Below are 54,470 nucleotides of genomic sequence, written 5' to 3' on the forward strand. Positions count from 1 at the left end.
CGTAATCAGACGAGGTCGTCCGAGCGAAAATCTCTCACTTTTGCTGGATCTATTAGGGTGCCGATCGGTGGCTCCATTAGGGTGCTGATCAACACGGCATCTTTTCGTGAACGTGTCTCGGTGCCCCAGCCTAGTGGAGAGCTTCGAAAAACAGGCCTATGATAAAAACGGCGAACCCGATAAGAGCAGCGGTCTGGACCATATTGCCGACGCCGCCACTTATTACCTTGCATATCAATATCCGATCACGCAGCGGACCACGACAGTCTCGTATATTTCGATACGCTAGGACGCCATTACAGCAACGATGCAGCAGGCCGGGGCTTATGCCTTGGCCTTTTTTTTGGACGCAGCAGCGGGCCGCATATCGCACGCTACAGGGCACGGTAACGGCACGGAAAAAAAGATATGGGTGTTGCCATGGCCAGGATGAATTGACCGTGCCGACGATGTTTTCTCGGTGGAGCGAATATGGCCGGGGGTTATGTCTTTTCAGGCCAGACGATGATCCGCAAAAAGGGCCGGGGTTGTCCATGAATTATGGCCAAAAAATGGCCCTTGCCGCCTAAAAAGTGGGGCAGAAGTGGGGCAAATTGACTTTGGGAGTTGGTCAGGCAATCAAAAAGGGCCTAGATTTTACATCTAAGCCCTTGTTTTTACTGGAGCCAGGAAAGAGAATTGAACTCTCGACCTACTGATTACGAATCAGTTGCTCTACCAACTGAGCTATCCTGGCCAAAACAGCGAAGTCGTAGCTATCCAAGGCATGGGCGAGCGTCAAGGAAAAAGTGACGAAAGCCGGGCCGCGACTTCAGAAAACATCAACGTGCCTTCAGTCGATCTGCATCACCACCGGCACGACCAGCACCGTTCCCGCTCGCTGAAACTCTCCCCAGCCCTTGTAAATCCCGGGGCCGGGGAAACGGGCTTCGAAGGCGACTTCGTTTTCCTTGTCCCCGGAGACGGGTTCGGCAGGGACATATTGGCGGCCGTCCGCGCTCAAGGCAATGAAATGGCCCTTGGCCCCAAGGAACGGCTCCAGTTCGGTGACCGGCTCTTCATTCAGGTCCATCAGGGCGAAGCTGATCCTGTGCGTGACCAGTCCCGCTTCAACGCCGACATTCGCCAGCATCTCGGAAGTCTGCACCATGCCCGGCACATACGGGTCCAGCGGCGGCGCGGCGGAGCCCGTGCCTTCGACGTGCAGTTCGGCCATGAGGGTCACGCCGCTGCCGTCCCTGGGCGTGAACTCGACATGGAAAAAATAGGTTCCGCCCTCCGGAAAGGTCATCCCGGTGACCATGGTTCCCTGCGGCCCGGGTTCCGGAAAAGTGTGGGTAAACTTGTCGAGGCCCTCCCGGACGATGGTCAGGTGCAATTTCTTCCCGCGCACGATCTCAAAATCGGTCACGGGTGCGCCGTAGGCGTCGGCCAGTTGCAGGGTGACTTCAACCTGCTGGCCTGCCTCGACCACTTCCGGGGCGGCGGTGAGCGTCAGATGGAACGCACCGGTGTCGAAGCCCTGGGAGGAGTATCCCGTCGCGGCAGGAAGATGCGTGGACCAGCCGCAGGCCAGAATGAGCAAAAGCCAGAAAACATATGTGTGACGCATGAAAACCTCCGGGATGAGCGCTTGTTCACCGCCCTTTCTTAAACAGCTGCAAGGTTTTCGCAAGAAAAATCGCCTCGGCGGAGCAAGGCTGTGCAATCTCCCTGGAAATTCTTTCTCCGGGCGCAGGGCAAAAAAAAACCCACCATAAGGTGGGTTGGTTCGGCGTCTGGTGGAGGGGGGAGGATTTGAACCTCCGAAGTCGTACGACGACAGATTTACAGTCTGTTCCCTTTGGCCACTCGGGAACCCCTCCGGACAGAGGCGGTTGATAGATGACCCGCAGGCGGCGGTCAAGGTTTTTTTTCACGATGGGGCATTTTAATATCCTGACTCTGCTGAATAATATCCTCCCGCAAGGCCAGAAACTCGTCCTTGTGCGCAAGCAGCGTGTCGATCAGGGCCGGGTCGAACATGCGCCCGCGCTGATCGTGCAGGTACGCCAGAGCGTCGGCCACGGTCCAGGCGTCTTTATAGACGCGCTCGCTGAGCAGACTGTCCAGGACATCGACCACCCGTGCGATGCGGCTGAACATGTGAATGCCCTCCCCCGCGAGGCCCTGTGGGTAGCCGCTGCCGTCCCAGGCCTCCTGGTGTTCGAGAGCGATGCGCGCCGCTGTCTGCATGACGTGGTTGCCGGATCGGTTCAGGATGTCGAAACCCAGACGCGGATGCTGTTCGATGATCCCGCGTTCGACCTCGTCCAGAGGACCGGCCTTGAGGAGCACGCTGTCGGGGATGGCCACCTTGCCCACGTCGTGCATGGGCATGGCCAGACGCAAAAGGTCGCAGTCATCCGCGGACAGCCCCGCATGATGCCCCAGCAGCCAAGCCATCTCAGCCACCCGGTGCACGTGCATGCCACCGGCCAGAGCCCGATTTTCCACGACCTCGCCGAGAGTGAAAATGACCTCCCGGTGGGTCTGCGCGATCTCCTGATTCAATTGCAGGTTCTCGAAAGCCACGGTCACGTTGGCCGCGAAGATCTGAACCAGATCCTGTTCCAGAGGCGTAAGTTCACGCAGCACGCGCAGAAAAAGCACATGACGCGCGCCGCTGGTCATGCCGAAACAGCCCGCGTAGCTGGTATGGCTGAAAAAGCACTGGTCCGTGCTTGCGGCCCGGCGGATCAGGTCCATTTCCTGCGCATCGAGCACTTCGCTCGCCAGGCGGGACTCAAGGCTGGAAAAATCTCCGGTGCCCGCGATGATGACAAAATCATCGAGCCTGTCACGGGCCGCGAATCCCGAGGCATCGCCCAGATACATGGAGCTGTCCTCCAGATGCAGGAGCGAGGTCATCTGGGTCAGCACCCCGCGCGCGAAAAGCTCCAGGCTGTCGGCCTGAAACAGGTCGACCGACGCGGCGATGATGTCTTCGAGTCCCTGACGGCTGGAGTCTATGGCCCGCAGGTCGCGGTAGGAACGAATGCCCGTGGTCACGGCGGTAAAGAGCTTCTGGGCCGTGAGTTCGGATTTGCTCTTGTAGTCGTTGATGTCGTAGTTGATGATGACCTGGCGTTCTGGAGCCTGGCCAGGCTGGCCCGTGCGGAGGATGATGCGCACCAGCGCATTGCCCAGCTCCTCGCGCACCTGCCGGGCCAGATCGAGGCCCGCATGAGGCGTCTCCATGACCACGTCAAGAAGCATGACCGCGATATCGGGGTTCTCGACCAGGGCCTGCCTGCCTTCGTCCGCACTGAACGCGCTCAGGAATTCGAGGCTTGCGCCCTCGAACTCGAATCCCTCCAGGACCATGCGCGTGATGCTGTGCACATCCTCTTCGTCATCCACGATCAGAAGTTTCCAGGCCTTGCGTTCCCGTGGGGACGAGCCCAGGTCGTCCTCGGCGGCAAACACGATGTCGTCGCGCAGCTCGTGATCGGTCATGAAACCCTTCCCCCCATGAAAACGTCTAGTCCGGATACGCGACCCGGATGGCCAGTATCTCGTCCAGATTCTCCAGAAAAATGTCCACCAGGAACGGATCGAACTGCCTGCCCCTCTTCTCCCGGAGATAGTCCAGGACCTCGTTCAGCGGCCATGCCTTCTTGTAGACCCGATCGCAGGAGAGCGCGTCAAAAACATCGGCCAGGGCCGTGATGCGCCCAAAAATATGCGTCTCGTCCTCGACCAGCCCGTGGGGGTATCCGCCGCCGTCCCAGTGCTCGTGGTGCTGCAGGGCAATGGTGGCGGCGGTGCGCATGATGCGGCGCGGCGAGCCTTTGAGGATGGAATGACCGATGACCGTGTGCGTCTTGATGATGGAGAACTCATCGTCGGTGAGCTTGCCGGGCTTGAAGAGGATGGAGTCGGGGATGCCGATCTTACCCACGTCATGCATGGGCGAGGCCATGCGCAGAAGACGCGCCCGCTCGTCCGAGAGTCCGGCCTTGATCGCCAATACGTAGGAATATTCGGCCACGCGCTTGACGTGATGGGCCGTTTCCTTGGAGCGGGTCTCGACCACCTCGCCGAGGGTGAGCACAACCTCGCGCTGCGTGGCCACGATCTCCTCGGTCAGAAAGAGGTTGCTGAGAGCCACGGCGATGTTTCCGCCCAGAATGTGCAGAAGGCCCTGCTCCGTCTCACTCAGGGGGCGACCGAAGAAGACGTAGAAGAAAAAGTCCTGGTCAGTGTGCGAATTGAAAAATCTGGCCGCGAACTCCTGGTCGAGCACCAGCACCCGCCCTTCCCTGCTCGCGCGCTCGAACAGCTCCCGCAGGCGCCCGACAGGGACGTTGTCGGGACCGGAAGCGAGCCCGCGCGACTCCAGAATCTCGAACCCCCCGTCGGTGCCCAGCGCCACCAGGCCGTTCTCACGGCAGCACGGCCCTGCGCAACGGCCGGTGCGCAGGATGTGCTCCAGGGCCAGGACAAAGAAATCCTGCACCGAACCGGCCGAGAACAGGGCCGCGGAGGCGCAGATGACCTCCTGCAATCCCAGGCGGCCAAGCTCGATGGTGCGCAGATCGCGGTAGGATCGGATGGCCGCGGTGATGGCCGTGAACAGGCGCTGCTCGCTCAGCTCCGCCTTGTGCTTGTAATCGTTGATATCGTATTCGGTGATGACCTTGCGCTCGGGGGCCTGCCCCGGCTGGCCCGTGCGCAGGATGATGCGCACGAAGGAGTTGTTGGCCTCCTTGCGCACGTGCCTTGCGAACTCAAGCCCCGCGTTTTCCGTCTCCATGACAACGTCGAGCAGAATCACGGCCGTATCCGGATGCTCGCGCAGGAGCGCCCGCGCCTCGGCGCCGGAATAGGCGTGCAGATAACGCACGGGAGTATTCTGGTAATGATAGTCGCCCAGGGTCAGCTCCGTGACCTTGTGCACGAAGTCGTCGTCATCCACGATCATGACCTTCCACAGCCCTTCGCTCTCGGGCTTCAGGGGAGGAGTTTCGTCTGCAAAGTGAACTTCTTCCATCGCATGCTCGCTTTTCATGAAAAGGGCTCCGGTTGGAGGAATCAATCGGGAAAATCCTGGCGGATGGCGACAAAGGCGTCGAGCTGCCGCATCATCGTATCGACCATGTGCGGGTCGAACATCTCCCCGCGCTCCGCGAGGATGAACCCACGCACCTGGTCGAGGGGCCAGGGTTCCTTGTAGACCCTGCGCGAGAGCAGGGAGTCGAAGACATCGACCAGGCAGACGATGCGCCCGTACGGGTGGATGTCCTGTCCGGCAAGGCCCAGAGGATAGCCCGAACCGTTCCAGCGCTCATGATGCTCATGGGCAATGACCGCCGCGGCCTGCATGATCGGCCGACTGGAACCCTTCAAAATCTGATGGCCGAGCAGGGTGTGGGTCTTCATGATCTCGAATTCCTCCATGGTCAGCTTGCCGGGCTTGAGCAGGATGGAATCGGGGATGCCGATCTTGCCCACATCATGCATGGGCGAGGCCAGGCGCACAAGGTCCACCTCCGGGGAGTCAAAACCAAGCTCCGAGGCCAGCAGCCGGCAGCATTCCGAAACCCGGCGCACATGCCCCGCCGTCTCCTTGGAGCGCGACTCCACGCACTCGCCAAGGGTCAGGATGATCTCCTTCTGGCTATGCAGCAGCTCCGTGTTCAGCAGCATGTTGTCCAGCGCGATGGCCACATTCCCGGAGAAAACCTCCACCAGCCTGCGCTCGAAGGCATTGAGGGATCTGTCCAGACGAAAATAGAGCAGATTCTCGGACCCGCGCCGGGAACGAAAATACTGGACGAAGGAGTCCTCGCCGAAGACGCCCCCCCTTTGCCGCAAGGCCTGCTGCAAGACGAGGGTCACGCTGTCGTCCAGTACGCAGGCCGTCTCTTCCATTCCGCAATGACCGAACTCTCCCGTCCCCGCGAGAACGGAAATGTCGCCGTCGCGCACCGTGGCCGCGAATCCGGAAGGGGAATGCAGGAAAAGGCAGTCCTCGTTGACGCGCAGCAGGGAACTCATCTGATCGAGGACGCCCTGGGCAAAGAGCGCCATGTTGCGCCGCTCGAAGAGCCCCCTGGTGGAGGATATGATCAGATTAAGGCCCTGGCGGCTCTTCTCGATGACGTTCAGGTCCCGATACGAACGGATGGCCGTGGTCACGGTGGAAAAGAGCTTCTGGGCGGTCAGCTCCGTCTTGTGCTTGTAGTCATTGATGTCGTAGCGGGTGATGACCTCTCGCTCCGGGGCCTGACCGGGCTGGCCCGTGCGCAGGATGATGCGCACGGAGCGATTGCCGAGCTCCGAACGGATGAATTCGACAAGCTCCAGTCCCGCCTGGCCCGTCTCCATGACCACATCAAGGAGGATGACGGCGATGTCGTCGTTCCCGCGCAGGAGTTCCCGGGCCTGCGCTGCGGAGTAGGCGCTCAGAAATGTCAGCCCCTTGCCGGAAAAGGTCAGGCCCTCAAGCACCATCCTGGTGATGACGTGCACCTCCTCCTCGTCGTCGACGATAAGCAGCTTCCAGCCGGGCACCACCCGGGACCGGGACGGCTCCTGCTCGTCGGCAAAAAACAATTCATCCGAAAGGAATGAGGAACCGACTTTTCTCATGTCATCCATCAAGGTTCTCCACGTTCTTGAAGTCCGTACCACAGACTACTCGCCGTTGAGGCTGCATTACACGTTCATGCCACGGGCGCCGCAATTTATCAAAACCTTTTTAAAATCACGGCACATGCCGCATAAAGCGCGCGCCAAGCCAGTCGTCACCTCGGCACAGGAGTTACAAAATTCCATCGGCCCGGACATGCATGGACCGCGCCGGAGAATCCAAGGCCGTGCGCCGCATGAAAAAAGGCCGCGCGCCGCGGATATGCAGCGCGCGGCCTTGCGATGCGCGGCCAAACAAATCCGGCTAAAGCAGACGAATTCTGCGCGTGAGGTCGAGACCCTGGGAAGCGGCCCTGGTCAGGGAGTCCTCGCCTCCGAGCACGCAGACCAGTCCCGTGGGCGCGACCTCGCGCAGCAACGCCCCGAATTCCCGGAAATGGCGCTCGTCCGTGGCCAGGACCTCGTCCCGGATGCGCTGGCGGGTCTCGGTGGTCACCCCGGCCAGGTGTTGGCTCAGGGCCGTGAAACCCTTGGAGTCGGGGAGCTGATACGGATCGAGATCGCCGGAAGTGCCGATGATGGCCTTCAAGAGCTCGCCCCGGTCCAGGCTGACCGTCTCCAGGAATTTTCCGCAGCCGTCGAAAGCGGCCAGGGTGGAGGTGACGTTCGGATCGCGATAGGAGCCGAAGCTCATCAGACCCGAAAGGCGCCCGTAATTACAAAAACCGCCATACGCTCCGCCCAGAACCCGGACCTGCTCCCACAGCCAGGTCGTGCGCAGGTACTTGACCGCCACCAGACTTGATCCGTGAAAGGAGTAGCCGGCTTTGTGCAGGTCGCAGATCTTGCCGACATAATTGACCTGAGCCGGGATGACGAGCCCCTCGTGCCCGTCCTCGCCAAGTCCAGGCCAGACCGCGCGCACCGGGGCGCCGCCCGGCAGGCTCGCCACGAATTCCCGAAAGCGCTCGCCATGGGCGGCGAGCATGCCCTCGTCCATGGTCAGGTTCAGCACCGCGCCGTTCCTGTTCACCAGCGCCCGGCGCAGCTCCTCCAGATCGGACAGCACGCCGTCGAAATCACTGTCCATCCTGTCAGCCAGTTCACGCTGGAAGAAGAGATTCTCAAGGCCGCCCATGCGCTCCTGCATGCTGTCCGCCAGATTGAAGCGCGAGCGCAGGCGCAGGCCCACGAAATGATGGCCGGAGGGCACCAGGGCGTGCTCAAGGCCCGCCTTCTCCTCCAGCACCATCTGGCGGAAGCGCTCACGGTCGTCGAAACGGGCCAGGGTCAGGGCGTCATGCACGATGTCGATCATGTCGCCGACCCGCTCGCCCACGGCCTTGGCCCGCACCACCAGCCGGGCCACGGGGCCGGGACCGTCCTCGCGCTGGGACAGGAGGCTCCTGGCGTAGACCCCGCCGGTCTTGCTGTTAATCCGCTTGGAGAAGGACACGTAGTCCTCCTTCATGGTGCCCATCTCGGTCAGGGCGCGGCCGAAGAGCGGGACCAGGGGAATGAGACGATCGGGCACCGCGCCAAGGTCCAGGGCCAGATCCATGTAGCAGATATTGTTGGTCGGCAGGTCGTGCATGAGCGCCGTGGCCTCCTCCCAGTCACGCACCTCGGTGGGCACGACCCGCACCGTGGGGTCGATGTCTTCCCGGGTGAGGCTGGGCAGCAGGGCCAGGGCCTCGGGCGAATCCGGGGCCTCCTGCATGCGCCGCAACTGCTCGGTGCGCCGCACCAGCTCGTCGTCGGCCAGGGCCGCCTGATCGGCGCGCAGCTTGGCTATCAGCTCCTGCTCCTCCCGCTCAATCCGCGCCGCGTGTCCTTCCTCGGGTTCGAGGATGACCACGCTGGCGTGGGGATTGCCCAGGATGTGGCGCGCGATGAGATCCTCGAAGACCCTCTCGCCCCGGGCCAGCCGTTCTTTCAGGGCCGCCATGGGCGCCTCGAAGGCCACCAGCTCCAGCGGATCGAGGTCATACAGCCAGGACCCCAGCGAGCGCAGCATGACGATGAGACCGCGCGGATAGGAGCCGGTGTTGTTCTCGCGCAGATCGAACTCGGCGGAATTGACTCCGGCCTCGATCAGATCGGCCTCGAACCCCTGAGCCACTATATCTTCGAGGGTCTTGACGATGAGCTCGCGTACCGCCTGGAAATTTTCCGGCAGCACACCCTTCATGCCCACGGAATAGTACATCTGGGCCATCTCGTGCTCGACGCCCGCCCCGGTCAGGTCCTCGCCCAGGCCCGACTCGATGAGCGCCTTGCGCAGTGGGGAAGCGTTCATCCCGGTCAGAAGGCCGTCCAGAATCTTGCAGGCCAGCACGGTCCCGGCGTCTTCCTTGCCGGGCAGCAGCCAGTTCATGGTCAGCATGCCCAGCGCGTCTTCATCCTCGCCCATGGCCTCGAAACCGAGCCGCACTTCACGCGGGGCGTCGAAGGGCTTCTGCCGCGCAATGGACGAATTCACATCCAGGGCGGAGAACTGATCCAGATATTCGCTCAAAAGTTCGAGCCGGGCGTCCGGGTCGTCGTCGCCGTAAAAAAAGATCCATGCGTTGGAGGGATGATAGAGCGTGCGATGGAACTCAAGAAAGCCTTCGTAGGTCAGATCCGTGATGGCGCGGGGGTTGCCGCCGGAGTCCAGGCCGTAGGTAGTGTCCGGAAAGAGGGATTGCTGGGAATGCTCGGCGAGCTGCGAATCCGGCGAAGAGTACACGCCCTTCATTTCATTGTAGACCACGCCCTTGATGGACAGCTCCCCGCCCTTTTCCGGCAGGTCCAGATGCCAGCCCTCCTGCTCAAAGATCTCGGGAGTGATGCGCGGAAAGAAGACCGCGTCCAGATACACGTCCACCAGATTGTAGAAATCCTTGAGGTTCTGGCTGGCCACGGGATAGCAGGTCTTGTCCGGGTAAGTCATGGCGTTCAGGAAGGTCTGCAACGAACCCTTCAGGAGGTCCACGAAGGGCTCCTTGACCGGATATTTGCGCGACCCGCACAGCACCGAATGCTCCAGGATGTGCGCCACTCCCGTCGAATCCGACGGCGGAGTGCGAAAGCTGATGCCGAAGACCTTGTTTTCGTCGTCGTTGACCACGGACAGGATGCGCGCTCCTGTCTTGTCGTGCACGAAGATATCGGCCCGGGATGAAATTTCCTGAACATAAGTGGTTGAAACGCGAGTGAATCCGGTGGTCATGGGCGGTAGATCTCCTGGGAAGCGGTTTTTGTGCCGGTCTTGCGGAATTGGACTGGACACTTTGGCAAACCAGTCCCTTTGCAAGCCCGAAGGACTTCTGTAAAGAGCAGGACTGCAATGTCAATGCTCGAAAGGAGAATTCCATGTCCAAGATTCTGGTCACCGGCGGCGCCGGGTATATAGGTTCCCACACGACCCTGGCCCTGCTTGAGGCCGGTTACGAAGTCGTGGTTTACGACAATCTGTCCACGGGCAAAGCCGAGGCGGTGCTGCCCCCGGCCCGTCTGGTGGTCGGCGATCTGGCCCACACGGAAGCGCTGGACCGCCTCATGGCCGAGGAAAAATTTTCGGCGGTGCTGCATTTCGCGGGCTCCATCGTAGTGCCCGAGTCGGTGGAAAACCCGCTTAAATACTACATGAACAACACCAACAACACCACGGAACTGATCCGCCTGGCGGTGAAGAACGCCATACCGCGCTTCATCTTCTCCTCCACGGCCGCAGTCTACGGCATGCCGGACACCGCCGCCGTGACCGAGGACAGCCCCACTAGGCCCATCAACCCTTACGGGCGCACCAAGCTCATGAGCGAATGGGTCATCGGGGACACGGCCGCCGCGCATCCGGGCTTTTCCTTTGTCATCCTGCGCTACTTCAACGTGGCCGGAGCCGACCCCAAGGGACGCATCGGCCAGTCCACGCCCGACGCCACGCACCTGATCAAGGTCGCCTCCCAGGCCGCGCTGGGCCGCAGGGAAGCCCTGCACATCTTCGGCACGGACTACGACACCCCCGACGGAACCTGCATCCGCGACTACATCCACGTGGCCGATCTGGCCGGGGCCCATGTGCTGGCGCTTGGCCATCTGGAGGCCGGCAATCCTTCGGACGTCTTCAACTGCGGCTACGGACACGGCTATTCCGTGCGGGAAATCGTGAGCGCGGTGAAGGAAGCCAGCGGCGTGGATTTCCCCGTGGTCCTGAGTCCGCGCCGGGCAGGGGATCCGCCCGCGCTCATCTCCGACCCGACCCGCATCCGCGCGACCATGAACTGGAAGCCCGCCCACGACGACATAACGGCCATCGCCCTCTCGGCCTACAGGTGGGAAATGGGGCTCTGACCACCTGCTCGAAAGCGCGGATATCCTGGCTGTTCAAAAATGGTGAAATTTTCCGCCGTGAAGCGGCGGATCGCCGTTTTGGAGCAGCCTTCAGACCGCGCCAAACTTGACTTCGGGTGCGGGATATTCCACTGTTCTGCCCTTCATTGCAATACAAATAACGAAAATTTGTGCTCGCCACGCTGGCCCGTGGTCCGTCGGCACAGCAGATAACCCGGAGGAACGTCGTCCCATGAGCGATTACAAGAAAACCCTGAACCTTCCCGCCACCACCTTTCCCATGAAGGGCAGCCTGACCCAGAACGAGCCCAGAATTCTGGACGGCTGGTACCAGACCGACGCCTACGGGGCCATGATCGGCGCCAATGAGGGCTGCACGCCCTACGTCCTCCACGACGGACCTCCGTACGCCAACGGCCATATCCATATCGGCCACGCCATGAACAAGATTTTAAAGGACGTCATCGTCAAGCACCGCAACCTGACCGGCCGTAAGGCCCAGTACGTGCCCGGCTGGGACTGTCACGGCCTGCCCATCGAGCTCAAAGTCGAGCAGGAGCTGGGCGGCAAGAACAAGTTCTCCATCCTCGAAATCCGCAAGAAATGCCGCGAGTACGCCCTCAAGTACCTGGACATCCAGCGCGAGGAATTCAAGCGGCTCGGCGTGCTCGGAACCTGGGACAAGCCCTATCTGACCATGACCCCGGATTACGAGACGGCCACGGCCCGCGAACTGGCCAATTTCTACAAGCTCGGCTCGGTGCAGCGCAACAAGAAGCCCATTTATTGGTGCGGCTCCTGCGAGACGGCCCTGGCCGAGGCCGAGGTCGAGTACGACGACCACTCCTCGCCTTCCATCTATGTACGCTTCCCCCTGCAGGCCGAGGAACTGGCCCGGGTTTTCCCCCAGGCCCCTGCCGATGACAGCTTCATCGTCATCTGGACGACCACGCCCTGGACCATTCCCGACAACCTGGCCGTGGCCGTGCATCCGGACTTCGAATACGACCTCGTCCAGGTCGGCGGAACTTTCTACATCCTGGCCAAGGAACTGGTGGCCGGATGCGCCGAACGCTTCGGCTGGGGCGAGTGGTCCGTGCGGGCCACGGTTCCGGGCAGCGCGCTGGAAGGGCTCGTCGCCCGCCATCCCTTCTATGACCGCCCCTCTCCCGTGGTCACCGCCGACTACGTGACCCTCGACGCGGGTACGGGCTGCGTTCACACCGCCCCCGGCCACGGCCGCGAAGACTACGAGACCGGCCTGCGTCATGGCCTTGAGATCCTCTCGCCCCTTGACGACGAGGCCAGATTTCTGCCCAGCGTGGAATTTTTCGGCGGCAAGAACGTGTTCGAGGCCAACCCCCTGGTCATCGCCAAGCTGACCGAGGTCGGACACCTGCTGGGCAGCGAGAAGATCAGGCACTCCTACCCGCACTGCTGGCGCTGCAAGAAGCCTGTCATCTTCCGGGCCACGACCCAATGGTTCATCGCCATGGAGCACGACAACCTGCGCGGCAAGACGCTTGGCGCCATCGACAACGACGTTCGCTGGATCCCGTCCTGGGGCAAGGAGCGCATCCACAGCATGATCAAATTCCGCCCCGACTGGTGCATCTCGCGCCAGCGCATGTGGGGCGTGCCGATCATCGCCCTCCTGTGCAAGGACTGCGGGGACGCCTATTTCGACGGCGACTGGGCCCACGGCATCGTGGACCGCTTCGCCACGCATCCCACCGGCGCGGACTACTGGTTCGAGGCCCCGCTGTCCGAGGTCGTGCCCGAGGGGCTGACCTGCCCCAAATGCGGCGGCACGCACTGGGAAAAAGAGGACGACATCCTGGACGTCTGGTTCGACTCCGGCACCAGCTTCGCCGCCGTGGTCGAAGGGCGGCCCGAGTGTTCCTTTCCGGCGGACCTGTACCTTGAAGGCACCGACCAGCATCGCGGCTGGTTCCACTCCTCGCTCCTGGCATCCATGGGCACGCGCGGCGTCCCCCCCTACAAGACCGTGCTGACCCACGGCTTCGTGCTCGACGGACAGGGCCGCAAGATGTCCAAGTCCATCGGCAACGTGGTCGCCCCGCAGGAGATCATCGAAAAGCACGGCGCCGAAGTGCTGCGCCTGTGGGTGGCCTCGGAGAACTACCAGGAAGACTTGCGCATCTCCGACGAAATCCTGCGCCGCCTGGTCGACGCCTACCGCAAGATCCGCAACACCTGCCGTTTCATCCTCGGCAACCTGAGCGACTTCAACCCGACCACGGACCTGATCGCCACGGCCGACATGCTGGCCCTCGACCGCTATGCCCTGAACATGGTCCGCGCCAAGCACCAGACCATCCAGGCGGCCTACGAAAACTTCGAGTTCCACAAGGTCTACCACACCCTGCACAACCTGTGCACCACGGACCTGAGCTCCTACTATCTCGATATCATAAAGGACCGTGTCTACGTCAACGGCGCCACCAGCCTTGAGCGCCGCTCGGCCCAGACCGCCCTCTACCACATGCTGCTCATGATCCTCGGCGACATGGCTCCGGTCTTGAGCTTCACCTCCGAGGAGATCTTCCAGCACCTGCCCGAGGCCATGCGTCCGTCGGGCAGCACGGTCTTCGCCATGCGCGTGCCCGAGATCGAAGGCGCGCTCCTGACCGAAGAGGAAGCGGCCATCTGGAACCTGGTCTTTGCCGTGCGCGGCGACGTGACCCGGGCCATCGAGCCCCTGCGCCAGTCCAAGGAACTCGGACACTCCCTCGACGCCAAGGTGACCATCCACGCCTCGGGCGAGGCTTTTGCCGCCCTGTCCGGCGTCGCTTCCGACCTGCGCGACGTGTTCATCGTCAGCCAGGCGCAGGTCACGGACCAGCCCGCACCGGCCGAAGCCATCCAGGGAGAGGTCGAGGGCGTGGCCGTGGTCATCGCCAGGGCCCTGGGCGAAAAATGCGCCCGCTGCTGGATCCACGACGAAAACCTGGGCACTGATCCCGAACATCCCTCGGCCTGCCCGCGCTGCACGAAGGTGCTCAAGGAATACCATGCCTAAGGTCGTTCGCGTTCCCTGCAAGCCCGACATGGGACGACGCTACCGGACCATCGGTCTGGTGGCGGTCGTCATCCTTGTCCTGGACCAGCTGAGCAAGCTCTGGATCCAGCAGACCATTCCGGTCTGGGAAAAAGGCTTCACGGTCATCCCCGGTTTTTTCGACATCGTGCACATCCTGAACCGGGGAGCGGCCTTTGGTTTTCTGAACCGTCACGACATCGACTGGCAGCGACCCTTCTTCATCGTGGTCTCGATCCTGGCCTTGGGACTCATCTGGGTCCTGGCCAGAAGCCAGGAGGACGACGGCCCGTTCTATGTCTATGGACTGGGCCTGATCCTGGGCGGCGCCCTGGGCAATCTGCTGGACCGCGCACGGCTCGGAGTGGTGGTGGATTTTCTGGATTTTTACGTGGGCGACATGCACTGGCCGGCCTTCAACGTGGCCGACATGGGCATCTGCGTCGGCGCGGCCGCGCTGCTCGTTTCCTTTTACCAGCAGAGGCGACGCTGTGTTCCCGACAATAATTGAGATCGCGCCCTTCATGCTCTTCGGGTTCAAGCTCGGCCCTTTCGCGCTGCACACCTACGGCCTCTTTGTCGCGGCGGGATTCTTGCTCGGCATCGCCTGGTCCATGCGCGAAGCACGGGCGCGAGGCCTGAACCCCGACACCGTCTCCGACCTTGGCTTCTACATCATCCTTGGCGCCATCCTCGGTGCGCGCCTCCTGTACGTGCTCATCAACCCGGTCTATTTCTGGAACAATCCACTTGAAATACTGATGTTCTGGAAGGGAGGCCTGGTCTTTTCCGGCGGGGCCATCCTGGCCACCGTTTTTGCCCTGGCCTTCATGCGGGCCAGAAAAGAGGACCCCTGGCTGTGGATGGATGTCCTGGCTCCGGGCATAGGCCTTGGCGAGGCCGTGGGCCGCATCGGCTGTCTGGCCGCCGGATGCTGCTACGGGGCGGTCTGCGATCTGCCCTGGGCCATCACCTTCTTCGACCCCGAATCCCTGGCTCCCCTGCACGTGCCGCTGCATCCCACCCAGCTCTATCACAGCCTGGCGGGGCTGATCTGTTTTGCCGTGACCCTGGCGCTCAAATCCAGGACACGGAACACGGGCCAGCTCATGGGCATTTTTCTGGCTCTTTTCGGATCGTTCCGGTTCTTCATCGAGCTTTTCCGCGCAGACTATCGCGGAGATTTCGGACCCGTCAGCGTAACCCAGGTCATCGCCCTCGGGGCGGTGTGCCTTGGGCTTTTCATCATCCAGTACAGGAGACGCAATGTTTAACATTCCCCCTGACAAACTCGTTTACGCGATACCGCTCCTCATCTTGCCCATACTGCCCAACTTCTGGTCCATCTGGCATCTGTACACGAACGAGTTTCCGACGCATCAGGAACGGGCGGCCTGGATTGTGGCCCAGGTCGTATTGCCGGTCGTCGGCGGAGTGGGTTATATCCTCTTCGGCCGAAAGCGGGCCATCAAAAAACAATGACAACCCGGACTCTTCCGCTCGCGGTCGAGGCCAATCAGACGAAAACAGCACCCACAGAGAGGTTCGCATGTCTTCTTTTCCCCTTGGCAGGAAAATCCTGACCGCCGGAGCCCTGGCCGCTCTGCTGGGCACAATTCCGGCCTGTGTCACCACCTCGGATTTCGACCGCCTGCGCAGTCAGGTCTATTCGCAGGAACAGGAGCGCATCAAGCAGCAGGACCGCATCGCCCAACTTGAGGCGGAACTGGCGCGCAGCCAGCCCGCCCAGGCCAACAATTGGGCGGAAGTGAACGCCCTGCGCAGCCAGCTCGCGGCCCTGACCGGCCAGGTCGACGACCTGCACCGGACCCAGCAAATGCAGCAGGAGGCGGCCGGAGGGCTGGTGACCGTTGATTCGCTCAACTCCAGGGTCGTCGATCTTGAACGCAAGACGCTCTTCATGGCCACCCAGCTTGGCATCGTCTTCGACGAGATGCCTCCCCTGCCCCCGGCGCAGTCAACGCCCGCAGGCAGTTTTCCAGGCACCATGACGCCCGCCGATCCCGGTACGCCCGAAGTTCCCGGCAACGCTTCCCAGCCCGTGACGCAGCCTGCGACACAACCTGCGGCCCCGGTCATCGGAACCCCGGAGACCAGGCCCGAAACGCAACCCGCAACCCAGCCGCAGGCCGAGGTCCCGGGACAGGAGCTTTACCAGCAGGCCCTGGAGAGCTTTTATGCGATGAAGTACAAGCAGGCTCAGACCACATGGGCCGAGTTCGTCAAGGGATTCCCCAAGGATCCCCTCGTGCCCAACGCCATCTTCTGGCAGGGAGAATGTTTCTTCCAGATGCAGGATTACGCCAACGCGGTCCTGACCTACCAGAAGGTCATCGAGGATCACAGCAAGTCCAACAAGTACACGGCCGCCCTCCTCAAGCAGGGCATCTCCTTCTTCAAGCTCAAAAAGGACCAGGCCGGCAAGCTGGTGCTTGAAGACCTGATCAAGAAACACCCCCAGTCCGCCGAGGCCAAGCGCGCCCAGGCATACTTGAAGGGCGGCAACTAGGCCCGCGCAAGGAAACCCATGTCCACTCAAGAATACAGCCGCATCGTCAGCCTGCGTTTCCCCCCGGAGTCCTCGGGCCAGCCCATGATGTACAATCTGGCCAAACACTTCGACCTGACCTTCAACATTCTGCAGGCGAACATCAACCCGCGCCGCGAAGGGCACATGATCCTGGAGCTTTCCGGCACCCGGGAACACTACCGCCAGGGCGTGACCTATCTGCAGGAACAGGGCATCAAGGTCACGCCGGTGGCCCATGAAATCTCGCGCAACGAGGAGTCGTGCATGCACTGCGGTCTGTGCACGGCCCTGTGCCCTTCAAAGGCGCTGCACCTCAATCTTGAAACCCGGCTGGTCGATTTCGACCAGGATAAGTGCACCGCCTGCAACATGTGCGTCACCGTATGTCCCGTTCGGGCCATGATCATGGAGGTCGACCCGGATACGTGGTAAAGGAGGAGTCATGAACGTTCCAGAGCGCACTTACGCCCGAGTCGACACGGCCCTGAAAGGATATCTGCGCATCCTGCCCACGGGCCGGCTCACCTCCCTTTTCGCCTGCACCCAGTCGGAAGCCATGCCGCGACTCTCCGAGACCGCGCAGTCCGCCCTGCCCGACGGCCTGGCGCACTACCTGCGCGCCATGAACGAAAAACTGAGCGCCATCCTCTCCATCCTGACCCAGCAGACGCTGCAGGAGGACTTCCCCGTGCCCGTGCTCGTCCATGACATCAGTGGCGCGGGCGTCAGGTTCTCCGCCGATCAGGAGTTTGAACTGGGACAGGGCGTGGAAGTGGTCATCGCGCTCAGCAACCAGCCCCAGAACCTGGCCGGTACCATAGGGACCATCCTCAGGGCCGAAGAGAATAAGGGAGAGCGGGTCTGGGCCATGGAATTCAAGAACATGCGCGACTGTGAGCGCGAAAAGATCATTCAATACGTAGTGGCCAAGCAACGCGAACAACTGCTGGAGCGTCACCTCGCCCCCTCATCCTAACCCGGGAAAAAAGGCATGCACAAAGAACAGCTGAGTCAGGAACTGCTGAACAGGATCACGACCAAGGCCGAAAGCACCATCCGGGAGGTCATCTCGACGGCCCTGACGGAAGAGATCAACCGCGCCCTGACCATGGCCCTGACCGAAGGCGAATTCTACCGTTCCATAAGCACGGACCTGCAGGAAGGACTCAAATCCATCTATCGGGAGATCAATTCCGCGGCGACCGGCACGGCCGAATTGCCGATGGCCGCCCAGGCGGCCGCCTCCCCGGTGGCCGACGAAATGTTTTCCGAAGCATCGACCCAGCTTGGCGCCATCCTGCAGACCACGGAAAAAGCCACCGATAGCATCATGGAGCTGGTGGAAAAACATCTGGACATGAACGACCGCGCCATGCAGCTCCTCGCTTCCCTTGAGAACGGAACCGCCAGGCCGGAAATCGCGGAACTGCGCGCCGGCAACGAGGCCCTGGGCGCGGACCTGATGGAAATCATGACCACGCTCAGCTTTCAGGATCTGACCGGCCAGCGCATCAAGCGCATCGTCGCCGCCCTGCAGCAGATCGAGAAGGTGGTCTTTGAACTCTACATGGCCACGGGTCTGTCCATGAAAGCCATGGAACAAAACCCGGAGCAATCCGTCGAGGAGATCCGCCAGACGTCCAAGGCCCGGGCCACGGAGCTCAAGGGCCCCCAGGATGCCAGTACCCAGACGGATGTCGACGATCTTTTGAGTCAGCTCGGTTTGTAATTCATTTTCACCACAACATTACAAGCCGGTTACGGAATCCTCCGCGACCGGCTCTTTTCATGGAGACACAACATGCCTCAGCTTGCCGACATCACCCTCTTCTCCCTGACCCGCACCATGAGCGTGCTCGACCAGCTCTTTCAGGAAGAACCCGACCTCTACGAGGATTTCGTGCGCGAGATCTGCGCCGAGTTCACCCTCGCCAAGGAATACATGCTGGCCATCCAGGAGATGGCAAGCCGCGAAGCGGACCGGGAAGCCATCGCCCAGGCCGACCTGACCCTACGCCACATGCTGGCGCTGTGGGTTCTGAGCAACGATTTGACCGTGCCCGTGACCGGGCTTGAGCAGATGCAGTAGTATCAGTCTTTTTTGTCCCCGCCCCCGGCCAGGGGGTGGGAGGCGTCGTAGACGCGCATGACCTGGGCAAGATCGAGGTGAGTGTAGCGCTGGGTGGTGGAGATGCGGGAATGGCCGAGAAGTTCCTGCACGCTGCGCAGATCGGCTCCGGCCTGGAGCATGTGCGAGGCGAAGCTGTGGCGCAGGGTGTGGGGGCTTATCGAGCAGGGAGCCCCGCTGCGCACGGCCATCGCCTTGACGATGCGGTCCGCCTGCTTACGCGTCAGCCGCCCGCCCCGCTTGCCCAGAAAGATGGCCTGCTCCCGGGGCGCCGGGCCAAAGGCCCCGCGCTGCTCGATGTATCGCCCTAGCCGCTCCGCCGCCGGACCGGTCAGAGGAACGATGCGCTCCTTCCTGCCCTTGCCCAGCACCCGCACCAGCTTTTGATCCAGATCCACATGGGCGAAATCAAGTCCGAGAGCCTCGCTGACGCGCAGCCCCGAGCCGTAGAGCACCTCAAGCAGGGCGAGGTCGCGCAGGCTTTCGGGATCAAGGGTGGTTTCGGTCTCGACCAGATGAATGGCCTGATCGACATTGAGGACCTTGGGGTGGACCTTGGGCAGCTTGGGATTGGCCAGGGCAGCGCAGGGATCTTCCACGACCATCTTGCGCTGGCGCAGAAAGCGGTAAAAGGCCCGCAGGGCCGAGAGCTTGCGGCAGACGCTCGACTTGGCGAGGCCACGCCGGTGCAGATCGGCCAGATATGCGGTGATGTCCGCCTTGGTCACCGCTGCCGGGGCATCGAAGCCCTTGCTCCGGCGCGCCAGAAAGAGGTGCGCGCCCTCAAGATCGGTCCCGTAGGCGGCCACGGTGGCCGGGGAGTATCCGCGCTGGGCGTCCAGATGCAGCAGAAAAAGGGCGACAGGATCAGGCGCTGGCCCGTTTGTCCATGACATAGCAACTCTTGGGGTTCTTTTTGGCTTCCTTCTTCAGGTTCATGGCGATCTGGGAAGCCTCGCCAAAGTGCTTGAGCTTGCCGCCGCGATTCAGGACCACGGCGATGGAGATGGCCATAAGCGGGAAAACCTGTTCCTTGCCCTTGCGGTCGAGAGAATGGATGGCCCCGCGCGCGCGGTCCTCCTGGTCGTAGAAATGGGGCACGATGGAATCGAAATTGTCGATGACCTGCTGGCAGGCACTCTCGGCCTTTTCCCGCGGCACGATGAAGACGAAGTCATCCCCGCCCACATGACCGACGAACGTGTTCGCCCCCATGAAGCCCCGGATGGAATTGACGATGACCCGCGCGGTCATGAGCAGGACCTCGTCGCCCCGTGAAAAGCCGTACTTGTCGTTGAAGGACTTGAAGTGATCCAGGTCGATGTAGACCAGGGCGAAGTCCTCCTGCCGGTCGATGAGATCCTGGATTCTGTGGATTATGGACGTGTTGCCGGGCAGTTTGGTCAACGGACTGGCGTCGAGTTCCCGGGTGGAGCGGTGATAGGCCAGGATGAGGCGGCCCTTGGCGATGGGCGGCGAAAACGGCTTGACCAGAAAATCGTCGATCTCCAGCGTGCTGAAATCCTGAAGTTCGGCCAGATCCTCGCTGGCCAGGCAAAGCACCACCGGCAGCTGACGATAGACGTTCTCGCCCTTGATCAACCGGACCAGATCCACTCCGGCAAGGTCCGGCAACTGCTCGTCCACGACCAAAAGATCCGGAGGCTCGCTGAAAAGAAATTCCAGCGCCGACGAGCCCCGGGCAAAACAGGTCCACTTGACCTCCTCCTCGGGCCAAAGGGCTCGCAGGCTGCCTTCGAGCTTGGCGTCGGAGGTGACCAGAAAAAAATGCTTGCCGTCCTTCATGATGCGGGACTCCTACGCCAAATCCACGAATTCGCGTTCCAGGCCGTCCATGATCTTGAAAAGCACCTCCGGAGTGATCTCAAGAGCCTCAAGCACCCCCTCGTCGAGGGCGCTGACCTGATTGTCGCCGCCGTTGCCAACGCCGAAGAGCCGCGCCAGAAAATTCCCCACATGCACCACCTGCGCAATCTTCGGATAGAGCGTAGCCGACATGGGCCGGTGATGATAGGAGAGCCCCTCCTTCAGGTTCGCGGGCAGATTCCAGTAGTTGCACAGCCACAGATTGATGCGGTCGTGGGCGAAACCCAACACCTCGCTCTCGGCCTGGCGATAGGAGATGTCCTTCTCAAGGACGAGCGCGTCAATGGCCGCACGGCTTTCCGGGAGCTGCACCGCGGCCACGACCTTGCCGATGTCGTGCAGCAGGCCGGCCACCGCGTATTCCTCCGGGTCCTTGCAGCCGATGGCGCGGGCGATGGCCGAACTTGCCAGGGCGCAGCCGAGGCTGTGCTCCCAGAGGCCCTTCATGTTCTCGTTCATGACGTCGAAGACCGAGGTCGAGATGATGATGCCCTTGATGACATTGAAACCGAGCAGGACCAGGGCGTGCTGGATGGATCCGATGCGTCCGGGAAAGCCGTAGATGGGCGAATTGACCATTTTCAGGACCTTGGCCGAGAGGACCTGGTCCTTGGAAATGGCCTTGCTTATCTGGTCCGTGGACGAATTGGGATTCTCGACCAGGACCGCGACCTCCTGCAGGACCCCGGGCAGGGTCGGCAGATCCTTGACGGCCAGAATGGCGCCCTTTTGGTTGGTACGCAGATCTTCTTCCATTTATTCTCCCTCTTCCCGTGCCGCCTGGGCCGCAGCGGCCAGGGCGCACTGACGTGCATAATAGTCGGAAATGACCTGCTTGACCTGCTGCATGTACTTGTCGCCGGCAAACTTCCGGAAAAGATGGTCAAGCCTTTCGCGCTTTTTGGCGAGCACTTCCTCGCTGCACCCGCCGCCCATTTCCAGGGTCTCGCCCTCGACCACGAGCAGTTCCACGCCCATGTTGTCCAGCTTGGTGATCAGCCCCGCCGTCAAAACCGTGCCTGCGGCGATGAGCACCATCCCGTTTTCCCGGGTCACGGGCTTGGCCAGAACCATGTCCGGTTTGGCCAGCTGCAGGGGTATTTTTTGCATATTCTTCTCCAGATGATCTTTTCGGTCACGTTGCAAGGGCATAGTACATGCCCGGAAGCTGCTTCACAATCCCTTGAAGTTCCATGAAAAGGAGCGTGGAACTGACCTTGCCGGCCGCCCAGCCCGTCCGGCGAACCAGTGTGTCGACATGCAGGGGTTCGCCACATTCAAGAAGACGGTGCACGATTCGCTGCTCCGGATCTTCCGGTTCACGCGGCCGGGGCCCGGGGGCAGGTGCATCCGGCACTGTAAGAGCTCCCAGCCGAGGCTGCAATTCCCGCAGGATGTCCTCCCCGCTCTGCACGAGGCAGGCACCCTGGCGGATGAGCTGGTGGCAGCCCTGATGGGTTTTCAGGTTGGCCGGACCCGGCAGGGCGAAAACGTCGCGATTCTGGGCCACGGCCAGTTCGGCGGTGATCAGGCTGCCGCTGCCAAGCGCTCCTTCGACCACCAATACACCCAGGGAAAGGCCGCTGACAATGCGATTGCGGTGCGGAAAATTCATGCCCTCGGGTCTGGTCCCCGGCGCGAACTCGCTGACGATGAGCCCGTGAGCGGAGACCTTTTTCCACAAGTCGGTGTTGGAGGCCGGATACACGAGATCAAGCCCCGTGCCCAATACGGCGATGGTCCCGCCCACTCCGCGCAGCGCGCCCTGATGCGCGGCGCGGTCTATGCCCTGGGCAAAGCCCGAGACCACGCAGATCCCGGCCGCGCTCAAGGATGCCGAAATGCTCTCGGCCATGTCCAGGCCATAACGCGAGGCGGCCCGGGAACCGACCACGGCCACGCAAGGGCGGTTCAGCAGAGTCGGGTCGCCGAGATAATACAGAAAAAGAGGCGGATCGGGGATCTCGCGGAGCAGCTCGGGATAGGCATCGTGGCCAAGGAAAACAGTGGAAAACCCGAAGCTTTCCACCCTGCGCCGCTCGGCCTCGGACTTCTCGCGCCAGCCGCCCCGGGCAAACTCGGCCTGCACCCGGGCCGAAACCAGACCGCGCGCCGTCCAGGATGAAAAATCCGAAACGGCGGCGAGGGCGTCGCCGTAATGCACCAAAAGGCGTTTCCAGGTGCGCGGCCCAAGACCGCTGGTGTGGCGCAGGGCCAGGCTGGCGCCGAATTCATCCACGGGCCAGCGCCACCGCGTTGGGCTCGTTGCAGCCCTGAATCCTGCCCCGCGCCTGCCTGCCAAGGCGGGATGCCGGGGAGTCGGGATAACGGGACTCCAGCTGCTGCAGATAAACCCCGGCCTGTGCGGGACGGCCCTGGCGCAGCTCCGAATAGGCCAGCTTGAGCAGCGCGTCCGCGCTTTTGGCATGACGGGGGTGGTCCCGCACGACCCGCGCGAAGAATTCCATGGCGCGATCGTAGCGGCCCTGGGCGTACCACGTCTCACCGGTCCAGTAGAGGGCGTTGGGAATGAGCCTGTGGCCGGGGAACTTCTGCATGAACGCGGCAAACAACTCCCGCGCCGGTGCATGACGGCCGTTCTGGTAGCTCTTTAAGGCCCGGGCGTAATCCTCGTCGGGCGAGGTTTCCGGCACGGTCTTCTTTTTCAGGACACCAGGAGAAACGCCAAGTGCCTGCCCGGGGACGGAGGCACCCGGGTCCGAAACCTTCGCAGGGGAAACATCCGCTGCGGGAACCTCCGGTCCGGAAGCGTCCGGTCCGGGTTGAAAAATGTCCGGCCCTGATGCCGATGATTCGTGCGCGCCTCTGGCGACATGAACGGATCCGGGTCCGGATGCGGCAGAAGAATTTGAATCGCTGTCGGCGGAAGCGTTGATGGCGACTGTAGAGGAGGCCGGGTGAGCGTGCGGCACGACTGCAAATCGCGCGACGGTCGCATTGGAGGGGACGGCGGCCTCCCGTCCCAGGATCACGCCTGATCTTGCCATGCGCAGCTTGCGCGTCACCGGTATGCGCAGGGCGGATGCGGAAGGCCTGCTGACGGGCGCACGCCCGTCCTGCATGGTCTTGAGACCGGCGACAATGCTGGCGGGCATATCCGCAAGGTGAAAGCCCGGCCAGTCACGGGCAAAATGCATGAGCACGGGACCGCTTGCCCAGGAAAGCAGAATGCCGACAAGCATTCCGATCACAAAGGCCAGCGTCGATCTCATGGATTAGTCACCGTTGTCTCCCTCATTTCTTCATTGGCATAGGAGAGAACCCGCCAATTTTCAAGGGTGGCGCCGCCTTGCCTCTTGCGCTCTTTTGGGGCAGAAAGCCCCCATTCGACCAGTCCGGTCGGCCCTCAGTCGTACCCATTCCGGCGCTTGAACCCGGGGCTCTTGCCCCCATCAGCCTGTCGTTTTGAGGCCGAACCCGAGGATATGACCGGACCCTGCATAAAAAAAACGACACCGCGCACGAGGTCCCCATGGCGCTCATACTCCCCCTGTGGGCATTTGCCCTGCTTCCCCTGCCCCTGCTCCTGGCCGCCCTTTTCTGGGGCGCTCCGCCCATCGCCCTGGTCAGCGAACTCATCGGGCTCGTTTCCGGCAAACCTTTCCCCGCCCGCGCGGCCAGGCAAATGTCGAGGCTGGCCCTTGGCGGACATGCACTTTTCTGGGTTGTCGTAGCAGCCTGCTTGGCGCTTCTGTCCTCTCACCCGCTTCGGCAATCCGAATTCGTGACAGGCAACAGCCTGCTGCTGATCGCGGCATTGGCCCTGCCTTTCTTCGGAAGCTTGGCCCTGGTCGGCTACGATCTGGGCTGGAAGTTCGCCAGGGAACGCAAGCTCATCCACTTTCTGCTTGGGTGCGTGGCCAATATTCCCATCAAATATGGTTACTGGGCGCTGGCGGGATTGGGACTGCTTTACTTCCGGGGTGTCAACCTTGAATCTCCGGCGTTTCTGCCACCGTGGGGATCGGCGCTGTGGCCGTTGATGGCGCTGTGGCTACCGCTGTCGCTATGCTTGGCGGCGGCCGTTGGCCTGTGCTACCTGCTGCTGCGCCGGGACGCCGACGACTGGGGCCGGGATTATTACCGTTTTGCCGCGCCCTTTCTGGCCAAATGGCATCTGGTCTGCGGCCTCATTGTCCTTGCGGTGATGGTCTGGCTCTATGCAAGCCTCAAAGGGGTCTTCAATCTGCACCTGCCCCAGATCTTCAACGCCGGTCTTGCCAGCGCGGCCTGCCTGGGACTGGCCATGCTCCTCTCGCTCCTTGTCACCGTCAGTGAAAACCCCATGCGCTTCAAGGTTTCGATGGTCGGAGCGGCCGTTCTCTCGCTTGCGCATGCGAGCATGCTGCTGGTCGCGATCCTTGAAACCCTGAACCGCTATGTCCCGGGATGGTCCGTGCCCACGTTCATGCCGGAACTGCTGCGCCTGTTCGGATAACCCGCATTATCACATACCGATCCTGCCACGAGGCCGGATCGGTCATGCTTCATGCCCGGTCTGCGGCCGCCACCCGGGAACAGATCCGGTTCTTGCCGGTGCGCTTGGCTTCGTAAAGACTCTCGTCGCTGCGTTTCAAAAGCTCATCCAGACTCTCGCCCGCCGAATATTCCGCCAGCCCGATGCTGACCGTAAGCCGCAGGCGCAGACCCTCATGTTCGAGAACCGAATCGGCAAGGCCTCTGCGCACGCGCTCCGCCGCTACGGCTCCAGCCTCAAGCCCCGCCTCGGGAAACATGATGCAAAATTCCTCGCCCCCGAGGCGCCCGGCCACGTCCACGGCCCTGCGCAGGCCATTGATGGTTTGGGCCACGTGCTTCAAGGCCAGATCCCCGACGCCATGCCCGTGGGTGTCGTTGACCTTCTTGAAATCGTCGATGTCGATCATGGCCACGCACAGGCTCTTTCCAAAACGCCTGGAGCGGATCATTTCCGCTCGCACGCACTCCAGGAAATGCCTGCGATTGGGCAGGCCGGTCAGTTCATCCGTATTGGCCAGATGCTCCAGGCGCAGCTCCGCCAGCCGGCGATCGGTCACGTCGGCCATGGCTCCGTGCAGGCGGAACATGCTGCCGTCCTCCAGCAGATCGAAACCGCAGACCAGACTGACATGCCGTTCCTCGCCCTGAACGGTGCGGATGCGCAGCTCGGTCGTGAATTCATGCCCCCGAGCCTCGGCCTCTTCAAAATTTTCCCGGAAATCGGGTTCGTCGTCGGGATGGATATGATGCATGAACAGGTTGAAATCCGGATCGACCGCCTCCGGCGAATACCCGAGGATGCGGCAGAACTCATCGGACCAGTTCTTCTTCCCGTGCAGGTAGTCCTTTTCAAAACTGCCGACCTTGGCCAGCCGCTGCGCTTCCGAAAGGCGGCGGGCGCTGTTTGCGATTTCGTCCTGCATCTGCTTGGCTTCGGTGATATCCGTGGCCGTGACCACGGCCCCGGATATGCTTTCGTCTCTTTCGCGGTAAGGATAATATGTCACCGCGTAGCAGCGCCTGTCCGCCCGGTTCGTATCGAACCAGGCCTCGTACTCCACGGTTTCCCCGGCAAAACAGCGCGCAAGCTTCGGTCCGACATACTTGTCGAAAACGTCCTGCCCCACTATTTCGGCAACCTTGCGTCCCTCGATCTCATCGCGCTTTTTCCCATGCACCCTGAGATAGCTGTCGTTGACCAGCCGGTAGACGAAATCAAGATCGATGATGCTTACCAGGGACGAGGAGGATGCAATGGCGCGCTCGTATCGGATCAGCGCGGCTTCGGCCAGCTTGCGGGCCGTGATCTGGATGTGGGAGACAACGGCTCCGTCGATGGAGCCATGGCTGACAAGAGGCGTGACCGTCATCAGAAACCAGCGCTTTTCCGAAGGCGCGTGGCATGGATATTCAAGGCTGAATTCGGGGATCTCCCCGGAAAGCACGCCCCTGATCCCCTCTGCGGCCTGCCGTGCCTCTCTGGCGGCCGCACCCATGGAGGAGTCGCAGACTTCTATGTAATTCTCGCCTTGCAGGCGGCACTTGTCCGGCGTGCTGTTCTCGACCGCGAAACGTTGCCAGCTGCGGTTTGTGTCGACAATACAGCCGTCACGGTCAAGCACTGCCACGTGTTCGCTCAGGCTGTCGAAAATCTCGCGCAAAATTTCGAAACGGCGTGTCTGATCAAAACAGACATCACCCTCATCGGACAAAAATTCCGTACTCATGGCGGCTCCATTTGTGGTCATGACGGATGAACGGGGCGCATGATTCCGCTTCGCGTCCGTCCCGACTGAAAGCGGGATGAATCCCGAGGCAAACGACAACAGCGTGAAGGTACGCAAAAAAACCTGTTCAGGGAAGCACGCCGAATCCGAGCACGCAGGCGCGTGACCGGTCAAGATCGGGGCATATCCAGTTGGTGGGCGTGATTTTTCCAGAGGTTCCACAAAGTGCCCTTGGACCACTGTCCCTGACCGGACAGCGTCGGCTGGCCCTCGGCTTGGAAGATGTCGCAAATCCGGGAAAAAGAGTGGTCCTGCTCGCGCAACTCGCGGATGCGTTCCAAAGCCGCGCGTTTACGGGCGGAAAGAGGACGAGGCAGAGATGGATTGACGCGGCCCTGCGCATCCGGGTGGACAAGGGCGGCGGTCAGTTCGGAGATCATGCCGGTCAGCCGGGCAAGCTGTTCCTGCTGCCCGGCAACCATGGCCTTGAGTGCGGCAAGTTCGGCGCGCACGGCCATGAGCGAAGCCCGGTCACGTTCGGCATGCTTGGCCAGGGCTTCGTCCCGGATATCGCGCGCACGCTTTCTGGCGTCTTCGGCAGCCCGGCTCATCGCGACCGTCCCGGAACCAACCAGTTCTGCCGCCAATGCGCTGCGGCACTGCCAAAACCTGCTGCACGACAGACCGAAAAGATCACGATGCTCGGCATGGGGGCTCCCGCAAGCCCGCTCGCGTGAGCGGGCACGTCAAAACGCCACGCGCCTCAAGGCTGCGGCGTCCAATGCTGTCCGACCTGGGCAACCCGAATGAGGCTCTCCCGGCCAAGACGCTGTTTCAGAAATTCCTTCAGCAGAACCTTGACCAGCTCCTGCCGGTTCATGTTCTGCAAATACTGACCCGAGGCCAGCAGCTTCTTGAATGACGAGGACAAGGTTCCGGAATCCTCGATGGCGGTCAGATACGGAGCCACCATCTGGCGGAGTGCCTCGACACTGTCGGACTTGAGCTCCCGGTACATGGCGGCCAGCTCCTGCGCGGCGGGCAGCCGGGTGGATTCGAGCACACCTTTGAAATCCGCCGTGAACCGTTTGATGCCGTTGATGATGTGGCTCTGCTTGACCATGTTCATCTTGGCCCAGCCGGCGTTGAGCCATTTGAAAGACCCGACGCGAATGGTTCCGGTGGATGTGTCCGACACGAACACAATAATGGAATGGGCATTGTACATGTAGGAATCGACCCAGCCAAGGCCGGTCTTGTTCAGACCCTTCTCGTTGGAATACAGATAGTTCCAGTCGGAATCCTCGCCGACCACGCAGCCCTTGCGACCGATCTCGGAAGGTTCGGTCTGGCAGCCCACGGAAATCAGCACGGGCCCGGTGGGGCCTTGAAACACCGCCACGGCGCGGTCCTGATTGTAGGCATAATATCCGCCCGTGTTGGCATCGGGGGTGATGATCTCCCGCTCGGTGCCGCGCACAAGCAATGTCTCCCCACGATCGAGCGCCTTGGGAAGCAGCCTCAGGGCATCCTTGGTGGCCGGGTCCAGCCACTCCTGATCGCGCACGGAAGAAGGCATGGTCACATAAACCGGAATGTCCGGATTGTAGACATAGTCCACCACACGGGACAGATCCCCCCGCAGGCTGAAGGCATAAAAGGCCCCCGAGGCCTTTTCCCGGTCCTGCATGGACATGCTGCTCTCCGCCGCGCTGGAGGCGACAAAGGAAATGATCTCGGTCAGCTGATCGGCCTCGATGTCCGAGTTCGATTTGGGGATGGTCAACAAATATTCAAGCCCGGGATACAAAGAATCCGGGATGGATTTCAGGTCGGCGGCCTGAGTCGGAACGGCTGTTCCAAGGACAAGCAGAGCAAGCAGACAAATATAACGCGTAATCATGTACATCTTCCGGTTGTATGTTCACCGCCACGGCGGCTCGGTCAGGACGGGCTTTCCATAATGCCGGAACACCCGCCTGTGAAGCCCTTTGTCACACACCCGTCATCAATTCAAGATCGGGAATTGCGTCACAATGGGCGGCTCGCGCGAGCGCCGTACGGTAGACGCGCCCCCCGGCCATGAGCTAAGAGGCTTGAGATAGCTCATGCACAACGACCACGACACGACACCATCGCCCACGCTCATTGTGGACTCAAAGCCGGAACTTCTGACCCTGGGCCTGCGCGGTATTCTCGACCTGCGCACGACTCCGGGAATCATGGAGAGCCTGGCGCATATCCCCAAACCCCTGCCACGGCTCATCCACGCCGATCTGAGCGGGATCACGCGCATGGACGACTGTGGCGCGCTGGTGATTCTGCAATTGCGGCGCATGGCTGAAAAACATGGCTGCACGCTTGAGATGCTTGGCACCCCGGGCCATGTGCAGGAACTTCTGGATTTCTTGCGTCTGGACGACCCGCCACGATCGGGCGGCGTAAAAAGAGCCAAACCCGGCATCATGGCGCGATTTGGCATCAAGACCATCGAGGTCGCGAGCCAGGCCATGACCCACGTGTCCTTCGTGGGCGAGGTCACCGTGACGCTCCTGTCCCTGCTGCGCCATCCGGGCAGGCTGCGCCTTGGCGACGTGGTCCTCTACATGCAGCGGGTCGGCGTGGACGCGCTGCCCATTGTCGGGCTGATCAGCTTTCTTCTGGGGCTGATAATGGCCTTCATGTCCGCGGTGCAGCTCCAGCAGTTCGGGGCCAACATCTACGTGGCGTCCCTGGTGGCATTGGCCATGGTCCGCGAGCTTGGCCCCATCATGACGGCCATCCTCGTCGCGGGGCGCTCGGGCTCGGCATTCGCCGCCGAAATCGGGACCATGAAGGTTTCCGAAGAGGTGGACGCGCTCATAACCATGGGCTTCAAGCCGGCCATGTTCCTGGTGGCGCCCAAGATCATCGCCTCGCTCCTGGTGGTGCCGCTGCTGGCCATGTACTCCAACCTGTTCGCCATCGCCGGCGGCCTGCTCATCGGCGTGACCACGCTGGACCTGACGGTGAACGCCTACATGGCCCAGACCATGAACACGCTGACCATCTTCGACATCAACTGGGGCCTCTTCAAGAGCGCCATTTTCGCCGTGCTCATCGCCACGGTGGGCTGCTTCAAGGGCTACCAGGTGCGCGGGGGAGCAGCCAGCGTTGGCCAGGCCACTACCTCGGCCGTGGTCACGGGCATCTTTCTGGTCATCCTGGTCGATTCGGTCCTGGCCGTGATCCTGAGGTACTGGCGGCCATGACCCGAAAACCAGTCATCAGCGTGCGCGGCCTGACCATGGGCTTCGGGGAGTTGGTCATCATGCGCGACCTGGACTTCGACATAGAGGCCGGGGAAATTTTCGTCATTCTGGGCGGCAGCGGTTGCGGAAAATCCACCCTGCTCAAGCATCTGGTCGGGCTCTACAAGCCCATGAGCGGCGCGATCACCATTGCCGGGATGTCGCTTGATCCGGACAACGAGGACAGTTTCAAGAAAATCCTGGCCCGCATCGGGGTCATGTATCAGGGCGGCGCCCTTTTTTCCTCCATGACCCTCGGTGAAAACGTGGCCCTGCCCATCACGGAATATTCGAATCTCAAGGAAGGCGCGGTGGAAGAACTGGTTCGCCTCAAGCTGCGTCAGGTCGGACTTGAAGGCTTCGAGCATCATCTGCCGGAGGAGCTCTCCGGGGGCATGAAAAAACGTGCGGCCATCGCACGGGCGCTGGCTCTCAATCCTGAAATTCTTTTCCTGGACGAACCCTCGGCGGGTCTGGACCCCATCAGCTCGGCCGAACTCGACGCGCTCATCCTGCGCCTGAACCGCACCCTGGGCACGACCTTTGTCGTCGTCACCCACGAGCTTTCCTCCATCTTCACCATTGCGAAAAGGGTCGTCATGCTCGACAAGGAAAGCAAATCCATCATCGCCGATGGCAATCCGCACGAACTCAAAGAAGCAAGCAGGCATCCCTTCGTGCGCCAGTTCTTCAACAGACAGCCGGAAATGGAGAAATAATGGCTTCCGCTCGTGTCAATTTTTCCGTGGGCCTGTTCATGACCGCCGGCCTTGCCCTGGCCACACTGGCCATCATCTGGCTGGGCATGACCTCGTTTCTGCGCCAGGGCGAACTTTTCGTGACCTATTTCGACGAGTCCGTGCAAGGCCTCGGAGTGGACTCTCCGGTCAAGTACCGGGGCGTGCCGGTGGGCCGCGTCCAGGCCATCCGCATCGCTCCCGACTATCATCTCATCGAGGTCGTCATCCTCATCGACGACGAGCACGCGGACGACGAAAACCGTTTCGAGGACAGCGTGGCTGCCATTTCCAACGTCGGCATCACCGGAGCCATGTTCGTGGAGATCGACAAGCGTCAGCCCGCCACGGACGGCCCGTCTCCCAAGCTCGGCTTCACCCCGGAGCATCCCGTCATCGCGTCGAGACCCTCGGACATCAAAAAGCTGTTCCGGGAAATCGACGGAATCGCCATGAAGATCCAATCCATCGACTTCAAGGGCATCTCGGACCAGGCCATGGCCGCCTTTACCACCGTCAACACGGTCATGAACGAGGCTCAGCTCGGAGCCATCTCGACCGACATACGCACCCTGCTGGCCAGCATCAATGCGGCGGCCAATCCGAAACGGCTTGAATCCATGGCAAAAAACATGGAGCAAACCATCCTCGCGTCGCGTTCGCTGATGAACAAGGCGGCCGAGGAACTGACTCGCATGGACACCATCCTCATTCAATTCCAGTCCATGCTCGAAGCCAACCGGCCGCATGTCGACACGGCCATGAACGCCCTGGCCTCGACGGCCCTCAAGGCCGATGTGGTCATGACCCAGAGCCACGCCACGGTGTTCCAGATGCAGGCCACCATCAAGGATCTGGAAGAGCGGCTGGCCGTCACCGCCGAGAATCTGGAACAGACGTCCAGCAACCTGAACACCCTGATCGGCAACGTCAAAGATCAGCCGGCGCAGCTCATTTTCGGACAACCAAAGGCCCCCCGCAAGGTGGAGGAGTAGGAAGCCCATGCCCATTCGTTATTTTCTTCCGTTCATCCTGATGCTCGCCCTGGCCGGATGCGGGGCGACCCGGACCACGGCGCCGGACGTGCGCTACTACACCCTGGAATACGAAAGCCCGGCGCTTCCCGGAACACAGGCCAAGGCCGTCATCGTGCTGAACCGTTTCGGAGTGGCCCCGGAGTTCAACACCGGCAAGATCGTCTATCGGGATCTGTCCTTTGGTCGGCAGGAATATGCCTATCACCAGTGGCGCGCGACGCCGCAGGCCCTGGTGGCCGACTATCTGCGCCGCGACATGCAGCAAAGCGGCCTCTTTCTGGCCGTGAGCCGGGCCGGCTCATCCATGTCCGCCACGCACCAGCTTGAAGGGATGATCGAGGAATGGTTGGAGGTGGATGCAGAAGACCACTGGCTGGCCACCGCCGGCCTGACCGTGACCCTGCTCGACCTGCGCGCCCGCGCAATATCGGACCAGGTTCTCTTCCAGCGCACCTACCGCGAGTCCGAGCCCGCCGCCAAAAAAAATCCCGGCTCGGTGGTCGAAGCCATGAGCCGGGTCATGCGCAAACTGTCGGAGAGGATCATCGCCGACGTGCATGCTGCAGTGAAGTAAAGGAAGGTAGACGGTTCAAAAAGGTTCGAGGGCAAGGAGCAAGAAAAAGCCGGGGCCGATGCGTATTCTTCAATACGTGAGGGTCCGGATTTTTCGCAGCGACGCAGCCATCGGGCCTTTTTCAAAGGTAGACGGTTCAAAAAGGTTCGAGGGCAAGAAGCAATAAAAAGCCGGGGCCGATGCGTATTCTTCAATACGTGAGGGTCCGGATTTTTCGCAGCGACGCAGCCATCGGGCCTTTTTCAACCGTCTAGGGTTTGCCGTCCGTGGTCAGGCCATTGCTGGCCTTGATGATATCCCAGGCCTCATCCGCCGTACTGACATACTGAAAGAGGTTCAGATCTTCGGGGTTGATGGTGCCTTCTTCGACCAGGGCCTCGAAGTTGATGACCTTGTGCCAGAAGCGGCGGCCGAAAAGCAGCACCGGGATGGGTTTGACCTTGCGGGTCTGGATCAGGGTCAGGGCCTCGAAGAGTTCGTCCATGGTGCCGAAGCCGCCGGGAAAGGCCACCAGGGCCTTGGCCCGCATGAGCAGGTGCATCTTGCGGATGGCGAAGTAGTGGAACTGAAAGCTCAGTTCCGGGGTGATGTAGGGGTTGGGCTCCTGCTCGAAGGGGAGCACGATGTTCATGCCGATGCTCTTGGCGCCGACGTCGTGCGCGCCCCGGTTGGCCGCGCCCATGATCCCGAAGCCGCCGCCGGTGATGACCACGTGCTTGTACTGCGCCACGTTCTCGGAAATGAGGCGCCCGAGCTTTCGCGCCTCCTCGTAGTAGCGGCTGTTGGCCACGGCCGTGCGGGCCTTGGCCAGTTCGCTGCGCAGCAGGACGTCCTCGGGGTTTTTCTTGAGCCCCTCCAGCACCTTTTCCAGACGGACGGCGGCCGTCTCCGCATCCATGGTACGGGCGCTGCCATAAATGACGACGGTGGATTCGATCTGCTGCTCCTGCAGGGTCAGCTCGGGCTTCAAGAGCTCCAGCTGCAGGCGCACGGGCCGAAGCTCTTCGCGCAGCAGAAAATCCTGATCCTGAAAGGCCAGGCGATAGGACGCGGACTGGCACTGGGGAGTGTCGACATGACGCTTGGCGGCCTGGGCGTCTTCATTGGCCGAGGGAAAAACACCGAAACGGCGGGTTCGCTTGTTGGTCATGAAAATTCCTTATTGGCGGGCAAGGGCCACGCACTTTACTTCAACAACTCCGCCCAGCGGCAGACCCGAGACCTGCACGGCGGCGCGGGCAGGCCGGTGTCCGGCCATGAATCCGTCGTAGATGCCGTTGAAGAGTTTGAAATTGGCAAGATCGGTCACGAACACGTCCACACTGACGATATCCGTCACGGCGCATCCGGCCTCGGCCAGGATGGCGCCCATGTTGGCCAGGGCCTGCCGGGCCTGGGCCTCGAAGTCCGCACCGGCAAACTGGCCGGTGGCCGGAACCAGCCCAAGCTGTCCGCTGACGTACAAAAAGCCCCCGGCGCGCACGGCCTGGGAATAAGGGCCGACGGCGGCCGGAGCCTTTTCCGTGGCGATGAAATCAAGTTTCTGCATACACCCTCCATAAAAAGAACGGCCCTCGCGGGCCGTTCCATCATACCGCATTGTGATTGAAAATCCCTAATCCAGAACCTTTTCAAGCCAATCCAGAGCCGCCGCGACCGTAGGAAATCCGATGGTGCTGGTCAAGAGAATGACGGCATGCCTGATTTCCTCGGGTGTGGCTCCGGCCTGAAGCGCCCGACGGCCATGGCTGCGCACCGCGCCTTCCGAGCGCAGGGCCGCTGAAGCGCCGAGCTGCACAAGGTGCATTTCCTTTTCGCTCAAAGGTCCGGCCCCCTGCGCTGCCTTGCCCAAGGCTTCGGCCGAGGCAATGAGATCCGGATACATTTCCTGTAATTTCTGGTAGTGTTTCGGCTTGCCAGTGCTCATGATTCATCTCCTTCGCGTAAGAGTGTGCCGGGTCCTTTGTTGACGCGGACATGATTCGATCATAGGGGCAACTGGACCTGAAAAACAAGGAGTTTTCCCATGAAAGTCGCCATACCCACTATCGGAACGCGCGTTGATGAGCATTTCGGCCATGCCCGCACCTTCACCATCCTCACTCTGGACGATTCCGGCCAAATCGTCGAAAATGAGTCCTTTCTTCCGCCTTCGGGCTGCGGATGCAAGTCCACCGTGGGCGTGACCATGCAGGCCAAGGGCGTGTCCGTCATGCTTGTGGGCAACATCGGCCAGGGCGCCATCAACAAGATGGCCGAACATGGCATAAAGGTGATCCGCGGCTGCGAAGGCGAAATCCTCGATGTGCTCAAAAGCTGGACCGACGGAGACATTGAGGACAAGAACATTCTCTGCAATCACGAAGGCTGCACGCACTAGCTGCCTGTTGAAAAACTCGAAATTCGCAGGCCGTTCAAAAATGGTGAGATGCAAGGATGCGAAAAAAGCCAGGGCGCGCAGTGTATAGCGCATACATAAGCGGTCTGGCTTTTTTCGCTGACGCAGCAGATCGCCGTTTTTCAACGGCCTGCTAGGAGATAATCATGGAATGCCCCTGCCACTCGGGACGTGAATTCGAAGAATGCTGCGGTCCGATCATTGCCGGCGAAGTCCCGGCGTCCAGCCCCGAAGCCTTGATGCGCTCGCGCTACACCGCCTTTTGCCGGGACGAGATGGACTATCTTCAGGGCTCCTTGGTCGAGGAGCACCGCTCGGAGTTCAATGCCGACGACGTGAGGCGCTGGAACAAGGAAACGGACTGGCTGAATCTGGAAATCCTGGAAACCGACACGGACGGGGACACGGGCATGGTCCTTTTCCGGGTGAGCTTTCGGCACAAGGGCGGCACGCAGAGCCTGACCGAGCGCAGCCGCTTTGTGCGCCGCGATGGGCGCTGGCACTACCTCGAAGGCGAATATGAGACCGAGACGGTCCGCCATGAAAGCCCCAAGGTCGGCCGTAACGACCCCTGCCTTTGCGGCAGCGGCAAGAAATTCAAGAAGTGCTGCGGCTAGCAGGCTGCTTAAAAACGGCGATCTGCTGCGTCAGCGAAAAAAACCAGACCGCTTATGTATGCGCATGACTGCGCGTCCTGTTTTTTTCGCTTCCTTGCATCTCACCATTTTTGAAACGCCTTCGAATTCTTGATTTTTTTACAGTCAGCTAGGACCCAATGACCGCAATTCTATCCATCGTCTTCGTCTTCGCCGTCATGCTGACGGGAATCCGCCTCAAACTGGGCCTTGGCCTCTCCATCCTGGCGGGCAGCCTCGTGCTGGCGCTGCTCTTCGGCCTCTCGCCCCTGGCCTGGCTTGGGGCCATTCCGGATGCGCTGCTGACCGAAGAGACCTTTGTGCTCTGTGCCATCATCGCCGTCATTCTGGCCTTCAGCGCCCTGTATTCTGCTTCCGGCCAATCGGAGCGGTTCATGCGCGCCATCCGCGCCCAAATCCGCTCCCGCTCGCTGCTGCTGGTCTTTTTTCCGGCGCTGATCGGCCTCTTGCCCATGCCCGGCGGGGCCATCTTTTCCGCGCCCATGGTCGAAAAGGCGGCCTCGGAGCTGGCCATTCCCCAAAGGGACCAGGCCCTCATCAACTACTGGTTCCGGCACATCTGGGAGCTGGCCTGGCCCCTGTATCCGGGCCTGATCCTGGCCTCCTCCCTGGCGCACATCCCGGTGACAGGGATCGTCGCGCTGTTGTGGGCAGGCCCTCTGGTGGCCATCGGTTTGGGCTGGCTCCTGATCCTGCGCCCGGCCCTGAAGAACGCGCCCCGTCTGCCGGCCATCGCGGCCAAGTCCCGCAATGGCCGGGACTGGCTCGGGGGCCTGCCGCTCTTCACGGCCATAGTCGGATCCATCGGCGGCGAATGGCTTTGCGCCGTGCTCTGGCCGGGCAGACCCATGGAATACGGGGTCATCGCGGCCCTGATCCTGGCCTCCGGGGTCAGCCTGTTCATGGCCCAGGCCAAATGGACGGCGGTGCTACGGGAGGCGGGCAAGGACAACACCCTGGCTCTTCTGGCCGTGGTCGGCGCCATCTTCATCTTCAAGGAAATCCTGCACCAGGGCCACGTCGTCGATGTCCTGGCGCAGACCCTCGGCGGAGGCGGCGCGATCTACGTCATGGCCATCGTCCTGCCCTTTCTGGTGGGCTTTGTGGCCGGTCTGACCGTCGCCTTTGTGGGCGCGACCTTCCCGCTGCTCTTCGGACTCGCCCATTCCTCAGGCCAGCCCCATCTCATCCCGGTGATCCTGAGCCTTGGGATGTACGCCGGATACGCGGGCATCATGTCCTCGCCCATGCACATCTGCTACCTGATGACCTGCAACTACTTCCATCAGGATCCGGGCAAGCTCCTGCCGCGCATCCTCGTGCCCGGCCTGCTGCTCATTCCGGCGGGCGTGGTCGTGACCTTCCTCATGGTTCCGCGCTAGCGAGAGCCCCAAACTTCTGGAGCGTCCGAAATACGAAGGCGCCACGTCTTGACTTCCGGTCCGAATATGGCACTCTTTACAGACCGGAGGAAACCAGCATGAACATCACCAGCGACATCAAGCCCGTGACCTATCTGAAGTCTCGGGCGGCCGAGCTTCTCAATCAGATCAATGAGACGCATCGACCCGTGATCATAACCCAAAATGGCGAACCGCGAGCCGTATTGCAGGACCCGAAGAGTTACGAGAACATGCGCAACGCCATCGGCCTGCTCAAACTCATCTCAGCCGGTGAAACCGACGTCAGGGAAGGACGCGTGGTGGGGCACGACGATGTTTTCGACACGCTTGAAGACGACTTGAAGGCAGCCATGAAATGAACAAGACGCATCACGTCGTCTGGGCCGCCGTGGCCCGCAACGATCTCAAGCAGATCATCGACCATATCGCCCAGGGCAGCCCAGACGATGCGCTGCACATTCTTCACAAGATCAGACAGCGGGCAGCGGAACTTAAAGCCATGCCGGATCAAGGCAGGATCGTTCCGGAATTGAAAGAACAGGGCATACAGACGTACCGCGAACTCATCGTCGCCCCGTGGAGAATCGTCTACAGGGTCTCGGACACAACGGTTTTTATTTTGTCAGTCATCGATTCGAGGCGTAATGTCGAAGACATTCTGCTCGACAGGCTCATCAAATAGCACAGCACGACACCAGCTTGTCCTGAGCGCTCCGCCCCTCAAGCACTGCCCGTGCAAACTGCCTGTGCGCACTCCCCCGCCGCCATATCCGGCCGTTCGTACCCTTCCTCCTGAAAAATCACGTCCGCACCCAGAAACTTCTCATAATCCACGCCCCAGGCCCGCATCTGCAGGAGCAGCGGGATGAGGCTTCGGCCCATTTCCGTCAGGGAATACTCGACGCGGGGCGGCACCTCCCGGAAGACCTCACGGTGCACCAGCCCGTCGGACTCCAGTTCGCGCAGTTGCCGGGTCAGCATGCGCTCGGTCACATCGGGCATGCCCCGCCTGAGGACCCCGAAGCGCACTGCGTCGGTCAGCGACAGATGATAAAGTATGATGGGCTTCCATTTTCCTCCGATTACCGCCAAGGTAAGCTCAAAATAGCAGCGGTAGCGCTTGCCGGAGATTTCCTTGACCTTGCAGGGCCGAACTTCGGTTTCATCCATTACTATACTCCGTGTGTGTACCGCACATTATAGACAGTACTTTTCTTAATTGCCGACATGTGCTCTATCCGTGTCCGGAACACGCAGTCAATCCCAACCAAGGAGAAAAAATATGTACGCAATCGCAGTCAACGGCAGTCCGCGCAAGGGCGGCAACACGGAAATCCTCTTGAACAGGGTCCTGGAACCCCTCACGGCCGCCGGGTGGGAAACCGAGCTGGTCCAGGTCGGAGGCCAAAACATCCGGGGCTGTCAGGCCTGTTACAAATGTTTTGCGCGTCAGGACGGACAGTGCGCCATGAAAAAGGACGTCTTCAACGAGATCATGGAGAAACTCCTGCGCGCCGACGCCCTGATCTTCGGCTCCCCCACCTACTTCACCGACGTCTCGGCCGAGATGAAGGCCCTCCTGGACCGCGCGGGCCTTGTCGCCCTGGCCAACGGCCGGGCCTTCAAGGGCAAGATCGGTGCGGCCGTGGTGGCCGTGCGACGCGGCGGGGCGACCCACGTTTACGACACCATCAACCACATGTTCCTCATGAACCAGATGCTCATCCCCGGTTCCGTGTACTGGAACATGGGCTACGGCCGGGACAAGGGCGAGGTCGAGGGTGACGCCGAAGGGCTTGGCAACATGAAGAATCTGGGGCAGACCATCGCCTGGCTGGGCGGAGCGATAAAGCCGCATCTGGACAGCTTCCCGGCTCTTGAAACCGTGAGCGAATAGCTGACTGTTGAAAATTCAAAATTCGCAGGCCGTTCAAAAATGGTGAGATGCAAGGAAGCGGAAAAAGCCAGGACGCGCAGTCATGCGCATACATAAGCGGTCTGGCTTTTTCCGCTGACGCAGCAGATCGCCGTTTTGGGGCGGCCTGATAAGAGGGACACCGATGATCGACTTTCAGATCGACAAGGACAAATGCATCCAGTGCGGCGAATGCGCGGCCGACTGCCCGGCCGGCATCATCGCCATGAATGACTTCCCCGAGATCACCGACGAGGGGCGCTGCTACCGCTGCCAGCACTGCTACTCCGTCTGCCCGACGGGGGCCGTGTCCATCCTGGGGCTTACGGCCGATGACGCGGAGCCGAAAAAGAACCCGCCGTCGCCGGAGCAGATGGCCAGCCTCGTCACATGGCGGCGCTCCATTCGGCGTTACAAGGACGAAAACCTCTCGCCGGCGCTGATCGACGAACTCATCAATACCACCAGCCACGCGCCGACGGGGGTCAACGCCCAGGGCGTCGTCTTCACCGTGGTCCGGGACAAGGCCTTCATAGACCGGCTGCGCCGCGAGACGCTGGACCGCCTCGGAGCGCTGGTCGACGCCGGGAAGCTGCCGGAAGGGATCATCTCCCAGTACCTGGGCTTCGCCGTCAACGCATGGCGGACGAACGGCCGGGACGCCATATTCCGGGGAGCCCCGCACATGCTGCTGACGAGCACCCCTCCCGGCGTGCCCTGCCCGGTGCAGGACGCGCACATCGCCCTAGCCACCTTCGAACTCCTGGCCAGCGCCCACGGGCTTGGCACCCTGTGGGACGGCATGTTCATGATGGCCCTGGCCGTCTGCCCGGAGCTGAAGGAAACGCTGCGCATCCCGACCGATCACACCATCGGCTACGCGATGCTCTTCGGCAGGCCCGAAGTCCAGTACCACCGCCCCGTCAAACGGGGACCGGCCAAAGTCAACATCCTCGAATAGTAAAAGGACCGGAGCTCATGCCTGTGCTCCGGTCCTTTCCTTTTGCGCAACGGAGAAATTTCCCTTTGGACACCACCGGCATCACCCTGGCCATCCTCTCGGCCCTGTTCATGGGCACCATCGGCGTCTTCTCCAGAATCACCGGCCTGCCCGCCGAAACCATCACCTTTTTTCGCCTCCTGCTTGGAGCCGGATTCCTGGCCATTTTCCTCCTGGCCACCCGTCAGGCCGGGACGCTCAGGCGCTGGCCAACCTGGCCAGTGATCGTCAACGGCGCGCTTTTGGCCGGTTTCATCATTTTCTACGTACAGGCCATGAACCTGACCTCCATGGCCAACGCCATCATGCTCGTCTATCTGGCCCCGGTAGCGGCTTCGATCTTCGCGCATTGTTTCATGAGGGAGCGGCTCAATCTCGCGGGCTGGATTCTCATCGGCCTGGCCATGCTCGGCTTCGCGGCCATGATGGAATTCAGGCTCGATTTCGCGGACGGCTCGAACCATGCGGCGGGCCTGGGCCTGGCAGCGCTGGCCATGCTCTGCTACGCGAGTTTCATCCTCATGAACCGCCGCATCCGGCCCCACGTCCCGGTCATGACCCGCGCCTTTTATCAACTCCTGATCGGGGCCCTGGTCATGCTGCCCTTCTTCCTGCACTCCCGGCCCGAAATCACCCCCGTGAACGGACTCTGGCTCCTGACCACAGGCCTGATCCCGGGCTTTCTGGCCATCACCTTCGCCGTGGCGGCCCTGAGCCGCCTGCCCGCCGCAACCTTCGGCACCCTCGCCTATTTCGAACCCCTGGCCGTGGTCTTCTTCGGCTGGTCCCTGTTCGGAGAAAACCTGTCCGGCCTGCAACTGACAGGCTGCGCCACAATCATGGCCAGCGGCTGCGCCAAGGCCTTGCTTGCATCCCGCACAGCATCGGCCTGACCACTCCCACACTTCCACTGCACGTCACGCAGACAAAACGCCCAGAGTTTGTCGGCAAGGCATACCTAGTCAGCCCTGAAAAAAATTACAATGTGCTGAAATTAATTGAAATTTAATGGGGGAGACGAGCGTCAGATCTTGAATCTTGAATTGCTGGAAGGAAAAGAGGCCAAGCCTCGCTTTGACTCACAAACCTTTCTCTTGTGCCCCTTGTTATAGCTCCGCTCCTTCAACGCTCCGCTTTCCCCCTTGATGACCGACCAGCCAGCAACGACTGGCTTTTCTTCTGCCCGACCGACCTACGCAGCCCATGATGACCTGCCCACTCTCCCATCCTGCTTCAGACCGCGAAACAGAGTTGCCTTTGCGCTACTCCATGTTCTTGTCTGGGTTGCGGGCATGCCTCGCTGAGCTGTTAGCCAACTTCCCGATACAATCAATTTCCCAAATACTTTCAGGCAGTCAGACCTTTTATTACCAAGCCACCCAATACATGGCACCACTGTTGCTTTGCTGGCAACAAAGAGGCGCGGCCCGAAAAAGACCCTTTCTACGCGAACGCACCTGGCAACGCCAACAACCATGAAGTGGAGTATCCATGTCCAAAATAGGCATCATCCGTTGCGAAAAAAATGAAACCAAATGTCCTCTGACCTCCTGTTTCAAGGCGCTCTCCTCCGCTGCGGAAGGCTTTGCGGGCTGCGAGGAGCCGGAAATTGCGGGCGTTTTCACCTGTCGATGTCCGGGAGAAAACGTGGCAGACATGGCCAGGATACTCAAAAGCAAGGGCGCTGAACGCGTCCACTTCTGCACCTGCCTGTTCTCGCGCAAGGAGAAGGATGGCTGGGCGCTGGGAGACGGCTTTTGCGAGGATGTGGACCGGCTCGTCCGCCAGGCCGCCGATGCGGCTGGAATCCCCTGCGTCAAGGGCACTGCGCACCTGCCGCATGGATATGTTCCGGAAGTGATCGAATAAACACAGAAGGGGTTTTCATGGGCGACGATCTGGACCGCATCATTGAGGCCATGCAAAACACGATAAACGAAGACACGCGCGCGGCCTGGGGCGAGGAAGCCTACGAGCGCTGGGTCAACCCGCCCAACATGGGACCCATGCCCGACGCCGACGGCACGGCGGAACTCAAGGGGACCTGCGGGGACAGCATGGCCATCTCGCTCAAATTCGACGGGGACCGGGTCTGCGCGGCATCCTTTGAAACGGACGGCTGCGGCCCAAGCGTGGTCTGCGGCTCCCTAGCGGCGGAGATGGCCGTGGGCAAGACGGCCGAAGAGCTTTTCGACATCACGGGCGAAATGGTCCTGGCCCGGGCCGGACAGATCCCGGAAGACCATCATCACTGCGCTTTTCTGGCCGTCTCCACGCTGCACGAGGCGTTGAACAGATACATGCGTCTGGCCCTTGAGAAACAGTGACGGAAAATTTTCATACAACTGCTCCCGCGAAAGGCGGGAAGGAGGTATTATGCCAGCTGGTAACGGAACAGGACCCATGGGCATGGGCTCCATGACAGGACGCGGCGCCGGATATTGCTCCGGTTCCGGGACGCCGGGTTACGCGAACGGCGGAGGATTCGGCGGCGGTGGATTCGGGTTTGGCGGCGGCAGGGGCCGCGGACGTCGCTTTTTCGCGGCAGGGCCGCAGGGACGCTTCGCACGGCAGGAAGCCTTTGATCCGGCCACCGAACAACAGGCGCTGAAAGATCAGGTCAAAGCCCTGCAGGCGCAACTGGAAGCCATTCAGCAACGTCTGGCGGAAATGAAATAGCCGGATAATCGGCACACAAAAATGAATGGCCGCTCCCTTCGGGGTCGCGGCCATTCATTTTTGATCACTGGTCCCAAGCGGCCGTCACTGCTTCACGGCCCACACCGCATGCACGGGGTCGGAATGCTGGATCATGGGATAATAGCGATCCCGGGCGTCCATGGGCCGGGGCCAGCCACGATCCGAGAGGGTCGACACGTCCTTGAATCCGCCACCGAGACGAAAATACTCCGAGACCAGGGAGACGCGCTCGAACTCATGCAGCTCGGTCCAGATGCGCACGGCCTGGTCCGGAAACCAGCGATGCGAAAAGACCACGACGCACAGCCCGCCCGGCTCCAGCACCCTGGCGATCTCGGCGAAAACCTCCAGGGGCCTCGTCAGGTATTCCACGGACAGGCTGCAGATCACGGCGTCAAAAGCGCCATCCGCGAACGGGAGCACCGAGTCGGCATTGAGGTCATGAACCACGTGGGACGACAGGGCCGGATTTTCGTTCATCTCCTCCCCGTTCATGCCCAGGCCAGTGGCCGTGACACCGCCGGGCAGGTGCGTCTGCCATCCGGCCATGAGATCAAGAATCCCCTCCCGGCCGGGCAAAAGACGCGAGTACACCTTGGCAATGTTCTCGCGCGCCTGACTGTCCACGTGCGCGACCTTGCGCGGCGTGGCGTAAAATTCCTCGTCGCCAGTACCGAGCGGCTTTTCCAGGGGCGCACCGAGGCCGAAATCCGTCCCCCTGTCCGTCCTGCGCTTGAGTCCCGGCCCGTCGGTCAGGGCGCAAAGCCAGTCCTTGCACTGCCCGCCAAACTCCGCCTGCTTGGGCCACACCGCAAGAGGCGTGATCTCAAGCCGCGCCTCCACATCGGCCAGAGGATGATTGAGATCGACGGTCAGCGTGTCCGCGCCGGTGTTGATGACACGAAAGGGCTGGATGTTCTGCGGGTAGATGCCGGGCAGTCCGCGCAGCACGCCCTGAGGGTAAAAGCGACCCTGCAGCGGCTCGATGGCGGTATCGCCGACGGGGGCCTTGAACGCCTTGCGGGGCACGGTCATGACCTTCCTCATGTCCCGCACCGGCACATGCACGCCGGGCTGAAGATCGACAAGACGTGATTCCCCCACCGTCATTCCCAGAATTTCCTTCTCGAGCCCTGCGGGAAAAACATCCCGCCACAGGTTCACGTTCTGGGCGTAAAAACTGTCCTCATGGACAACTCCATGCTCCTCCCAGTGCAGACGGAACTGGATGTTGGCCAGGGTATCGGTCGAAATGGCGGTCATGGCTGCCTCCGGTTGTATTCGCAAATAAATGACAAAATTTATCAATAAGAAACCTGGCCCGGCAGTCAAGCGGAGTTGCCAATATGAACGCCAGGCGTTATCAGTGACTCATGATCGTCTCATTTGCCTGCAAGGAAACCGATAAACTCTTCCGCGAGCGAACATCGCGAAAAATCCCACCGGACATTCACCGGGTCTCCTTGCGCAAACTGCTGCAACTGCATGCGGCGGTCGACCTGAACTTTCTCCGCGTGCCCCCGGGCAATCGGCTCGAAAGCCTGTCGGGGGACCGGGCCGGACAACACAGCATACGCATCAACGATCAATGGCGCATCTGTTTCACATGGCGTGACGGCAATGTGCACGATGTGGAAATCGTGGATTATCATTAATGGAGCAAAGCACCATGAAAAACCTGATTCCTGGCCCCATTCATCCCGGGGAAATCCTGCTGGAGGATTTCATGAAACCCATGGCCATCACCCAATATGCCCTGGCCAAGGCCATCAGCGTTCCTCCTCGCCGCATCAATGAGATCGTGCACGGGAAAAGAGCCATCAGCGCGGACACGGCTCTCCGGCTCGGTCGCTATTTTGGAGTTGATCCGCAGTCGTGGATGAACCTGCAATCACACTATGAGCTTGAAGTCGCGGCGCAAAATCTTGGAGAAAAACTGGAACGCGAAGTCAACCCGCGAAGCGCCGCCTGAACGCGACATGCCTGAAAAAAATGAGGGCGCCCCGAACGGAGCGCCCTTTTTCACTTCTTTCCCAATGCCATCTATTCAATGATCTCGATGCAGTCGTCCGGACAGTAGGACACGACCTTGCGGGCCAGGTCCTCTTCGCAGGGGTTTTGCAGAATCACGGCCACGTGGGCGTCCTCGTCGTAGGCGAAAATCTCCGGCGCCAGCTCCACGCAGGCCAGGCATCCGGAACAGCAGGGCCCGTTCAGGGCCACTTCGACCATGTTCATTTCAGGCCTCCCAGATATGTTTCAAGACGGCGCATGCCCTCTTCGATGTTCTCGATGGAGTTGGCGTAGGAAAAGCGGATGTAGCCCTCGCCGCCGGGTCCGAAGTCCACGCCCGGGGCCACGCCCACACCGGCCCTCTCCAGCAGGTCGAAGGTGAACTGCATGGAATCGTTCGTGAATTTTTTGGCGTTGGCGAACACGTAAAACGCGCCCGTGGGCTCGACCCGAATGCCGAAGCCAAGTTCGCGCAGTCTGGCGATCATGTACGTGCGGCGCTGGTCGTAGATGGCCTTCATGCGTTCCACGTCCGGGCCGGCCTGGGTCAGGGCGGCCACGCCCGCCCACTGGGCGATGGAACTGGTGCACAGGAAGAAGTTCTGCTGCATGGTCTGCAGGCGCTTCATGTAGCCCTTGGGGGCGATGACGTACCCGAGCCTCCAGCCGGTCATGGCGTAGAGCTTGGAAAAGCCGTTGAACACGAAGCAGTTGTCCGTGAATTCAAGGGCGGTGTGCTCCTGGCCCTCATAGACAAGCCCGTGGTAAATCTCGTCGGAAAAAAGCGGCACGCCGAGCTCGGCCAGGCCGCAATACACCTCGGGGCTGACCAGGGTCCCGGTCGGGTTGGACGGGGAGTTGACCAGGATGCCGCGCACGTCGTCGTTCATGCGGGCCTTGACCTGATCGACGCGGAACTGGAACCCGTCCTCCTCGCGCACGGGCACGAAATCGGCCACCGCGCCAGTGAAGCGGATGAAATTGGGATAGCAGGCATAGCTCGGGTCCGAGAGCAGGACCCGGTCGCCGGGCTGCAGCAGGAGTGAAAAGGCCAGCAGCATGGACGGCGAGGTGCCCGAGGTGACAAGCACCTGGTCGGGATGGACCTCGACGCCGTATTTGGCATGGTAGTTGGCGCAGATGGCCTCGCGCAGCTCGATGATGCCCAGGGAATGGGTATATTGGCAGCGGCCGTCGCGGATGGCCTTGCAGGCGGCGTCCTTGACGCACTCGGGCGTGTCGAAGTCGGGTTCGCCGATCTGCAGGTGCACGATGTCCCGGCCCTCTTTCTCCAGCGCGCAGGCCCGTTCCAGCACATCCATGACCTTGAAGGAGCTCAGGTCCTGACAGCATGGGTTGATGCGGCATTCGTTCATAAGTTTCCCCCCTCGCGATTCGTGATACGGGCGGCTTATACTCCTTCGCGGCAAAGCTCAAATCCTTCGGAAACGCGGATCATGGACAACGAATCCAGGTCACAGAAACAAATCCAATCAAGTTTGTTGTTTAATAATGCCGCTCAATAATTCGAGATTCAAGAAAACAGGCGAAGAACTTCTCAAACCGAAAATTTCCCTTGCCGGTTAAAGCACAAACTGGATATATATTTTTCCAGTTTAGCATCGATCCAGTCATAAAAAATACCGGAAACAGAACAATGATTGAAACTATTAAAGAAATAATCCTGGATTTTCAGCAGAGTAAACTTAAAACAGGCATTCCAAGACGCACAGCGATCAGGCCGGTACTAGGCAAAGCAACCGTGTGCATCGGAGTCAGGCGTTGTGGCAAGTCCACCTATATGCTGCAACTCATGCAGAAGTTGCTCGATTCCGGAATCAGGAGTGAAAACATCCTCTGTCTGAACTTTTTCGACGATCGTCTGCACGCCCTGCGGCACGACAGCCTCGGCGTCATTCTCGAAGCCTATTTCTCCATCTATCCGGAAAAGAAAAACAAGGAGAAAATCTACTTTTTTTTCGATGAGATACAAGTCATCCCGGGATGGGAACCGTTTGTTGACCGCCTGCTGCGCACGGAAGAATGCGAGGTGTACATCACCGGATCTTCCGCCCAGATGCTCTCCAAGGAAATCGCCACCCAGATGCGCGGCCGCGCCCTCTCCTGGGAAATGTTCCCGTTCTCGTTCAAAGAGTTCCTCGATTTCAAGGGCATCGACAGTGACGAAGCCCTTTCCACCAAGAAGCGCCTGATGGTCCAGAAAGCCTTCGAGGAATACCGTGAGACAGGGGGATTTCCGGAAGTGGCCGGACTGGAACGCATGCTCCGAATCAAGACTCATCAGGAATATTGGAGCGCCATGCTTTTTCGCGACCTGATCGAGCGCCACGGCATCGCACATCCCAAGGCTTTGACGGACCTGGCCCATTGGCTGGTGGACAACACTGCGTCACTTTACTCCATCAACAGTCTGACGGGTTACCTCAAAACGCTGGGGCACAAGGCGCCCAAATCCGCAGTATCTGATTATCTGACATGGTTCGAAGACGCCTATATCCTCTTTACGGTGCGCATCTTCGATGCCTCACTGGCCCGCTCAAACACCAACCCAAAAAAAATCTACTGCATTGACCATGCGTTGGTGACCTCGGTCAGTTCAGGCATTCTGGTCAATTCGGGGCATCTTCTGGAAAATTTGGTCTTCACCGCACTGAGAAGGATTTCTCCAGACATCTTCTACTATAAGACCAAAACGGGTAAGGAACTGGATTTCATCGCAAAGCTCAGGGACGGCTCCCGCATGCTGATCCAGGTCTGTGAATCCATGGCCGATCCGCAGACCAAAAAAAGGGAGGTCACAGCCCTCGCCGAAGCCATGGCCGAATTGAAACTGTCGACGGGAACGATCGTCACTCGAGGAGAAAGCGAAAAGATTTCCCTTGGAGGCGGCACGATAGAAGTGGTGCCGGCATGGCGATTTATGCTCAGTTTTACGGAAAACTTCTAACCAACGTCCCATTGTCATGGAGTTCTTTGAAAAAGCTGGGGAAGCTTGAGCAAATCCCAAAAAAATTCCCGTCAGGCGACACGCAGCGGCTTGATGTTGCGTATGTCATCCGCAAGTGCCAGCTTCGCCTGATGAAGATCGACAGCCCGCTGCAGGTTCAACCAGAAATCAGCCGAGCTGTCATTGGGAATGCTCATGTGTCACACCTCCTTAGTTATAGTCGCAGATTTCGACATCAAAGGCGTCACCATCGGCAAACCGGAAGCAGATGCGCCACTGATCGTTGACCGAGATCGAATGTTGCCCGCTTCGATCACCTTCAAGCAGATGCAACCGGTTTCCGGAAGAAACGCACAGGTCTTCGATCTGACATGCGGCATCGATGGCGGAAAGCTTGCGCAATGCGCTCCTGGCGATGTCGGAAGGCAGCCGTCCCGCCTATCCGGTCACCCGGAACTGCTCGGTCTGCTTGTCCGCGAACGACTTGATCGTGCGGAACCATGCAATGCGTAACGTGACAAAAATCAACATGAGCACCAAACCAAGGTGCAAAATGATCCCAAGGCGCGCCTTGCGTCCCGTCGCCTATCATATTATGGCTTCGCCACCTCGCACCCGGCCGCTGGGCGCTTGAGCAAATCACAACCATTCCATTTACATTTCCCGACAACGTTCGCGCACGCATGCAAAACGACGAGTTCCGCTTGTCAGCGCCGCTGCCGGCGCGGTGTGTCAAGAGCGGCAACGGGAATGAAATGAAGGAGATATCATGGGACTGAGCATAGGCATCGTGGGCCTGCCCAACGTGGGCAAATCCACCCTCTTCAACGCGCTGACCAAGGCTCAAAACGCCGAAAGCGCCAACTACCCCTTCTGCACAATTGAGCCCAACAAGGCCGTGGTTCCGGTGCCGGACCCGCGTCTGGCCAAGCTGCTGGAACTGGTGGGTTCCCAGAAGATCATCCAGGCCACGGTGGATTTCATCGACATCGCCGGGCTGGTCAAGGGCGCGAGCCAGGGTGAAGGCCTTGGCAACCAGTTTCTGGCCAACATCCGCGAATGCGACGCCATCCTGCACGTGGTGCGCTGCTTCGAAAATGACGACGTCATCCACGTGGACGGGTCCGTGGACCCCATCCGCGACATCGAGGTCATCGACACGGAGCTGATCCTGGCCGACCTGCAGGCCGTGGAGCGCAAGGCCGAACGCCTGTCCAAGCAGATCAGGGCCGACAAGCGCCTCGCTCCGCAGCTGGACCTTCTGCAGAGGCTCACGGCCCACCTGAACACGGGCAAGCCCGCCTCGGAAATGGAAGAGCTCAGGAGCGACCTGGGCGCGGAACTGCGCAAGGACCTGCTGCTGATCACCTTCAAGCCGGTCATCTTCGGTATGAACGTGGATGAGGCCGCCCTGGCCGAAGACAACCATTTCGTGACCAAGGTCCGGGAACTGGCCGCGGCTCGCGGTGCCTGTGCCGTGAAGATTTCGGCCCGCATCGAGGAAGAACTGGTCGGCCTGACTCCCGAGGAAGCGCAGGAATTCCTGGCCTCGTACGGAGTCAGCGAGTCGGGCCTGGATCTGGTCATTCGCACGGGCTACGAAATGCTCGGACTGTGCTCCTACTTCACGGCCGGCCCCAAGGAAGTGCGCGCCTGGACCATCCACCAGGGCTGCAAGGCTCCCCAGGGCGCAGGCGTGATCCACACGGACTTCGAGCGCGGCTTCATTCGGGCCGAGGTCATCGCCTATGACGACTACGTCAAGCACGGCTCCGAGGCCAAATGCCGCGCCGCCGGAGTGCTGCGGGTCGAAGGCAAGGAATACGTCCTCAAAGACGGCGACGTGGTGCATTTTCTCTTCAACGTCTAGAAGATCGCCCAAAACCCGTTCCGGCCAGACGCAAGCCGATCTTGCAGGGTGAAATGCAGCCTTCTGCCCGATCCCTGCAAAAAAATTGGCGGGCAACGCAGTCCGGACCGGGTTTTGACCGGCCTCAAATTCCTTTTTTCAAGAATATTTCCAGCAACATGAATTCTCCAACCAGCTCCACGGGAGACGAACATGCTTGAAAACATCGACGTCATCCTCTGCAAATCCAAGTATCCGGAAAATATCGGCTCCGTGGCCAGGGCCTGTCTGAACATGGGCTGCGGCCAGATCGTGCTGGTGGACCCATGGAACTGGGACAAGGACAAGGCGCTGCCCCTGGCCACCCACCACGCGGGACACCTGCTGGAAAACATCCGCATCCACCAGACCCTGGCCGAGGCGCTGGCGCCCTATTCCTTTTCCTACGGCACAACGGCCAGAACAGGCGGATGGCGCCAGGCCATCCAGACCCCGGAGGAGGCGGCCCCGCGCATTGTCGAGCAACGCAACGCAGGGGGCAGGATCGCCATCGTCTTCGGCCCCGAGGACAAGGGCCTGACCAACGAGGAGACCGATCTCTGCAACCAGCTCCTGACCATCCCCACCACCGACAACCTGACCTCCCTGAACCTGAGCCAGGCGGTCATGGTCGTGCTCTACGAATGCTTCAAGAAATCCCTGACCAAGCCCTTCAAGGTGGCGGGAGCCCCCAAGGATCGCTACATCAACAACGAAGAGCGGGAAGTCCTCTTCAACCAACTGCGCGAGACCCTGATCGAGATCGATTTCCTGAACAAGGACAACCCCGAATATTTCATGCTACCCCTGAAGCGCTTCTTCAACCGCATCAACCCGCGCCTGAACGAATACAACCTGCTGATGGGCCTGTGTCGCCAGATGCGAAGAATCGTGGCCGTCGCCAAGGACCGGAAGGCGTAGGGGCGAACCTGCGTGTTCGCCCCTACGGCGTCATTGTATGGCCGTACATGGCTGATCATGATTTCATTCGGGCTAAAAAATTTTCGCCTCCCCCTTGCCATCTCCGCACAAGTTCTGTACAGAATATCGTACATATGGAGACAACTAATGGACGCCATCACCTATACCAACGCCCGCGCTAATCTGGCCCAGACCATGACCCAGGTCTGTGAGGACCACGCACCGATCATCATCACCCGGGGCAATGACCAGTCGGTGGTCATGATGTCGCTGGAGGATTACACGGCCCTGGAAGAAACAGCCTACCTCCTGCGCAGCCCCAAAAACGCGGTGCGCCTGCTCAAGGCCATTTCCGAACTCGAATCCGGTCAGGGCCTGGAAAGAGCATTGGCGGAATGAAACTCATCTTCTCCGAAACCGCCTGGGAGGATTACCTCTACTGGCAGAAGACGGACGCAAAGACCCTGGCCCGGATCAACCAGCTCATCCGCGAAGCCTCCCGCCAGCCGTTCACCGGTATCGGCAAGCCCGAGCCCCTCAAACACGCCCTCAAAGGGTACTGGTCCCGCAGGATCAACGACGAGCACCGCTTCGTCTACAAGGCTACGGATGAAGCACTGCTCATCGCCCAGCTTCGCTACCATTATTAGGGGCCAATCATACACGCATCGCCTATGATCCGCTTTTTTGTACGGGTGAAAATTTTTCGCCCACGATCCACCGCCATGGCATCCACGCGTCATCCGTGATTCGAATTATCCCCCCCCCATCGCCACACCCAACCGTCGGACACCCTCTTCGATCACGGACTCCGTGTTGGAGGCAAAATTCAGACGCATGCCGCCCTCGCCCTCTGCCGGATCCAGAAAGAAATTTCCCCCCGGCGCGAAGATCACGCCTTCCCCGCAGGCCTTGGGCAGCAGGTCCGAGGCCTTCATTCCTTCCGGCAATCGCAGCCAGACGAACAGCCCCCCCTTGGGCCGTGTCCAGCTCGTGCATTCCGGCATGTGCCTCGCAAGGGCCGCGAGCATGGCGTCCCGGCGACGTCGGTAGAGTGTGCAGGAACGTTGCAGGTGGGCGTGATAACGGCCCACGGACACGTAATCCTTGAGCGCCCGCTGGATCAGGTTGCAGGTGGCCAGGTCGTGGCAGCGCTTGGAGCGCAGCAGGTGGGCGTAGACCGGGCCGTCGGCCACCACGAAGCCGACGCGCAGGCCCGGGATGAGCATCTTGGAGAAGGTGCTCATGTAGATGACGCGGCCGTCGGGATCGAGGGACTTGAGGGTGGGCTGGGCGCGGCCCTCGTAGCGGATGTCTCCGACATAGTCGTCTTCGAGGATGGGCACGTCGAAACGCCCGGCCAGGCTGATGAGCTGCCTGCGGCGCTGGCCGTCCAGACATGCGCCGGTGGGGTTGTGGAAATTGGGGATGGTGTAGATGAGGCCCGGCCGATGACGGGACAGAACCGCCTCCAGCTCCCGCATGTCCATGCCTTCCTCGTCCACGCCGACAGTCAGGATGCGCAGGCCCCGGGCGCGGAACACGTCCAGGGCCCCGGCGTAGGTCGGGCCTTCGACCACGACGGCCTCGCCGGGTGACAGGATGAGCCCCGTGACCAGGGACAGGGCCTGCTGCGAACCGGCCGTGATCAGAATGCTCTCGGCGTCCGTCTGGATGCCCTGGCTGGCCAGCACCTGGGCCAGGGTGGCGCGCAGCGGCCGGTATCCGGCGATCTCCCCGTACTCCACGGAGGCCACTCCGTCCCGGCGCATGACCTGACTCAGGAGCTTGCGAAACTCGTCCATGGGAAACAGGCGCGGGTCGCACGCACCGCCATCCAGCGCGATCCAGTCCGTTTTCCGGCTGACCTCCGGCAGATAGGCGCTCATGGCCTCGCAGCCGCCGTAAGAGAGACGTCCCTGCCATGCGGGCCAGCCGCCGGACAGGGGAGGATTCCTGGCCTCGCCGGGAGCATGGGGGAGCACGTAGAAGCCGCTGCCCTGCCGGGAAGTGATGAGCCCCTCGGCCATGAGCTCGGCGTAGGCGCTCTCCACCGTGCCGCGACTGACCCCCAGATTCGCGGCCAGGCTCCGGACCGCCGGCAGGCGGATGCCCGGGCGCAGATTCTCGGTCAGGATGCTGTTTCGAAAATGTCCGCTGATCTGCACGTAGACGGGTTCCCGGGATTCAAAATCAAGAGCCAGGCGCATGTCTTCCCTCCTGCCAAATTGGACTGGTCCATTTTATTCAAAATTGCCCCTTACGGCGGGGCCAATTTGCAACTAGACCAGCTTCACATTCAGCACAAGAAGGAGCATCCCATGGCCATGTCCCGTTCCGCCCAAGGCTTCAGCGCCGCTCTCGCCAGCGCCGTGTTCCTGTCCACGACCTCCATCTTCATCCGCCATCTGGTCATGAATTTCGACATGCCGCCGCTCGTCCTGGCCTGCTGGCGCAACATCATCGTGGTCGCGACCCTTGTGCCCCTCATGCTTCTCTTCGATCGCGGACTGCTGCGCGTCGACAAGGTCCACATCCCCTTCCTGGCCATTTTCGGGGTCATGCTGGCCGGCTTCAACGGCCTGTGGGCCATCTCGGTGGCGCAAAACGGGGCGGCCGTGGCCACGGTCATGGTTTACTGCTCCGTGGCCTACACCGCCATTCTGGGCTGGAAATTCATGGGCGAGAGTCTTGGAGCGCTCAAATTCACGGCCATCGCCCTGTGTCTCGGCGGATGCGCACTCATCAGCGGAGCGCTGAGCGCCTCGGCCTGGCAGAGCAATCTGGCGGGCGTCATCGCAGGGCTGCTGACGGGTTTGTGCTACACAGCCTACAGCCTGATGGGACGGATGACCTCGACGCGAGGCATCTCGCCCTGGACCACCCTCCTCTACATCTTCGCGTTCGCGGGGGTGTTCCTCTTCCTGGCCAATCTTACCGGCGGATGGGTTCCCGGTTCGGCGACCACCCCCGGAGACATGTTCTGGCTCGGCTCCAGCGTGGAAGGCTGGACCGTGATGATCCTGCTGGGGGCCATCCCCACGGTGGGCGGTTATGGGTTCTACAACGTCAGCCTGTCCCTGCTGGATGCCAGCGTGGCCAACATCATCGTCTCCCTGGAACCCCTCTTCACCGCCGTCTTCGCCTTCTTCCTGCTGGGCGAAACCCTGACCCCGGTCCAGCTTCTGGGCAGCGCCCTGCTGCTCTCGGGCATGGCGGCCATCAAGCTCGGCGACCTGCGCCGCCCCCTGCCCGTGCCCCAGGAAGCATGAAGCCCCGGGAACAGACGGGGCTTCATGCGGATTCAGATGTCATGATCCGGGGAACGTAAAGCCGGGGAAGGGCTAGCGTTCCTCGGCTTCCTTGCGCACCCTGCGGATCAGATCGGCCATGTTTTTCACATCCGTGACCTTCCAGTATCCTTCGGGCTGAAGCCTCAGATCCAGCTGCACCGGATAGCTGCGCTCGCTGCCGTGATCGTACACCGTCGCCTGGGCCGTGGCCGTGTCACCCTTGGCCGGATTCACGCGCACGCCCCGCAGCTCCTTGCGGGCAGTGGAAGCGTCGGCGAAGAGGACCGCCAAAAGGCCGCCGTCGGGCAACACCGCCTCCTTCGAAGGTCTTCCGGAGAAATCTCCCGAGGCCACGCCCCGGATCACGAATTTTCTGGTCTCTTCCACGAGCATCATCTTCATGGGCCCGGCCGCCGCCGAACCGGATTCCCGCGACAGCCCTCCCGAAAGCATTTCCATGAGCGGATCCCCCTCGCCTCCCGGAGGGTTGGCCGCGTAGTCGGCCACAAAACGGTCCACGCCGCGGGTTATGATGCCGCGCAGGTCGACATATTTTTCAAGCAGCACGTGATCGTTGGTGTCGATGGCGCGCTGAACGTTGGCCAGGCTCATGGCCAGGGGTTCCGCCGCCAAGGCGCCGCCCGCCCAAAAGACAAGAATCATTACAATATAGCATCTGCATCGAACCATGGGGTTTTCTCCTTGTGTTGTGTGGCATCTATGCCAAGCACAACCCGGCCGTCCACAACCAAGCACGTCTGAAAACCGGAAAGTCGCCACGTGACCCAAGGCCGGCTTGCGGCCATCGCATCCGAAGTTCCGGGCCTTGCCGGCAACGCAAAGCCATGTAAA

The 54,470-nt window shown here is 60.9% G+C and carries 59 protein-coding genes and 2 tRNA genes; 34 read left to right on the forward strand and 27 right to left on the reverse strand.

Annotated elements, in window-relative coordinates; genetic code table 11:
* Positions 1 to 660 precede the first annotated feature (660 nt).
* The 7 genes from H4684_RS10650 to H4684_RS10680 form a co-directional block, all read right to left on the reverse strand.
* Positions 661 to 736: transfer RNA gene (locus H4684_RS10650), tRNA-Thr, on the reverse strand.
* Between the two features lie 96 nt (positions 737 to 832).
* The gene (locus H4684_RS10655) at positions 833 to 1,612 is read right to left on the reverse strand and encodes a hypothetical protein (protein ID WP_192623714.1); all 780 of its coding nucleotides are present in this window, start codon (positions 1,610 to 1,612) and stop codon (positions 833 to 835) included.
* Between the two features lie 167 nt (positions 1,613 to 1,779).
* Positions 1,780 to 1,865, reverse strand: a tRNA-Tyr gene (locus H4684_RS10660).
* 37 nt (positions 1,866 to 1,902) lie between these two features.
* On the reverse strand, positions 1,903 to 3,498 hold the full coding sequence (locus H4684_RS10665) for a response regulator (RefSeq protein WP_192623715.1): 1,596 nt from the start codon (positions 3,496 to 3,498) through the stop codon (positions 1,903 to 1,905).
* A 25-nt stretch (positions 3,499 to 3,523) separates the two neighbouring features.
* Positions 3,524 to 5,053, reverse strand: coding sequence for a response regulator (locus H4684_RS10670; RefSeq protein WP_192623716.1), 1,530 nt, complete (start codon positions 5,051 to 5,053; stop codon positions 3,524 to 3,526).
* Positions 5,054 to 5,076: 23 nt separating this feature from the next.
* Positions 5,077 to 6,645: a DUF3369 domain-containing protein gene (locus H4684_RS10675; protein ID WP_192623717.1), complete on the reverse strand. Its 1,569-nt coding sequence runs from the start codon at positions 6,643 to 6,645 to the stop codon at positions 5,077 to 5,079.
* Between the two features lie 295 nt (positions 6,646 to 6,940).
* Positions 6,941 to 9,850, reverse strand: coding sequence for an insulinase family protein (locus H4684_RS10680; protein WP_192623718.1), 2,910 nt, complete (start codon positions 9,848 to 9,850; stop codon positions 6,941 to 6,943).
* 143 nt (positions 9,851 to 9,993) lie between these two features.
* Here H4684_RS10680 and galE point away from each other — a divergent pair, with 143 nt between their 5' ends.
* The 10 genes from galE (at position 9,994) to H4684_RS10730 (ending at position 18,672) form a co-directional block, all read left to right on the forward strand.
* Positions 9,994 to 10,971, forward strand: a complete 978-nt coding sequence (galE, locus tag H4684_RS10685) for a UDP-glucose 4-epimerase GalE (RefSeq protein WP_192623719.1) — start codon at positions 9,994 to 9,996, stop codon at positions 10,969 to 10,971.
* A 232-nt stretch (positions 10,972 to 11,203) separates the two neighbouring features.
* Positions 11,204 to 14,014: an isoleucine--tRNA ligase gene (ileS, locus tag H4684_RS10690; RefSeq protein ID WP_192623720.1), complete on the forward strand. Its 2,811-nt coding sequence runs from the start codon at positions 11,204 to 11,206 to the stop codon at positions 14,012 to 14,014.
* Complete coding sequence (gene lspA, locus H4684_RS10695) at positions 14,007 to 14,543, forward strand: signal peptidase II (protein ID WP_192623721.1); 537 nt, start codon at positions 14,007 to 14,009, stop codon at positions 14,541 to 14,543. The genes ileS and lspA overlap by 8 nt, the downstream gene beginning before the upstream one ends.
* Entirely contained in the window at positions 14,524 to 15,306 is a 783-nt protein-coding gene (gene lgt / locus H4684_RS10700) for a prolipoprotein diacylglyceryl transferase (protein ID WP_192623722.1), read from the forward strand. Before lspA ends, lgt begins: the two co-directional genes overlap by 20 nt.
* Positions 15,299 to 15,514, forward strand: a complete 216-nt coding sequence (locus H4684_RS10705) for a PLDc N-terminal domain-containing protein (protein ID WP_092192009.1) — start codon at positions 15,299 to 15,301, stop codon at positions 15,512 to 15,514. Before lgt ends, H4684_RS10705 begins: the two co-directional genes overlap by 8 nt.
* Before the next feature lie 67 nt (positions 15,515 to 15,581).
* Positions 15,582 to 16,562, forward strand: a complete 981-nt coding sequence (gene ybgF, locus H4684_RS10710) for a tol-pal system protein YbgF (RefSeq protein WP_192623723.1) — start codon at positions 15,582 to 15,584, stop codon at positions 16,560 to 16,562.
* Between the two features lie 18 nt (positions 16,563 to 16,580).
* Positions 16,581 to 17,015 (forward strand): NIL domain-containing protein, encoded by a 435-nt coding sequence (locus H4684_RS10715; RefSeq protein ID WP_092192013.1) that lies wholly within the window; start codon positions 16,581 to 16,583, stop codon positions 17,013 to 17,015.
* A gap of 10 nt (positions 17,016 to 17,025) precedes the next feature.
* Positions 17,026 to 17,559 carry a PilZ domain-containing protein gene (locus tag H4684_RS10720; RefSeq protein ID WP_192623724.1) on the forward strand — a complete coding sequence of 178 codons (534 nt, stop codon included), beginning with the start codon at positions 17,026 to 17,028 and terminating at the stop codon, positions 17,557 to 17,559.
* 15 nt (positions 17,560 to 17,574) lie between these two features.
* Entirely contained in the window at positions 17,575 to 18,312 is a 738-nt protein-coding gene (locus H4684_RS10725; RefSeq protein ID WP_192623725.1) for a protein phosphatase CheZ, read from the forward strand.
* Between the two features lie 72 nt (positions 18,313 to 18,384).
* The gene (locus tag H4684_RS10730) at positions 18,385 to 18,672 is read left to right on the forward strand and encodes a hypothetical protein (RefSeq protein ID WP_092192019.1); all 288 of its coding nucleotides are present in this window, start codon (positions 18,385 to 18,387) and stop codon (positions 18,670 to 18,672) included.
* 2 nt (positions 18,673 to 18,674) lie between these two features.
* On the opposite strand, the gene H4684_RS10735 is transcribed toward H4684_RS10730, so the two are convergent.
* Genes H4684_RS10735 through ybgF (H4684_RS10760) form a run of 6 tightly spaced genes read right to left on the reverse strand, consistent with a single transcriptional unit; the run spans position 18,675 to position 23,831 of the window.
* A complete protein-coding gene (locus H4684_RS10735) occupies positions 18,675 to 19,607 on the reverse strand; it encodes a tyrosine recombinase XerC (RefSeq protein WP_192623726.1) in 933 nt (310 codons plus the stop codon).
* On the reverse strand, positions 19,579 to 20,517 hold the full coding sequence (locus H4684_RS10740; protein WP_192623727.1) for a GGDEF domain-containing response regulator: 939 nt from the start codon (positions 20,515 to 20,517) through the stop codon (positions 19,579 to 19,581). Before H4684_RS10740 ends, H4684_RS10735 begins: the two co-directional genes overlap by 29 nt.
* A gap of 12 nt (positions 20,518 to 20,529) precedes the next feature.
* Positions 20,530 to 21,354 carry an HDOD domain-containing protein gene (locus H4684_RS10745; protein ID WP_192623728.1) on the reverse strand — a complete coding sequence of 275 codons (825 nt, stop codon included), beginning with the start codon at positions 21,352 to 21,354 and terminating at the stop codon, positions 20,530 to 20,532.
* Positions 21,355 to 21,708 carry a hypothetical protein gene (locus H4684_RS10750; RefSeq protein WP_192623729.1) on the reverse strand — a complete coding sequence of 118 codons (354 nt, stop codon included), beginning with the start codon at positions 21,706 to 21,708 and terminating at the stop codon, positions 21,355 to 21,357.
* Between the two features lie 25 nt (positions 21,709 to 21,733).
* Complete coding sequence (dprA, locus tag H4684_RS10755) at positions 21,734 to 22,837, reverse strand: DNA-processing protein DprA (RefSeq protein WP_192623730.1); 1,104 nt, start codon at positions 22,835 to 22,837, stop codon at positions 21,734 to 21,736.
* On the reverse strand, positions 22,830 to 23,831 hold the full coding sequence (ybgF, locus tag H4684_RS10760) for a tol-pal system protein YbgF (RefSeq protein ID WP_192623731.1): 1,002 nt from the start codon (positions 23,829 to 23,831) through the stop codon (positions 22,830 to 22,832). The genes dprA and ybgF (H4684_RS10760) overlap by 8 nt, the downstream gene beginning before the upstream one ends.
* Positions 23,832 to 24,091: 260 nt before the next feature.
* Between ybgF (H4684_RS10760) and H4684_RS10765 the strand changes: the two genes are divergently transcribed.
* Positions 24,092 to 25,057, forward strand: coding sequence for a hypothetical protein (locus H4684_RS10765; RefSeq protein ID WP_192623732.1), 966 nt, complete (start codon positions 24,092 to 24,094; stop codon positions 25,055 to 25,057).
* 49 nt (positions 25,058 to 25,106) lie between these two features.
* Here the strand turns inward: H4684_RS10765 and H4684_RS10770 are convergent, their stop codons facing one another.
* From H4684_RS10770 to H4684_RS10780, 3 genes are all read right to left on the reverse strand, one after another.
* Complete coding sequence (locus H4684_RS10770; protein WP_192623733.1) at positions 25,107 to 26,825, reverse strand: sensor domain-containing diguanylate cyclase; 1,719 nt, start codon at positions 26,823 to 26,825, stop codon at positions 25,107 to 25,109.
* A 170-nt stretch (positions 26,826 to 26,995) separates the two neighbouring features.
* On the reverse strand, positions 26,996 to 27,436 hold the full coding sequence (locus H4684_RS10775; RefSeq protein WP_192623734.1) for a hypothetical protein: 441 nt from the start codon (positions 27,434 to 27,436) through the stop codon (positions 26,996 to 26,998).
* Between the two features lie 152 nt (positions 27,437 to 27,588).
* Positions 27,589 to 28,728, reverse strand: coding sequence for a hypothetical protein (locus H4684_RS10780; RefSeq protein ID WP_192623735.1), 1,140 nt, complete (start codon positions 28,726 to 28,728; stop codon positions 27,589 to 27,591).
* 205 nt (positions 28,729 to 28,933) lie between these two features.
* Here H4684_RS10780 and H4684_RS10785 point away from each other — a divergent pair, with 205 nt between their 5' ends.
* Genes H4684_RS10785 through H4684_RS10800 form a run of 4 tightly spaced genes read left to right on the forward strand, consistent with a single transcriptional unit; the run spans position 28,934 to position 32,463 of the window.
* Positions 28,934 to 30,076: an ABC transporter permease gene (locus H4684_RS10785; protein WP_192623736.1), complete on the forward strand. Its 1,143-nt coding sequence runs from the start codon at positions 28,934 to 28,936 to the stop codon at positions 30,074 to 30,076.
* Positions 30,073 to 30,834, forward strand: a complete 762-nt coding sequence (locus tag H4684_RS10790; protein ID WP_092192045.1) for an ABC transporter ATP-binding protein — start codon at positions 30,073 to 30,075, stop codon at positions 30,832 to 30,834. The genes H4684_RS10785 and H4684_RS10790 overlap by 4 nt, the downstream gene beginning before the upstream one ends.
* On the forward strand, positions 30,834 to 31,847 hold the full coding sequence (locus tag H4684_RS10795; protein ID WP_192623737.1) for an MlaD family protein: 1,014 nt from the start codon (positions 30,834 to 30,836) through the stop codon (positions 31,845 to 31,847). Before H4684_RS10790 ends, H4684_RS10795 begins: the two co-directional genes overlap by 1 nt.
* A gap of 7 nt (positions 31,848 to 31,854) precedes the next feature.
* Positions 31,855 to 32,463 (forward strand): ABC-type transport auxiliary lipoprotein family protein, encoded by a 609-nt coding sequence (locus H4684_RS10800; RefSeq protein ID WP_192623738.1) that lies wholly within the window; start codon positions 31,855 to 31,857, stop codon positions 32,461 to 32,463.
* Between the two features lie 250 nt (positions 32,464 to 32,713).
* Here the strand turns inward: H4684_RS10800 and H4684_RS10805 are convergent, their stop codons facing one another.
* The 3 genes from H4684_RS10805 to H4684_RS10815 all read right to left on the reverse strand — a co-directional run bounded on the left by H4684_RS10805 (position 32,714) and on the right by H4684_RS10815 (position 34,390).
* On the reverse strand, positions 32,714 to 33,613 hold the full coding sequence (locus tag H4684_RS10805) for an LOG family protein (RefSeq protein WP_092192051.1): 900 nt from the start codon (positions 33,611 to 33,613) through the stop codon (positions 32,714 to 32,716).
* Between the two features lie 9 nt (positions 33,614 to 33,622).
* Entirely contained in the window at positions 33,623 to 34,012 is a 390-nt protein-coding gene (locus H4684_RS10810; RefSeq protein WP_092192053.1) for a Rid family detoxifying hydrolase, read from the reverse strand.
* A 66-nt stretch (positions 34,013 to 34,078) separates the two neighbouring features.
* Positions 34,079 to 34,390, reverse strand: coding sequence for a carboxymuconolactone decarboxylase family protein (locus H4684_RS10815; RefSeq protein ID WP_092192055.1), 312 nt, complete (start codon positions 34,388 to 34,390; stop codon positions 34,079 to 34,081).
* A 99-nt stretch (positions 34,391 to 34,489) separates the two neighbouring features.
* On the opposite strand from H4684_RS10815, the gene H4684_RS10820 reads away from it, so the two are divergent.
* From H4684_RS10820 to H4684_RS10840, 5 genes are all read left to right on the forward strand, one after another.
* Entirely contained in the window at positions 34,490 to 34,843 is a 354-nt protein-coding gene (locus H4684_RS10820) for a NifB/NifX family molybdenum-iron cluster-binding protein (protein ID WP_092192057.1), read from the forward strand.
* A 164-nt stretch (positions 34,844 to 35,007) separates the two neighbouring features.
* Positions 35,008 to 35,478, forward strand: a complete 471-nt coding sequence (locus H4684_RS10825; RefSeq protein WP_192623739.1) for a YchJ family protein — start codon at positions 35,008 to 35,010, stop codon at positions 35,476 to 35,478.
* A 158-nt stretch (positions 35,479 to 35,636) separates the two neighbouring features.
* Entirely contained in the window at positions 35,637 to 36,899 is a 1,263-nt protein-coding gene (locus tag H4684_RS10830; protein ID WP_192623740.1) for a DUF401 family protein, read from the forward strand.
* A gap of 98 nt (positions 36,900 to 36,997) precedes the next feature.
* Positions 36,998 to 37,279: a type II toxin-antitoxin system Phd/YefM family antitoxin gene (locus H4684_RS10835; protein ID WP_012805666.1), complete on the forward strand. Its 282-nt coding sequence runs from the start codon at positions 36,998 to 37,000 to the stop codon at positions 37,277 to 37,279.
* Positions 37,276 to 37,602, forward strand: coding sequence for a type II toxin-antitoxin system RelE/ParE family toxin (locus H4684_RS10840; RefSeq protein WP_192623741.1), 327 nt, complete (start codon positions 37,276 to 37,278; stop codon positions 37,600 to 37,602). Before H4684_RS10835 ends, H4684_RS10840 begins: the two co-directional genes overlap by 4 nt.
* Positions 37,603 to 37,640: 38 nt before the next feature.
* On the opposite strand, the gene H4684_RS10845 is transcribed toward H4684_RS10840, so the two are convergent.
* On the reverse strand, positions 37,641 to 38,090 hold the full coding sequence (locus tag H4684_RS10845; protein WP_092192065.1) for a winged helix-turn-helix transcriptional regulator: 450 nt from the start codon (positions 38,088 to 38,090) through the stop codon (positions 37,641 to 37,643).
* Between the two features lie 112 nt (positions 38,091 to 38,202).
* On the opposite strand from H4684_RS10845, the gene H4684_RS10850 reads away from it, so the two are divergent.
* The 6 genes from H4684_RS10850 to H4684_RS10875 all read left to right on the forward strand — a co-directional run bounded on the left by H4684_RS10850 (position 38,203) and on the right by H4684_RS10875 (position 42,514).
* The gene (locus tag H4684_RS10850; RefSeq protein WP_092192067.1) at positions 38,203 to 38,817 is read left to right on the forward strand and encodes a flavodoxin family protein; all 615 of its coding nucleotides are present in this window, start codon (positions 38,203 to 38,205) and stop codon (positions 38,815 to 38,817) included.
* A 163-nt stretch (positions 38,818 to 38,980) separates the two neighbouring features.
* Positions 38,981 to 39,796, forward strand: a complete 816-nt coding sequence (locus H4684_RS10855) for a nitroreductase family protein (RefSeq protein WP_192623742.1) — start codon at positions 38,981 to 38,983, stop codon at positions 39,794 to 39,796.
* Positions 39,797 to 39,861: 65 nt separating this feature from the next.
* Positions 39,862 to 40,728, forward strand: a complete 867-nt coding sequence (locus tag H4684_RS10860; protein ID WP_192623743.1) for a DMT family transporter — start codon at positions 39,862 to 39,864, stop codon at positions 40,726 to 40,728.
* Between the two features lie 598 nt (positions 40,729 to 41,326).
* Positions 41,327 to 41,704: a CGGC domain-containing protein gene (locus H4684_RS10865; protein ID WP_192623744.1), complete on the forward strand. Its 378-nt coding sequence runs from the start codon at positions 41,327 to 41,329 to the stop codon at positions 41,702 to 41,704.
* A 17-nt stretch (positions 41,705 to 41,721) separates the two neighbouring features.
* Positions 41,722 to 42,162, forward strand: a complete 441-nt coding sequence (locus H4684_RS10870) for an iron-sulfur cluster assembly scaffold protein (RefSeq protein WP_192623745.1) — start codon at positions 41,722 to 41,724, stop codon at positions 42,160 to 42,162.
* A gap of 49 nt (positions 42,163 to 42,211) precedes the next feature.
* Complete coding sequence (locus H4684_RS10875; RefSeq protein WP_192623746.1) at positions 42,212 to 42,514, forward strand: DUF5320 domain-containing protein; 303 nt, start codon at positions 42,212 to 42,214, stop codon at positions 42,512 to 42,514.
* 84 nt (positions 42,515 to 42,598) lie between these two features.
* On the opposite strand, the gene H4684_RS10880 is transcribed toward H4684_RS10875, so the two are convergent.
* Complete coding sequence (locus H4684_RS10880; protein ID WP_192623747.1) at positions 42,599 to 43,798, reverse strand: methyltransferase domain-containing protein; 1,200 nt, start codon at positions 43,796 to 43,798, stop codon at positions 42,599 to 42,601.
* Between the two features lie 110 nt (positions 43,799 to 43,908).
* On the opposite strand from H4684_RS10880, the gene H4684_RS10885 reads away from it, so the two are divergent.
* Together H4684_RS10885 and H4684_RS10890 are read left to right on the forward strand one after the other, a co-directional pair.
* Positions 43,909 to 44,190, forward strand: coding sequence for a type II toxin-antitoxin system RelE/ParE family toxin (locus H4684_RS10885; RefSeq protein WP_192623748.1), 282 nt, complete (start codon positions 43,909 to 43,911; stop codon positions 44,188 to 44,190).
* A 14-nt stretch (positions 44,191 to 44,204) separates the two neighbouring features.
* Entirely contained in the window at positions 44,205 to 44,507 is a 303-nt protein-coding gene (locus H4684_RS10890; protein WP_208599836.1) for a HigA family addiction module antitoxin, read from the forward strand.
* Between the two features lie 71 nt (positions 44,508 to 44,578).
* Here H4684_RS10890 and H4684_RS10895 read toward each other — a convergent pair whose 3' ends face one another.
* Both H4684_RS10895 and H4684_RS10900 read right to left on the reverse strand, forming a co-directional pair.
* The gene (locus H4684_RS10895; RefSeq protein ID WP_092378234.1) at positions 44,579 to 44,773 is read right to left on the reverse strand and encodes a ferredoxin; all 195 of its coding nucleotides are present in this window, start codon (positions 44,771 to 44,773) and stop codon (positions 44,579 to 44,581) included.
* Positions 44,770 to 45,924, reverse strand: a complete 1,155-nt coding sequence (locus H4684_RS10900) for a pyridoxal phosphate-dependent aminotransferase (RefSeq protein ID WP_192623749.1) — start codon at positions 45,922 to 45,924, stop codon at positions 44,770 to 44,772. Before H4684_RS10900 ends, H4684_RS10895 begins: the two co-directional genes overlap by 4 nt.
* Before the next feature lie 281 nt (positions 45,925 to 46,205).
* Between H4684_RS10900 and H4684_RS10905 the strand changes: the two genes are divergently transcribed.
* Positions 46,206 to 47,516, forward strand: a complete 1,311-nt coding sequence (locus H4684_RS10905; protein WP_192623750.1) for an ATP-binding protein — start codon at positions 46,206 to 46,208, stop codon at positions 47,514 to 47,516.
* A gap of 71 nt (positions 47,517 to 47,587) precedes the next feature.
* On the opposite strand, the gene H4684_RS20990 is transcribed toward H4684_RS10905, so the two are convergent.
* Complete coding sequence (locus H4684_RS20990) at positions 47,588 to 47,713, reverse strand: hypothetical protein (protein ID WP_264080949.1); 126 nt, start codon at positions 47,711 to 47,713, stop codon at positions 47,588 to 47,590.
* 13 nt (positions 47,714 to 47,726) lie between these two features.
* Positions 47,727 to 47,945: a type II toxin-antitoxin system RelE/ParE family toxin gene (locus tag H4684_RS10910; protein ID WP_225940377.1), complete on the reverse strand. Its 219-nt coding sequence runs from the start codon at positions 47,943 to 47,945 to the stop codon at positions 47,727 to 47,729.
* Between the two features lie 340 nt (positions 47,946 to 48,285).
* On the opposite strand from H4684_RS10910, the gene ychF reads away from it, so the two are divergent.
* From ychF to H4684_RS10930, 4 genes are all read left to right on the forward strand, one after another.
* Positions 48,286 to 49,386, forward strand: coding sequence for a redox-regulated ATPase YchF (gene ychF / locus H4684_RS10915; RefSeq protein WP_192623751.1), 1,101 nt, complete (start codon positions 48,286 to 48,288; stop codon positions 49,384 to 49,386).
* Between the two features lie 192 nt (positions 49,387 to 49,578).
* The gene (locus H4684_RS10920) at positions 49,579 to 50,325 is read left to right on the forward strand and encodes an RNA methyltransferase (protein WP_192623752.1); all 747 of its coding nucleotides are present in this window, start codon (positions 49,579 to 49,581) and stop codon (positions 50,323 to 50,325) included.
* A gap of 147 nt (positions 50,326 to 50,472) precedes the next feature.
* On the forward strand, positions 50,473 to 50,724 hold the full coding sequence (locus H4684_RS10925) for a type II toxin-antitoxin system prevent-host-death family antitoxin (protein ID WP_092192098.1): 252 nt from the start codon (positions 50,473 to 50,475) through the stop codon (positions 50,722 to 50,724).
* Positions 50,721 to 50,975 (forward strand): Txe/YoeB family addiction module toxin, encoded by a 255-nt coding sequence (locus tag H4684_RS10930; protein WP_092192100.1) that lies wholly within the window; start codon positions 50,721 to 50,723, stop codon positions 50,973 to 50,975. Before H4684_RS10925 ends, H4684_RS10930 begins: the two co-directional genes overlap by 4 nt.
* Before the next feature lie 105 nt (positions 50,976 to 51,080).
* On the opposite strand, the gene pdxR is transcribed toward H4684_RS10930, so the two are convergent.
* On the reverse strand, positions 51,081 to 52,535 hold the full coding sequence (pdxR, locus tag H4684_RS10935) for a MocR-like pyridoxine biosynthesis transcription factor PdxR (protein WP_192623753.1): 1,455 nt from the start codon (positions 52,533 to 52,535) through the stop codon (positions 51,081 to 51,083).
* 111 nt (positions 52,536 to 52,646) lie between these two features.
* Here pdxR and H4684_RS10940 point away from each other — a divergent pair, with 111 nt between their 5' ends.
* Positions 52,647 to 53,597, forward strand: a complete 951-nt coding sequence (locus H4684_RS10940) for a DMT family transporter (RefSeq protein WP_192623754.1) — start codon at positions 52,647 to 52,649, stop codon at positions 53,595 to 53,597.
* Between the two features lie 72 nt (positions 53,598 to 53,669).
* Here the strand turns inward: H4684_RS10940 and H4684_RS10945 are convergent, their stop codons facing one another.
* The gene (locus tag H4684_RS10945) at positions 53,670 to 54,281 is read right to left on the reverse strand and encodes a hypothetical protein (protein WP_225940373.1); all 612 of its coding nucleotides are present in this window, start codon (positions 54,279 to 54,281) and stop codon (positions 53,670 to 53,672) included.
* Positions 54,282 to 54,470: the final 189 nt, after the last annotated feature.

Source organism: Desulfomicrobium macestii, assembly GCF_014873765.1.
Lineage (GTDB): Bacteria > Desulfobacterota > Desulfovibrionia > Desulfovibrionales > Desulfomicrobiaceae > Desulfomicrobium > Desulfomicrobium macestii.

Bases quoted from the DNA above. Each gene is read 5' to 3' on its own strand.
- ybgF (WP_192623731.1), bottom strand. From the start codon at position 23,831: ATGAGATCGACGCTGGCCTTTGTGATCGGAATGCTTGTCGGCATTCTG.
- H4684_RS10930 (WP_092192100.1), top strand. From the start codon at position 50,721: ATGAAACTCATCTTCTCCGAAACCGCCTGGGAGGATTACCTCTACTGG.
- H4684_RS10850 (WP_092192067.1), top strand. From the start codon at position 38,203: ATGTACGCAATCGCAGTCAACGGCAGTCCGCGCAAGGGCGGCAACACG.
- H4684_RS10905 (WP_192623750.1), top strand. From the start codon at position 46,206: ATGATTGAAACTATTAAAGAAATAATCCTGGATTTTCAGCAGAGTAAA.
- lspA (WP_192623721.1), top strand. From the start codon at position 14,007: ATGCCTAAGGTCGTTCGCGTTCCCTGCAAGCCCGACATGGGACGACGC.
- H4684_RS10865 (WP_192623744.1), top strand. From the start codon at position 41,327: ATGTCCAAAATAGGCATCATCCGTTGCGAAAAAAATGAAACCAAATGT.
- H4684_RS10825 (WP_192623739.1), top strand. From the start codon at position 35,008: ATGGAATGCCCCTGCCACTCGGGACGTGAATTCGAAGAATGCTGCGGT.
- pdxR (WP_192623753.1), bottom strand. From the start codon at position 52,535: ATGCGCCTGGCTCTTGATTTTGAATCCCGGGAACCCGTCTACGTGCAG.
- H4684_RS10815 (WP_092192055.1), bottom strand. From the start codon at position 34,390: ATGAGCACTGGCAAGCCGAAACACTACCAGAAATTACAGGAAATGTAT.
- H4684_RS10745 (WP_192623728.1), bottom strand. From the start codon at position 21,354: ATGGAAGAAGATCTGCGTACCAACCAAAAGGGCGCCATTCTGGCCGTC.
- H4684_RS10810 (WP_092192053.1), bottom strand. From the start codon at position 34,012: ATGCAGAAACTTGATTTCATCGCCACGGAAAAGGCTCCGGCCGCCGTC.
- H4684_RS10925 (WP_092192098.1), top strand. From the start codon at position 50,473: ATGGACGCCATCACCTATACCAACGCCCGCGCTAATCTGGCCCAGACC.
- H4684_RS10750 (WP_192623729.1), bottom strand. From the start codon at position 21,708: ATGCAAAAAATACCCCTGCAGCTGGCCAAACCGGACATGGTTCTGGCC.
- H4684_RS10675 (WP_192623717.1), bottom strand. From the start codon at position 6,645: ATGGATGACATGAGAAAAGTCGGTTCCTCATTCCTTTCGGATGAATTG.
- galE (WP_192623719.1), top strand. From the start codon at position 9,994: ATGTCCAAGATTCTGGTCACCGGCGGCGCCGGGTATATAGGTTCCCAC.
- H4684_RS10735 (WP_192623726.1), bottom strand. From the start codon at position 19,607: ATGTCATGGACAAACGGGCCAGCGCCTGATCCTGTCGCCCTTTTTCTG.
- H4684_RS10705 (WP_092192009.1), top strand. From the start codon at position 15,299: ATGTTTAACATTCCCCCTGACAAACTCGTTTACGCGATACCGCTCCTC.
- H4684_RS20990 (WP_264080949.1), bottom strand. From the start codon at position 47,713: ATGAGCATTCCCAATGACAGCTCGGCTGATTTCTGGTTGAACCTGCAG.
- H4684_RS10945 (WP_225940373.1), bottom strand. From the start codon at position 54,281: ATGATTCTTGTCTTTTGGGCGGGCGGCGCCTTGGCGGCGGAACCCCTG.
- H4684_RS10880 (WP_192623747.1), bottom strand. From the start codon at position 43,798: ATGACCGCCATTTCGACCGATACCCTGGCCAACATCCAGTTCCGTCTG.
- H4684_RS10665 (WP_192623715.1), bottom strand. From the start codon at position 3,498: ATGACCGATCACGAGCTGCGCGACGACATCGTGTTTGCCGCCGAGGAC.
- H4684_RS10920 (WP_192623752.1), top strand. From the start codon at position 49,579: ATGCTTGAAAACATCGACGTCATCCTCTGCAAATCCAAGTATCCGGAA.
- H4684_RS10720 (WP_192623724.1), top strand. From the start codon at position 17,026: ATGAACGTTCCAGAGCGCACTTACGCCCGAGTCGACACGGCCCTGAAA.
- H4684_RS10800 (WP_192623738.1), top strand. From the start codon at position 31,855: ATGCCCATTCGTTATTTTCTTCCGTTCATCCTGATGCTCGCCCTGGCC.
- H4684_RS10725 (WP_192623725.1), top strand. From the start codon at position 17,575: ATGCACAAAGAACAGCTGAGTCAGGAACTGCTGAACAGGATCACGACC.
- H4684_RS10670 (WP_192623716.1), bottom strand. From the start codon at position 5,053: ATGAAAAGCGAGCATGCGATGGAAGAAGTTCACTTTGCAGACGAAACT.
- H4684_RS10890 (WP_208599836.1), top strand. From the start codon at position 44,205: ATGAAAAACCTGATTCCTGGCCCCATTCATCCCGGGGAAATCCTGCTG.
- H4684_RS10775 (WP_192623734.1), bottom strand. From the start codon at position 27,436: ATGAGCCGGGCTGCCGAAGACGCCAGAAAGCGTGCGCGCGATATCCGG.
- H4684_RS10940 (WP_192623754.1), top strand. From the start codon at position 52,647: ATGGCCATGTCCCGTTCCGCCCAAGGCTTCAGCGCCGCTCTCGCCAGC.
- ychF (WP_192623751.1), top strand. From the start codon at position 48,286: ATGGGACTGAGCATAGGCATCGTGGGCCTGCCCAACGTGGGCAAATCC.
- H4684_RS10900 (WP_192623749.1), bottom strand. From the start codon at position 45,924: ATGAACGAATGCCGCATCAACCCATGCTGTCAGGACCTGAGCTCCTTC.
- H4684_RS10845 (WP_092192065.1), bottom strand. From the start codon at position 38,090: ATGGATGAAACCGAAGTTCGGCCCTGCAAGGTCAAGGAAATCTCCGGC.
- H4684_RS10885 (WP_192623748.1), top strand. From the start codon at position 43,909: ATGATCGTCTCATTTGCCTGCAAGGAAACCGATAAACTCTTCCGCGAG.
- H4684_RS10770 (WP_192623733.1), bottom strand. From the start codon at position 26,825: ATGAGTACGGAATTTTTGTCCGATGAGGGTGATGTCTGTTTTGATCAG.
- H4684_RS10855 (WP_192623742.1), top strand. From the start codon at position 38,981: ATGATCGACTTTCAGATCGACAAGGACAAATGCATCCAGTGCGGCGAA.
- ileS (WP_192623720.1), top strand. From the start codon at position 11,204: ATGAGCGATTACAAGAAAACCCTGAACCTTCCCGCCACCACCTTTCCC.
- H4684_RS10840 (WP_192623741.1), top strand. From the start codon at position 37,276: ATGAACAAGACGCATCACGTCGTCTGGGCCGCCGTGGCCCGCAACGAT.
- H4684_RS10870 (WP_192623745.1), top strand. From the start codon at position 41,722: ATGGGCGACGATCTGGACCGCATCATTGAGGCCATGCAAAACACGATA.
- H4684_RS10730 (WP_092192019.1), top strand. From the start codon at position 18,385: ATGCCTCAGCTTGCCGACATCACCCTCTTCTCCCTGACCCGCACCATG.
- H4684_RS10805 (WP_092192051.1), bottom strand. From the start codon at position 33,613: ATGACCAACAAGCGAACCCGCCGTTTCGGTGTTTTTCCCTCGGCCAAT.
- H4684_RS10765 (WP_192623732.1), top strand. From the start codon at position 24,092: ATGGCGCTCATACTCCCCCTGTGGGCATTTGCCCTGCTTCCCCTGCCC.
- H4684_RS10780 (WP_192623735.1), bottom strand. From the start codon at position 28,728: ATGATTACGCGTTATATTTGTCTGCTTGCTCTGCTTGTCCTTGGAACA.
- H4684_RS10715 (WP_092192013.1), top strand. From the start codon at position 16,581: ATGTCCACTCAAGAATACAGCCGCATCGTCAGCCTGCGTTTCCCCCCG.
- H4684_RS10895 (WP_092378234.1), bottom strand. From the start codon at position 44,773: ATGAACATGGTCGAAGTGGCCCTGAACGGGCCCTGCTGTTCCGGATGC.
- H4684_RS10875 (WP_192623746.1), top strand. From the start codon at position 42,212: ATGCCAGCTGGTAACGGAACAGGACCCATGGGCATGGGCTCCATGACA.
- H4684_RS10795 (WP_192623737.1), top strand. From the start codon at position 30,834: ATGGCTTCCGCTCGTGTCAATTTTTCCGTGGGCCTGTTCATGACCGCC.
- H4684_RS10680 (WP_192623718.1), bottom strand. From the start codon at position 9,850: ATGACCACCGGATTCACTCGCGTTTCAACCACTTATGTTCAGGAAATT.
- H4684_RS10790 (WP_092192045.1), top strand. From the start codon at position 30,073: ATGACCCGAAAACCAGTCATCAGCGTGCGCGGCCTGACCATGGGCTTC.
- H4684_RS10820 (WP_092192057.1), top strand. From the start codon at position 34,490: ATGAAAGTCGCCATACCCACTATCGGAACGCGCGTTGATGAGCATTTC.
- H4684_RS10740 (WP_192623727.1), bottom strand. From the start codon at position 20,517: ATGAAGGACGGCAAGCATTTTTTTCTGGTCACCTCCGACGCCAAGCTC.
- H4684_RS10830 (WP_192623740.1), top strand. From the start codon at position 35,637: ATGACCGCAATTCTATCCATCGTCTTCGTCTTCGCCGTCATGCTGACG.
- H4684_RS10835 (WP_012805666.1), top strand. From the start codon at position 36,998: ATGAACATCACCAGCGACATCAAGCCCGTGACCTATCTGAAGTCTCGG.
- ybgF (WP_192623723.1), top strand. From the start codon at position 15,582: ATGTCTTCTTTTCCCCTTGGCAGGAAAATCCTGACCGCCGGAGCCCTG.
- H4684_RS10655 (WP_192623714.1), bottom strand. From the start codon at position 1,612: ATGCGTCACACATATGTTTTCTGGCTTTTGCTCATTCTGGCCTGCGGC.
- H4684_RS10785 (WP_192623736.1), top strand. From the start codon at position 28,934: ATGCACAACGACCACGACACGACACCATCGCCCACGCTCATTGTGGAC.